This is a genomic window from Arcticibacter sp. (assembly GCF_045629565.1).
Classification (GTDB): Bacteria; Bacteroidota; Bacteroidia; order Sphingobacteriales; family Sphingobacteriaceae; genus Arcticibacter.
The window spans coordinates 1-57671 of record NZ_JAZQRL010000129.1; the positions used below are offsets into that span (position 1 = coordinate 1).

Annotated in this window: 56 protein-coding genes, 1 tRNA gene and 1 pseudogene (1 of these 58 running past the window's edge); 22 read left to right on the forward strand and 36 right to left on the reverse strand. The window is 45.4% G+C overall.

Features of this window, described 5'->3' with window-relative positions; genetic code table 11:
- The 3 genes and pseudogenes from ACKI5J_RS18775 to ACKI5J_RS18785 all read right to left on the reverse strand — a co-directional run.
- Positions 1-512 (reverse strand): annotated as a pseudogene (locus tag ACKI5J_RS18775) (histidine kinase); the annotation flags it as partial.
- A gap of 203 nt (positions 513-715) precedes the next feature.
- Entirely contained in the window at positions 716-1066 is a 351-nt protein-coding gene (locus ACKI5J_RS18780) for a hypothetical protein (protein ID WP_407431290.1), read from the reverse strand.
- Positions 1067-1216: 150 nt separating this feature from the next.
- Positions 1217-1301: transfer RNA gene (locus tag ACKI5J_RS18785), tRNA-Ser, on the reverse strand.
- Positions 1302-1499: 198 nt separating this feature from the next.
- Between ACKI5J_RS18785 and ACKI5J_RS18790 the strand changes: the two genes are divergently transcribed.
- On the forward strand, positions 1500-2777 hold the full coding sequence (locus ACKI5J_RS18790; protein WP_407431291.1) for a mechanosensitive ion channel family protein: 1278 nt from the start codon (positions 1500-1502) through the stop codon (positions 2775-2777).
- Positions 2778-2841: 64 nt separating this feature from the next.
- Positions 2842-3708 carry a PfkB family carbohydrate kinase gene (locus tag ACKI5J_RS18795; RefSeq protein ID WP_407431292.1) on the forward strand — a complete coding sequence of 289 codons (867 nt, stop codon included), beginning with the start codon at positions 2842-2844 and terminating at the stop codon, positions 3706-3708.
- A 6-nt stretch (positions 3709-3714) separates the two neighbouring features.
- On the opposite strand, the gene ACKI5J_RS18800 is transcribed toward ACKI5J_RS18795, so the two are convergent.
- Positions 3715-3912 (reverse strand): KTSC domain-containing protein, encoded by a 198-nt coding sequence (locus ACKI5J_RS18800; RefSeq protein ID WP_407431414.1) that lies wholly within the window; start codon positions 3910-3912, stop codon positions 3715-3717.
- Between the two features lie 65 nt (positions 3913-3977).
- On the opposite strand from ACKI5J_RS18800, the gene ACKI5J_RS18805 reads away from it, so the two are divergent.
- A complete protein-coding gene (locus ACKI5J_RS18805) occupies positions 3978-5954 on the forward strand; it encodes a PAS domain S-box protein (RefSeq protein ID WP_407431293.1) in 1977 nt (658 codons plus the stop codon).
- Between the two features lie 16 nt (positions 5955-5970).
- Here the strand turns inward: ACKI5J_RS18805 and ACKI5J_RS18810 are convergent, their stop codons facing one another.
- Both ACKI5J_RS18810 and ACKI5J_RS18815 read right to left on the reverse strand, forming a co-directional pair.
- Positions 5971-6354: a DUF3037 domain-containing protein gene (locus ACKI5J_RS18810; protein ID WP_407431295.1), complete on the reverse strand. Its 384-nt coding sequence runs from the start codon at positions 6352-6354 to the stop codon at positions 5971-5973.
- A complete protein-coding gene (locus ACKI5J_RS18815) occupies positions 6332-7126 on the reverse strand; it encodes a HipA family kinase (protein WP_407431297.1) in 795 nt (264 codons plus the stop codon). Before ACKI5J_RS18815 ends, ACKI5J_RS18810 begins: the two co-directional genes overlap by 23 nt.
- A gap of 116 nt (positions 7127-7242) precedes the next feature.
- Between ACKI5J_RS18815 and ACKI5J_RS18820 the strand changes: the two genes are divergently transcribed.
- Positions 7243-7974 (forward strand): SRPBCC family protein, encoded by a 732-nt coding sequence (locus tag ACKI5J_RS18820; protein WP_407431299.1) that lies wholly within the window; start codon positions 7243-7245, stop codon positions 7972-7974.
- Positions 7975-8032: 58 nt separating this feature from the next.
- On the opposite strand, the gene ACKI5J_RS18825 is transcribed toward ACKI5J_RS18820, so the two are convergent.
- The 3 genes from ACKI5J_RS18825 to ACKI5J_RS18835 all read right to left on the reverse strand — a co-directional run bounded on the left by ACKI5J_RS18825 (position 8033) and on the right by ACKI5J_RS18835 (position 9141).
- Positions 8033-8437 (reverse strand): cupin domain-containing protein, encoded by a 405-nt coding sequence (locus tag ACKI5J_RS18825; protein ID WP_407431301.1) that lies wholly within the window; start codon positions 8435-8437, stop codon positions 8033-8035.
- 8 nt (positions 8438-8445) lie between these two features.
- Complete coding sequence (locus ACKI5J_RS18830; RefSeq protein WP_407431303.1) at positions 8446-8616, reverse strand: hypothetical protein; 171 nt, start codon at positions 8614-8616, stop codon at positions 8446-8448.
- A 63-nt stretch (positions 8617-8679) separates the two neighbouring features.
- Positions 8680-9141 (reverse strand): MaoC family dehydratase, encoded by a 462-nt coding sequence (locus ACKI5J_RS18835; protein WP_407431305.1) that lies wholly within the window; start codon positions 9139-9141, stop codon positions 8680-8682.
- Positions 9142-9253: 112 nt separating this feature from the next.
- Between ACKI5J_RS18835 and ACKI5J_RS18840 the strand changes: the two genes are divergently transcribed.
- Positions 9254-9457 carry a YtxH domain-containing protein gene (locus tag ACKI5J_RS18840; RefSeq protein WP_407431307.1) on the forward strand — a complete coding sequence of 68 codons (204 nt, stop codon included), beginning with the start codon at positions 9254-9256 and terminating at the stop codon, positions 9455-9457.
- A 41-nt stretch (positions 9458-9498) separates the two neighbouring features.
- Here ACKI5J_RS18840 and ACKI5J_RS18845 read toward each other — a convergent pair whose 3' ends face one another.
- Both ACKI5J_RS18845 and ACKI5J_RS18850 read right to left on the reverse strand, forming a co-directional pair.
- Positions 9499-9939 carry a hypothetical protein gene (locus ACKI5J_RS18845; protein ID WP_407431309.1) on the reverse strand — a complete coding sequence of 147 codons (441 nt, stop codon included), beginning with the start codon at positions 9937-9939 and terminating at the stop codon, positions 9499-9501.
- A gap of 53 nt (positions 9940-9992) precedes the next feature.
- On the reverse strand, positions 9993-10265 hold the full coding sequence (locus ACKI5J_RS18850) for a hypothetical protein (RefSeq protein WP_407431311.1): 273 nt from the start codon (positions 10263-10265) through the stop codon (positions 9993-9995).
- Positions 10266-10383: 118 nt separating this feature from the next.
- On the opposite strand from ACKI5J_RS18850, the gene ACKI5J_RS18855 reads away from it, so the two are divergent.
- Both ACKI5J_RS18855 and ACKI5J_RS18860 read left to right on the forward strand, forming a co-directional pair.
- On the forward strand, positions 10384-11367 hold the full coding sequence (locus tag ACKI5J_RS18855; protein ID WP_407431313.1) for an SDR family oxidoreductase: 984 nt from the start codon (positions 10384-10386) through the stop codon (positions 11365-11367).
- Positions 11368-11415: 48 nt separating this feature from the next.
- Positions 11416-11757: a hypothetical protein gene (locus tag ACKI5J_RS18860; protein WP_407431314.1), complete on the forward strand. Its 342-nt coding sequence runs from the start codon at positions 11416-11418 to the stop codon at positions 11755-11757.
- Here ACKI5J_RS18860 and ACKI5J_RS18865 read toward each other — a convergent pair.
- The 3 genes from ACKI5J_RS18865 to ACKI5J_RS18875 form a co-directional block, all read right to left on the reverse strand.
- On the reverse strand, positions 11734-13059 hold the full coding sequence (locus tag ACKI5J_RS18865) for an acetylxylan esterase (RefSeq protein ID WP_407431316.1): 1326 nt from the start codon (positions 13057-13059) through the stop codon (positions 11734-11736). The two genes, ACKI5J_RS18860 and ACKI5J_RS18865, sit on opposite strands and share 24 nt — an antisense overlap.
- A 259-nt stretch (positions 13060-13318) precedes the next feature.
- On the reverse strand, positions 13319-14149 hold the full coding sequence (locus ACKI5J_RS18870) for a DUF4249 domain-containing protein (protein ID WP_407431318.1): 831 nt from the start codon (positions 14147-14149) through the stop codon (positions 13319-13321).
- Positions 14150-14151: 2 nt separating this feature from the next.
- Positions 14152-16428: a TonB-dependent receptor plug domain-containing protein gene (locus tag ACKI5J_RS18875; RefSeq protein WP_407431320.1), complete on the reverse strand. Its 2277-nt coding sequence runs from the start codon at positions 16426-16428 to the stop codon at positions 14152-14154.
- A gap of 174 nt (positions 16429-16602) precedes the next feature.
- On the opposite strand from ACKI5J_RS18875, the gene ACKI5J_RS18880 reads away from it, so the two are divergent.
- Positions 16603-17055 carry a 3-oxoacyl-ACP synthase gene (locus tag ACKI5J_RS18880; protein ID WP_407431322.1) on the forward strand — a complete coding sequence of 151 codons (453 nt, stop codon included), beginning with the start codon at positions 16603-16605 and terminating at the stop codon, positions 17053-17055.
- A gap of 7 nt (positions 17056-17062) precedes the next feature.
- Here ACKI5J_RS18880 and ACKI5J_RS18885 read toward each other — a convergent pair whose 3' ends face one another.
- The 4 genes from ACKI5J_RS18885 to ACKI5J_RS18900 form a co-directional block, all read right to left on the reverse strand.
- The gene (locus ACKI5J_RS18885; protein WP_407431324.1) at positions 17063-17758 is read right to left on the reverse strand and encodes a DUF421 domain-containing protein; all 696 of its coding nucleotides are present in this window, start codon (positions 17756-17758) and stop codon (positions 17063-17065) included.
- Between the two features lie 143 nt (positions 17759-17901).
- A complete protein-coding gene (locus ACKI5J_RS18890) occupies positions 17902-18483 on the reverse strand; it encodes a DUF4202 domain-containing protein (protein WP_407431326.1) in 582 nt (193 codons plus the stop codon).
- Positions 18484-18555: 72 nt separating this feature from the next.
- A complete protein-coding gene (locus ACKI5J_RS18895) occupies positions 18556-19755 on the reverse strand; it encodes a hypothetical protein (RefSeq protein ID WP_407431328.1) in 1200 nt (399 codons plus the stop codon).
- Positions 19756-19860: 105 nt separating this feature from the next.
- Positions 19861-21492, reverse strand: coding sequence for a polysaccharide lyase (locus ACKI5J_RS18900; protein WP_407431330.1), 1632 nt, complete (start codon positions 21490-21492; stop codon positions 19861-19863).
- Positions 21493-21680: 188 nt separating this feature from the next.
- On the opposite strand from ACKI5J_RS18900, the gene ACKI5J_RS18905 reads away from it, so the two are divergent.
- The 3 genes from ACKI5J_RS18905 to ACKI5J_RS18915 all read left to right on the forward strand — a co-directional run bounded on the left by ACKI5J_RS18905 (position 21681) and on the right by ACKI5J_RS18915 (position 24849).
- Positions 21681-22403, forward strand: coding sequence for a DUF72 domain-containing protein (locus tag ACKI5J_RS18905; protein ID WP_407431332.1), 723 nt, complete (start codon positions 21681-21683; stop codon positions 22401-22403).
- Positions 22404-22786: 383 nt separating this feature from the next.
- Positions 22787-23209, forward strand: a complete 423-nt coding sequence (locus ACKI5J_RS18910; protein WP_407431334.1) for a GreA/GreB family elongation factor — start codon at positions 22787-22789, stop codon at positions 23207-23209.
- 209 nt (positions 23210-23418) lie between these two features.
- Entirely contained in the window at positions 23419-24849 is a 1431-nt protein-coding gene (locus tag ACKI5J_RS18915; protein WP_407431336.1) for an L-serine ammonia-lyase, read from the forward strand.
- An 11-nt stretch (positions 24850-24860) separates the two neighbouring features.
- Here the strand turns inward: ACKI5J_RS18915 and ACKI5J_RS18920 are convergent, their stop codons facing one another.
- On the reverse strand, positions 24861-25754 hold the full coding sequence (locus ACKI5J_RS18920) for an SDR family oxidoreductase (protein ID WP_407431338.1): 894 nt from the start codon (positions 25752-25754) through the stop codon (positions 24861-24863).
- Positions 25755-25873: 119 nt separating this feature from the next.
- On the opposite strand from ACKI5J_RS18920, the gene ACKI5J_RS18925 reads away from it, so the two are divergent.
- From ACKI5J_RS18925 to ACKI5J_RS18955, 7 genes are all read left to right on the forward strand, one after another.
- Entirely contained in the window at positions 25874-26497 is a 624-nt protein-coding gene (locus ACKI5J_RS18925; protein WP_407431340.1) for a DUF4142 domain-containing protein, read from the forward strand.
- A 115-nt stretch (positions 26498-26612) separates the two neighbouring features.
- Positions 26613-27542, forward strand: a complete 930-nt coding sequence (locus tag ACKI5J_RS18930) for a PRC-barrel domain-containing protein (protein WP_407431342.1) — start codon at positions 26613-26615, stop codon at positions 27540-27542.
- A gap of 32 nt (positions 27543-27574) precedes the next feature.
- Entirely contained in the window at positions 27575-28777 is a 1203-nt protein-coding gene (locus ACKI5J_RS18935; protein ID WP_407431344.1) for a DUF763 domain-containing protein, read from the forward strand.
- Positions 28778-28840: 63 nt separating this feature from the next.
- Positions 28841-29038, forward strand: a complete 198-nt coding sequence (locus ACKI5J_RS18940) for a hypothetical protein (RefSeq protein WP_407431346.1) — start codon at positions 28841-28843, stop codon at positions 29036-29038.
- A gap of 123 nt (positions 29039-29161) precedes the next feature.
- Positions 29162-29992, forward strand: coding sequence for a hypothetical protein (locus tag ACKI5J_RS18945; RefSeq protein WP_407431348.1), 831 nt, complete (start codon positions 29162-29164; stop codon positions 29990-29992).
- A 217-nt stretch (positions 29993-30209) separates the two neighbouring features.
- Positions 30210-31394 carry a family 1 glycosylhydrolase gene (locus ACKI5J_RS18950; protein ID WP_407431350.1) on the forward strand — a complete coding sequence of 395 codons (1185 nt, stop codon included), beginning with the start codon at positions 30210-30212 and terminating at the stop codon, positions 31392-31394.
- Positions 31369-32646, forward strand: a complete 1278-nt coding sequence (locus ACKI5J_RS18955; protein ID WP_407431352.1) for a glycosyltransferase family 4 protein — start codon at positions 31369-31371, stop codon at positions 32644-32646. The genes ACKI5J_RS18950 and ACKI5J_RS18955 overlap by 26 nt, the downstream gene beginning before the upstream one ends.
- Before the next feature lie 7 nt (positions 32647-32653).
- On the opposite strand, the gene ACKI5J_RS18960 is transcribed toward ACKI5J_RS18955, so the two are convergent.
- From ACKI5J_RS18960 to ACKI5J_RS19015, 12 genes are all read right to left on the reverse strand, one after another.
- Positions 32654-33034: a PleD family two-component system response regulator gene (locus tag ACKI5J_RS18960; RefSeq protein WP_407431354.1), complete on the reverse strand. Its 381-nt coding sequence runs from the start codon at positions 33032-33034 to the stop codon at positions 32654-32656.
- A 131-nt stretch (positions 33035-33165) separates the two neighbouring features.
- Positions 33166-33816, reverse strand: coding sequence for a response regulator (locus ACKI5J_RS18965; RefSeq protein WP_407431356.1), 651 nt, complete (start codon positions 33814-33816; stop codon positions 33166-33168).
- A 17-nt stretch (positions 33817-33833) separates the two neighbouring features.
- A complete protein-coding gene (locus ACKI5J_RS18970) occupies positions 33834-34853 on the reverse strand; it encodes a chemotaxis protein CheB (RefSeq protein WP_407431358.1) in 1020 nt (339 codons plus the stop codon).
- A gap of 8 nt (positions 34854-34861) precedes the next feature.
- A complete protein-coding gene (locus ACKI5J_RS18975) occupies positions 34862-36463 on the reverse strand; it encodes a PAS domain S-box protein (protein ID WP_407431360.1) in 1602 nt (533 codons plus the stop codon).
- A gap of 1 nt (position 36464) precedes the next feature.
- Entirely contained in the window at positions 36465-39413 is a 2949-nt protein-coding gene (locus tag ACKI5J_RS18980) for a CheR family methyltransferase (RefSeq protein WP_407431362.1), read from the reverse strand.
- Between the two features lie 80 nt (positions 39414-39493).
- On the reverse strand, positions 39494-40639 hold the full coding sequence (locus ACKI5J_RS18985) for a glycosyltransferase family 1 protein (protein WP_407431364.1): 1146 nt from the start codon (positions 40637-40639) through the stop codon (positions 39494-39496).
- Positions 40640-40778: 139 nt separating this feature from the next.
- Positions 40779-40982: a hypothetical protein gene (locus ACKI5J_RS18990; protein WP_407431366.1), complete on the reverse strand. Its 204-nt coding sequence runs from the start codon at positions 40980-40982 to the stop codon at positions 40779-40781.
- 282 nt (positions 40983-41264) lie between these two features.
- Positions 41265-44462, reverse strand: coding sequence for a DUF2723 domain-containing protein (locus ACKI5J_RS18995; protein WP_407431368.1), 3198 nt, complete (start codon positions 44460-44462; stop codon positions 41265-41267).
- Positions 44459-44815 (reverse strand): PadR family transcriptional regulator, encoded by a 357-nt coding sequence (locus ACKI5J_RS19000; RefSeq protein ID WP_407431370.1) that lies wholly within the window; start codon positions 44813-44815, stop codon positions 44459-44461. The genes ACKI5J_RS18995 and ACKI5J_RS19000 overlap by 4 nt, the downstream gene beginning before the upstream one ends.
- Before the next feature lie 118 nt (positions 44816-44933).
- Complete coding sequence (locus ACKI5J_RS19005) at positions 44934-47312, reverse strand: TonB-dependent siderophore receptor (protein WP_407431372.1); 2379 nt, start codon at positions 47310-47312, stop codon at positions 44934-44936.
- A gap of 172 nt (positions 47313-47484) precedes the next feature.
- Positions 47485-47712 carry a hypothetical protein gene (locus tag ACKI5J_RS19010; RefSeq protein ID WP_407431374.1) on the reverse strand — a complete coding sequence of 76 codons (228 nt, stop codon included), beginning with the start codon at positions 47710-47712 and terminating at the stop codon, positions 47485-47487.
- Between the two features lie 209 nt (positions 47713-47921).
- Positions 47922-49151: an MFS transporter gene (locus ACKI5J_RS19015; RefSeq protein ID WP_407431376.1), complete on the reverse strand. Its 1230-nt coding sequence runs from the start codon at positions 49149-49151 to the stop codon at positions 47922-47924.
- 67 nt (positions 49152-49218) lie between these two features.
- Between ACKI5J_RS19015 and ACKI5J_RS19020 the strand changes: the two genes are divergently transcribed.
- Together ACKI5J_RS19020 and rluF are read left to right on the forward strand one after the other, a co-directional pair.
- The gene (locus ACKI5J_RS19020; protein ID WP_407431378.1) at positions 49219-49641 is read left to right on the forward strand and encodes a secondary thiamine-phosphate synthase enzyme YjbQ; all 423 of its coding nucleotides are present in this window, start codon (positions 49219-49221) and stop codon (positions 49639-49641) included.
- A 40-nt stretch (positions 49642-49681) separates the two neighbouring features.
- A complete protein-coding gene (rluF, locus tag ACKI5J_RS19025) occupies positions 49682-50608 on the forward strand; it encodes a 23S rRNA pseudouridine(2604) synthase RluF (RefSeq protein WP_407431380.1) in 927 nt (308 codons plus the stop codon).
- 17 nt (positions 50609-50625) lie between these two features.
- On the opposite strand, the gene ACKI5J_RS19030 is transcribed toward rluF, so the two are convergent.
- The 3 genes from ACKI5J_RS19030 to ACKI5J_RS19040 all read right to left on the reverse strand — a co-directional run bounded on the left by ACKI5J_RS19030 (position 50626) and on the right by ACKI5J_RS19040 (position 52523).
- A complete protein-coding gene (locus ACKI5J_RS19030; protein ID WP_407431382.1) occupies positions 50626-51387 on the reverse strand; it encodes an NYN domain-containing protein in 762 nt (253 codons plus the stop codon).
- Positions 51388-51485: 98 nt separating this feature from the next.
- Positions 51486-52217 (reverse strand): SIMPL domain-containing protein, encoded by a 732-nt coding sequence (locus ACKI5J_RS19035; protein WP_407431384.1) that lies wholly within the window; start codon positions 52215-52217, stop codon positions 51486-51488.
- 81 nt (positions 52218-52298) lie between these two features.
- Positions 52299-52523 (reverse strand): hypothetical protein, encoded by a 225-nt coding sequence (locus ACKI5J_RS19040; RefSeq protein WP_407431386.1) that lies wholly within the window; start codon positions 52521-52523, stop codon positions 52299-52301.
- 150 nt (positions 52524-52673) lie between these two features.
- On the opposite strand from ACKI5J_RS19040, the gene ACKI5J_RS19045 reads away from it, so the two are divergent.
- Together ACKI5J_RS19045 and ACKI5J_RS19050 are read left to right on the forward strand one after the other, a co-directional pair.
- Positions 52674-54101 carry an MATE family efflux transporter gene (locus ACKI5J_RS19045; protein ID WP_407431388.1) on the forward strand — a complete coding sequence of 476 codons (1428 nt, stop codon included), beginning with the start codon at positions 52674-52676 and terminating at the stop codon, positions 54099-54101.
- Positions 54102-54310: 209 nt separating this feature from the next.
- Positions 54311-55507: a multidrug effflux MFS transporter gene (locus tag ACKI5J_RS19050; RefSeq protein ID WP_407431390.1), complete on the forward strand. Its 1197-nt coding sequence runs from the start codon at positions 54311-54313 to the stop codon at positions 55505-55507.
- A 10-nt stretch (positions 55508-55517) separates the two neighbouring features.
- Here the strand turns inward: ACKI5J_RS19050 and ACKI5J_RS19055 are convergent, their stop codons facing one another.
- Both ACKI5J_RS19055 and ACKI5J_RS19060 read right to left on the reverse strand, forming a co-directional pair.
- Positions 55518-57665 carry a right-handed parallel beta-helix repeat-containing protein gene (locus tag ACKI5J_RS19055; RefSeq protein WP_407431392.1) on the reverse strand — a complete coding sequence of 716 codons (2148 nt, stop codon included), beginning with the start codon at positions 57663-57665 and terminating at the stop codon, positions 55518-55520.
- Positions 57608-57671: the end of a hypothetical protein gene (locus ACKI5J_RS19060; protein ID WP_407431394.1), read on the reverse strand. 1190 nt of this gene lie beyond the right edge of the window; only the last 64 of its 1254 coding nucleotides appear in the window; its start codon lies off the right edge, out of view — the gene reads right to left on this strand; its stop codon occupies positions 57608-57610. The genes ACKI5J_RS19055 and ACKI5J_RS19060 overlap by 58 nt, the downstream gene beginning before the upstream one ends.

Genomic DNA, 57671 nt, shown 5'->3' on the forward strand with positions numbered 1-57671 from the left:
AATTTATAGATCATCACCCGATCATAGTTAATGATGTTTTTGATCTGGAGGACGGTGTTATTGAGCAGGTTCTGGAGATTTTTATCCGCCAGCATCTCAGAGATGGATCTGCCGACCATTTTTTGGATGTCGAGGCTCAAATCAGATTGTGACGGTTCAAACTCTAAAAGAAAATTATCTCCCGACTGCGAAATGATCAGGTGAAACGCACGCCCCTGTATATCCGTTTGGAATGGGTTAGTTTGATCAAAGCCATTGGTTTTGCCGAAAACGATAAGCTGATTGATAAAGTTGGGCGGTTCGTTTTTGCCGATAATAGGCTCAATGGAACTTATAGGTTGCCCCAGCAAGGTTATGCCGGGAAGCTTTAAGAAGCTAAATACATTTTCGCTGTAGAAACGAATGATCTGATTTTGATCAATTACGATTAAGAACCCGTGCGACTGTATCAGGCCGGGTATGTGGATTGGTTCAATGCTGCAATTGTTCAGGTCAACTAGGGTGGTACTCATTCAAATAGGCGTGACGTAATTAACAATAATAACTATTATCGTCGAAAATCTGTATTTAGAGATTAAAAAAAGATCTTCTTTCGCACACAGACCAGGGGGCTGATTTCGCCGATATGCACGGTTGAGGACGTTCCGGCTCATTTTTACCTGCTTTTCCAATTCCCTCAACAGCCGGTTACCCTCATATCCCCTCGCCTGCATCTTCATGTACCGGTCAGGGCAGACTTCTTTGCTGAGACGGATAAGCTGCTATAATGGGGCGGGAACTGAAAATCTATGTTGCTCGGCGGGACATATTCTCCGGTATGCCCTGCCTGGTCATACATCAGCAGCGGCATGCTCAGCATCACGATGCAACTGGAGTCCGCCTGGGCGCTTAGCGGGTTGGTTTGCCCCTCCATGACCCTTGTGCGGCGGATATCCAGATTCTGTATGACCAGATACTCTAGGTACCTCCGGGCTGGCTTGCCCATACCTGCGTCTATATCAGCCGCTATTGCAGCAGTGATCGGCGCGTGTTGAGTCCGACTTACGGCACTAAAAGTCGGACTCATGTGGGCTTCAAGACGCCTTCTATACGGCGGTATATAAAAGGAAATATTACGATGGATCCTACGTTTTCAGGATGATTGTCGACTAGAGAAATTGATACCATAAAAAAAGCCTGTTATCATCTCTACAATGATACAGGCTTTTTTATAGTGCGGAGAGTTAGGGATTCGAACCCCAGGACCTGTTACAGTCAACAGTTTTCAAGACTGCCGCAATCGACCACTCTGCCAACTCTCCGCGACAAAAGTACAAATAGTCACTTCATTTGCAAATTGCTTTTATTGATTTTTTAAAAATAGCATTTAAGCGATTCAGTATAAGTAAATTAATTTTGATTGGAGCAGGTGTTGATAGTAAGCGGTGGCGCTTTAGCGGAAGGCTTCCGCTTAAAATTGGTAACTTGCGCGCTTATTTTCGAATACATCACCCTTAAAAATGAAAGAACTACAACGTTATTTCGAAACATTCCTTTCTCAGTCAGGAGTCGCTGATCAGCTTATTCCCTATATCACGGTATTTTGCAACCTCATTATTATCATCCTCCTGGCCTATCTGTTTATGTACATCGCAAAGTGGATAACAAAGAATTTTATCCATTCGTTCTTTAAGCGTACTTCAACAAAATGGGATGATATAATAATTGAATTTCGACTACTCAACAATCTGGTGCAGTTAATTCCGGTGCTTATCGTTAAGAGCCTTGCCCCCGCTGTGTTTGTCAGTTTCCCTGAAGCGCTACCTGCGATTATCATTTTGCTGGATCTCGTTATCATTTTGGTCATAACGAAAATCATTCTGTCGGTTTTAAAAGCGCTCGAGTTTATCCTTTCGAGTTCACCGCTCTTTAAAAGTAAGCCTATCGCGAGTTATTTCCAGCTTGCACGTATCGTTATATACATTGCCGTTGGTATATTAATGCTCTCCACTCTGATGGGTAAATCTCCGGTATATTTTCTCAGTGCTTTTGGTGCCATGACGGCCATTGTACTTCTGATATTCAAAGACACCATACTGGGCCTGGTGGCAAGTGTGCAGATTTCTGCGAACGATATGGTGCGAGTTGGCGACTGGGTGGAAATGCCGAAGTTCAATGCGGACGGAAGTGTGGTGGCGATGAACCTGAATACTGTTAAAATAAGTAACTGGGATAAAACAGTCACTTCAGTCCCTACTTACTACTTCATAACCGATAGCTTCAAGAACTGGCGCGGCATGCAGGAGAGCGGAGGCCGGCGTATAAAGCGTGCGCTGCACATCAATATTCGGTCTATCAAGTTCGTCGATCCGGAAATGCGGGAACGTTTTAAGAAATACTATTTAATCCGGGACTTTGTCGAACGTCGTCAGGAGGAAATTGCCGCATACAATACGGAGCATGCTGTAGATACTACGGAACTGATAAACGGCAGGAGAATGACCAATATTGGTGTGTTCAGGTATTATACCGAAGCCTTTCTTAACCATCATCAGCATATCCGGAAAGACATGACCCTGATGGTGCGTCAGCTTCCGCCTGACGACAGGGGCGTGCCTATTGAAGTGTACTGTTTTACGGCTACTGTAGTCTGGACCGAATACGAAGGCATACAAGCGGATATATTCGACCACCTGTTTGCAGCTGCCAAACACTTTGAACTGGAGATATTCCAGGCGCCGAGTGGCAGCGACATTGTGTTGGCTGGTGAAAACATAGGGAGGAACATCGGCCGATAGTTCATTAATGATTTAGATACAAGTTTATACTTACATTTGCAGCTTTTTGACATAAACAGATTACATGGTTGATATTTGCTGTATTGGGCACATTACGCTGGACAAAGTCGTCAATCCTTCCGGCGTGGTCCACATGCCCGGGGGGACATCGTTTTACTTCTCACATGCTATGGCTAATCTTGACATACGCTACAGTCTGGTTACCGCCATCGCGGGATCGGAAAAACATATCGTCTCGGATCTTCGTGCTGCGGGGATTAGCGTGAATGCAATGCCGAGCACGAATACTGTCTGTTTTGAAAATATCTATGGCGCTAACCAGGATAGCCGGACGCAAAGGGTTTTGCAGAAAGCGGATCCGTTTGATGTGAGTTCCTTTCTGGATGTGGATGCCGGAATTTATCACCTTGGCCCTTTGCTCGGCGATGATATACCGCTTTCACTGATTAAATACTTGTCTGCAAAAGGTATTGTTTCTCTTGACGTTCAGGGTTATCTAAGATTGGTGAAAGACGAGAACGTGCTGGCAACAGACTGGTCTGACAAGACCGAAGCGCTTCCCTACGTCGATATTCTCAAAGCGAACGATGAGGAGCTGGCGGTACTGACTGGTTGCGGTGATATACGCGAGGGGGCGATGATCCTTGCTGACCTGGGTGTGAATGAAGTGATTGTAACGCTGGGAAGCAAGGGTTCGTTGATTTACAAAGACGGCGTTTTCTACGAAATTCCGGCATACACGCCAGATGAGGTAGTTGATGCGACCGGTTGTGGGGATACCTATATGGCCGGCTATCTATATAAGAGAGCCAAAAATTTCGATTGTGTAGAGGCCGGTACGTTTGGAGCAGCTATGGCTACTTTGAAGATCGAGTCTTCTGGTCCGTTCAAGGGCACCTTGGCGGATGTGGACCGGAAGCTTGCCGGATAAGTGTATTCAGGAAAGTTTCCGATAGGGGTAAAATCCCTTGATGCGCTTGTTGAGAAAGGTGCCTTTGGATCGGACTGCCTTCATTTCCTCATATACAAATTCCGGAACGCCCTGATATTCGTACACCAGACCTGAGAGAAACACCACTTTAAGAGTAAGGGTTAAGGGGTCGAAATGATATGACGAGATAACGGACGACGGCATAGGAAACAGACAGCGAATATTTAGTTTGATATCATACAAATGTTTTATTGAATATATTTGTTTTAATGGAAGACAGTAATAAACCACTCATTAGCCTGAATGACTTCGATTTGTCTTCAATCTTCGATAGCGCACACGACGCTATTATTACGCTGGACACGAACGGATATATTATGCATTGGAACTCTGCGGCGACCCGGATTCTGGGGCATAATGCAAAAGATGTAATCGGGAAGCATATGGATTTCATCATTCCGGAACGCCTGGTCTTTGACGAAAAGTTGAATCTCCGGAAATTGGTCGCTGGAAGATCGATGGAACACTACCAGACCATCCGGCTAAACAAGGAAGAAAGAGAAGTATATATATCGCTCACTGCATCTGTTATCAGGGACGCAGGGGGAAGAGAACTGGGTGTATCCCACATCTTTCACGATCTTACCATGCAGCAGGTAGCAGAAGAGAAGCAGGCTATGCTGGCTGCTATCATTGAATCATCCGATGACGCTATTCTTAGCAAGACGCTTGATGGTTTTATTACCAGTTGGAATAAGGGAGCTGAGCAGATTTTCGGTTATACAGAAGAGGAAATTATAGGTGAGCATATTTCTTTCCTTATCCCGAAGGAACGCCTGTCCGAGGAAGACAAAATCATCAGTAATATCAAAAGAGGTATTAAGGTTGAACATATGGAGACGGTGCGGATTGGGAAAGGTGGTCGTGAGATAGCCGTATCGTTAACTATTTCCCCTGTTAAGGATAAGGACGGAAATATTATTGGCGCATCTAAGATCGCGCGTGATATTACCAGGAATAAGGAGGCGGAAAGAGCCATTAAGCGCCACGCGAGTGACCTGGAAATTCTGAACGCTATCGGCAAAGTGATTTCAGAGGGCCTGGAAGCGGAGATGATATTGCAGAAGGTTACGGATGCTACAACGCAGCTTACTGGAGCCGAATTCGGTGCTTTTTTCTACAATACCGTAGACGGCATGGGTAACCCGGTACGACTTTATACCGTGTCGGGAACACCTGAGGAACCTCTTGGCGACCTGGAATCACCAGAATTTGGAAACAACTTTCTGGGGGGGATTGTCAGGATTGATAACCTCAGGGAAGATAAGCACGATAGGAATGATGCGCTGCTTTCTGGCCTGCTGAAGGACGGCATGCTGGTTTCGAGTTTAATGGTTGTTCCTGTTGCAACAAAAGGTAATATCATAGTGGGTGGACTTGTATTCGGACACTCTGAACCGGCTATGTTCACCCGGAACCAGCAAAATTTAGTTGCCGGTGTGGCGGCTCAGGCGGCTACAGCACTTGACAACGCCAAATTGTATGAGGAGGTTAGAGCGCTCAACGCGAAGAAAGATGAGTTCATCGGATTAGCCAGTCATGAGCTGAAGACCCCTTTGACCAGCATGAAGGGCTTTTTGCAGATACTCGAGCGAAAGCCATCGGGCGAGCGCAATAAAGTGTTCATCAAAAAGGCACTCAAGCAGCTGAACAAAATATCAAATTTAGTTTCAGACTTGCTCGACGTGTCTAAGATACAGTCGGGAAAGCTCTATCTTGATTTTGAGACCTTCGATTTTCAGACTTTGTTATACGAAGTTATAGAGCTGATTCAATTTACCTCGGACACTCATGAGATTGAAGTGGACAGCGATAGTATGGTTCTTCCGGTTCAGGCAGACAAGCAGCGTGTGGAACAAGTGATCATCAATCTAATTTCCAATGCAATAAAATATTCTCCTGACGCATCGAAAGTGATTGTCAGAGTAAGAAAAACCGATCTGGAAGTACGAGTAGGGATCAAGGACTTCGGTTTCGGTATAGAAAGCGAGCAGATGGCTAATATATTTTCACGCTTCTATCGTGTAGAGAGCATAGCTTCACATATCTCCGGGCTGGGAATCGGCTTGTTTATAACAAAAGAGATTGTGGAAAGGCATAAAGGCCGCATCTGGGTGGAGAGTGAGCACGGCAAAGGGTCAGAGTTTTTCTTCACCTTACCTCTGATAAAAGAACTTGCAGAGTAAGAACTTGCTGGTTCTCCTAGAGAACCAGCTCGCTATGCAGTCTTTCCAGCGTGGATTGTGGATCGGTGCAAAAACCGGGATGTACACGCGAGGTTTGTATAATGGTGCTTCGCATCGCGGTGATCCACCGGAATCGGTCTGCCATTGTTTGCTGGCCTATCGGGCCTCCATCCTTTCCTCCTGCGCAAATCTTCGCGAACGCATTTAAATTTTGCTCAACCATTTGTAAGTCCGTGTCAGGAGCAAATGCCAGAAGACGCTGGCGGTCGATGGTCATGGTCATTTGGAGGAACCGCGATGATTTGCAGTACAGAATCACACCGACATTGAGGAATTCTTCGCGTTCTACCCTCGGGACCAGGCGGATTACAGCGTACTCAAATAAGTGTTTGTCTTGCATTTTGGGCTTCTTTAACGAATATGTCAGAACTGGCGATTCTGGTTAGTAAAAAATCATAGTATACCTGGCGGTTCAGTTCAGCCTGCTCCTTTGACTCGGTAGATAACCATTCGTCCGGTATCAGACCAACGATAGATTGGATTCGCTGTGGAGTCAGTACCGCAGTAAAATCTTTGTCTACAGCTTCGAGCTGGGTGGCCTCATTCAATAGTACATGGTCTTTAACCTGCACAAAAGGTTTTCGGGCCTGCTCTTCCCAATTGCTCCAGGAATGATGAAAATACAAGGATGCGCCATGGTCAATGAGCCATAGCTCGTTGTGCCACATGAGCATATTGGTATTTCTTGCTGTACGGTCGACGTTAGTAAGCAAACAATCGAGCCATACGATCTTAGAAGCGAGGAGCGGATCTACCGTATTCACAACAGGGTCGAATGTGATAGCACCCGACAAATAATGGAGGGCGAGATTCAAACCTCTGCTGAACTTCAGCAAATCCTGGATTTCTTCGTCACCCTCTGTTCTTCCAAACGCTTCATCCAGCTCGGCGAACACAACTTCGGGAACTTTAAGACCCAGTGTTCTGGCTATTTCGCAACCGATAAGCTCTGCGGTAAGCGCCTTAACGCCCTGTCCGGCACCCCTAAACTTCAATACATACAAAAAATCGTCGTCTGCTTCGGCGATTGCCGGAAGAGACCCTCCTTCTCTCAGAGGAATGACATACCGGGTGACATTTACCGTTCTTAGCTGTCTGGTTCTTTCATCCATATCTTCCGCCAAATTTAGAATTATTTATTTAAGCCCGAACAGGGTTTCGGCTGTGTTTAATTATTATCAACAAACAACTTGTTCTTGTATATGTTCCAGTATAAAACAGATACAAAATGGAAAATATCACCGATAAATTGACGAATACGCTGAACAATTCGTTCCTGAAAAATAGCGGAACACCCAATGTGGATACTACAGAACGAGTTATTTCTATAGCTGCTGGTGCCTTTATTTTTTATAAGGGGTTGAAAAACCTCTGGCACCATCCCATCATCGCATTGCAGGAAGCGGCAGTTGGCGGGGTGTTGCTTTACCGTGGAGCAACTGGTGTGTGTCCGGTTTACACCAGGCTTGGTAAAGATACTTCCGATCCGGAAGCGATCAATATCACGGAACGATTCATTGTGAATGTACCCAGGGAAACGCTTTATCGTTTTTGGAGTGACGTATCCAACCTGCCAAAATTTATGAAACACCTGAAGTCTGTTGAGCAGACGGGTGACAATGTATCTCACTGGGTCGCCAATACGCCCGGAAATATTGTGGGATTGAGCTGGAACGCGGAGGTAACCCGTCAGGAAGAAAATGCTTATATCGGTTGGCGCTCAATTGAAGGATCCATGATCGACAATGCGGGAAAAGTAGAGTTTAGTGATGCGCTTAATGGCACAGGGACTGAGCTGCTGGTTGAAATCAGCTACTTCCCTCCTGCAGGCAGCGTTGGTAGGGGAATTACCTCATTGTTTAACGGAGTATTTGAGGATATGATCAAAGAGGATATCAATAACTTCAAACGTTATGTGGAAGCCGAAGAATTTAAAGCATTTGCCGGCTTACAAAAATAACAAAAACAAAAGAAGGAAGCCCTGGCTTCCTTCTTTTGTTTTTGTCTTAAACTAATAACTAATCTATACCTCCGGGAGTAGCCATTGTCAGCAGGAAGGACGAGTCTTCGTAAGCTTTCACATGGTGGGGGACGCGCTTATGAAGCGTAATCATCTGTCCGGGTTTCAGATCTTCATGATGATCATCAGTTGCGAAGTTGATTTTACCTTTTAAGACCTGTACACTAATGACACCGGGTGCTGTATGAGGCTTCATCTCTGCTCCCGCGTGCAATGCGATCATGACGATACGAAGGTCGTCGGTTTTAAATACCGTTATAGCTGTCCGGTCGCCCTCCAGCCAGGCTTTCTCCCGCTGTATCTGTTCATTCAAGTCTGAGAGGTCTATCCTGACAAGTTTTGCATCCAGCAGGCGCTCGCCTTCAGGGCGAAGGGAAGTTGACTCGTTGCGTTTCTCTTCCATTTTATTGATTATAAGTGATCCGCTATTTTTTCCAGGTCCTGTGCCTTGAGCACACTGGCCGTCTCTTCTCCGTCAATCATTACTTTGACTTCATCTGAATTCGTTTCCTGGTCTTCCTGAACGGTTCCTTCGCGGCCGTCCGCGGTTTTTATTCTGTTTCCAAATTTTAAAATTTCCATAGATGTCTAACATTTAAGCACTATGATAGTTTTAAAACATGTTATTTACGAACGCGCAAACCGTTAGGAATGAAAATGGTACAGGAATACTGCTTCTCCGTTGAAGGCCGGTTTTTTCTCGTCTTTTATTTCGAGGGTCACCTCAACTGTTGCTTTCACGGTACCGCGCAGGTTTACAATGTCAGCCAGCCTTGCCTTTAGCCGTACTTCTCCATCAACGCGTACTGCCTGACCAAAACGAAGGCTTTCCACTCCGTAGTTAATTTCCATTTTCAGATTCTGGATTGAAACAATTTGCTGCCATAAATAAGGGATCAGCGACAGGGTAAGATAGCCATGAGCAATTGTAGCCTTGAACGGGCTCTCCAGTGCCGCACGTTCCGGATCGGTATGAATCCATTGATAATCCAGAGTCGCTTCGGCGAACTTATTTATTTGATCCTGAGTGATCTTATGATAGGCCGATATGCCCAGATCCTGTCCTTTATACTGTTCAAATTCCTGAAAGTTATTGATGGTGATCATAGCTGTCTATAATTTATTCCTTTAGAAGCCGCTAATGTAACAGTTTACATCCAATGTGCCGGCATCGTGATTAGTGGAATGAATATTGTATTATTTGCAGTATAAACAAGTTATGGGATTATTGAGATATATAGTTCTTGGTGCTGCAGTAGCTGCAGGCGTCAAGTATGCGACGAAGAAACGTCCGGATGGAAAGTCATTCATCGATGATATAAGTGAAAAGGCACCCGAGTGGATGAACCAGGCAAAGAAATACACTGATCAGATCAAAGACCAGTATGGGGCGCAGAAGCCCACACACCGTGATTACCAGTAAATGTATGGCGGCAGAGATTCTGCCGCCTTTTGTCTGTATTCTTATTTTTTGGTTAACAATGCATAGGTAGCTGCAGTTACCAACCCGCCAAATGTATAATACAATACTGTAAGCACTTCTGCCTTTCTGTTCTTTGTTACCGGCCTGTCGTCGAGCCCCATTGGTTTTGGCAATTTAAGTGCCCCTATACCCGCAGATGCTCCCAGCATTGCACCTCTGAGCCATTTTTTGTTCGCGTCACCTGAAGCGATGAGGCTATAGTATAGGGTGTTACTGACTATGTCGCCTGCCAGGGTTGCCTGGTGAAGTTGCTTGCCTTTAGGGGGCTCCACTCCTATACCCGTTAATGATTTCGAGAGTGCTTCTTTACCGATAAGATCGATTCTGGGAGCTTTGCTATCGTATCTCCTTATCGTTTCATGGAGAATATTTACAGCGAGGGCGCCAGCTAGCCCGGAAATGATACCTTTCAATTTTCTCATAATCTATAAAGCTCGGTTGAGAATATTTTGTTTTTCAAATTGAAAAACTCTGGTCAATAAGATTGCAGCGGCGATTTGGCTATCAGGTGCCCGGCAATAAACCATTCTATACCGGCAATGATATACGAAACCTTTTGATGTCTGTAATGGATGGTTTGGAAGTAGACCGTGTCTCTTTCGGTGGTTACATAGAACTGCAGTTCGTTGTCCAGCGTTCTGAAGTTTTCAGAACCAATATAAACGGCTATTGTTATACCTGTAACTTTTCCGGTAATGAGCCAGGTATAGGGTTCTTTGGTTGACTCTTCTGCACTGAATTCTCGCATATGTGTTAAGGAACAGGTGTGCCGGCTTATGGTTTCGTTCAGGGATGATTTAAGTTGCGTATAGGTGGCCTGTTCGTATATGTTTGTTATCGGATGCACTAATATAAACTTTAAAGCTATGATGAAAGAAATTAAATCGTTAAATAACAGTACCGTTGTTATCACCGGCGCATCATCAGGCGCTGGTCGTGCTATGGCGCTGGAGTTCGCCCGTCATAAGGCACGTTTGGTATTGGCAGCCCGAAATGAAACAGCACTTCTGGAACTTGCGGATGAGTGCCGCGCACTCGGATGTATGGTGCTGGTTGTTGCAGCTGATGTCTCGGATCCAAAGGCGGTGATCAGCCTGGCGAACGATGCTGATATCTTCGGAGGAAAAATTGATGTATGGATCAACAACGCAGGAGTGTTAACCGTCGGTGAGTTTGACCAGGTGCCTATGGAGGTACATGAACAGGTTGTTCAGACAAACCTCATGGGTTTTCTATTTGGAGCCCATGCTGTGATGCCCTATTTTAAGAGACAGGGTAAGGGAGTCCTGATCAATAATATATCAGTTGGCGGTTTCTTGCCGGTCCCTCTGGGTGCATCGTATACGGCAAGTAAGTTCGGGCTGCGCGGGTTTTCGGAGGCGTTAAAGGCGGAGCTTCAGGATTGGCGCCATATTCACGTATGTGATATGTTTCCGGCTTTTTTGGACACACCAGGAATACAGCACGCTGCTAACTACACGGGTAAAGTCGTGCGGCCCGCGCCTCCGGTTTACGACCCGATGCGTCTTGCTCAGGCAGCCGTTTCGCTGGCACTGAAACCCCGATCGTCTGTTACCGTAGGCAGCGTATCCATGCTGTTACGGCTTGCTCATTCGCTAATGCCGGAGCTGACAGCAGGTATCGCAGCAAAGTTTATCCGGACGTACCTGAAGTCGGCCGACTCCATCGCAGTGACCAGTGGGAACGTATTCAACCCGCTGCCGTTCGGCACCAGTACACATGGCGGATGGGGCGTGGCCTGGAAACCGAGGGCACATCGGAAGTATATATTGGCGGCGGCAGCGGTCATTGGTGTGTTGTCTGCGGGTATCCTGACTGCCAGACGCTGACCTTAAACAATTTGACGTACCTGCGGTTTTGTAAACAAAAGATAAGATATGATACAGTCCGATGAAAGCTTTCGTGATGAATTTAAACCTCTTTCTATACCGGCGTCTTACGAATCCGCTGATACTCAGGAAAGCAAAATTATCTTTGCCCTGGCACAACTGGGTGAAGGCAGCGCCGATGATGTTCTTGCCAGGCTGGAGGAGCTTCAACCGGGAAGCGCAGACCCTCAGCTGGCAGCAATGACGGAGGTGGTGCTCTCCGGTTTGTTCAACAAGGGTTTGATCAAGGGCACCGATCATAGCGGAAAGATGAGTTACAATCTCAGTAAGATCACCAAATCGAATGAAGGGGAAGTGAATCCTGATCTACTTGCTCCTGGGCTCGACTAGGTTGAGTTGTTTTTTAATCCAGGCGATCGATTCCCTGTTCGTTTCCTCGAATCTCCAGTGACCGGAGATAGGGGTAATTCGGAGGGTCTTTGGTGCCGTCACGGAGTTAACCGCAGCGTATATGGATGTGGGCGGACAGGTGTTGTCATTATATCCCCAGGAATAAAAACCGGGTATGGTGATTTGTCTTGCGAAATTGACAACGTCGTAGTAGGAAATGGTGTTTAGGTTCTCCGGGCGGTTGTTGAATTTCGCATGAGAAGGGTTCAGCATGTGCGGCCATCCTCCTGCCCTGTTATGCAAATACCCGCTAATGTCTGAAAGCGCAGGATAAAAAGATACCAGGCATTTGACTTTCGGATGCAAGGCAGCGGTAACGATGGCGAGTGCTCCTCCCTGGCTACCGCCCGAGACGACAATATTTTCGCCATCAAATTCAGGCAGGGTGCATAGATAGTCTATCGCCTTGACACAGCCGAGGTAAACTTTTTTGTAGTAGTAGGTATCACGGTTATGGAGGTTATTCAGCCAATAATCGCCAAAAGCGGAGCTGATATTTTTGTAAACTGAGGCATCAATCATGGGTGAGAGGCCATGAATCTCTGTTGTGAAGCTGATAAAGCCCTGGTCTGCGAAAGATGTGCTGGGAGCGAAAGGCTTCACTCCTGCTCCCGGTGGCGAAAATAATACCGGATATTTTCCGGGCTTCTTTGGCTTGCAGAGGTAACCATAGAGACGTTGGCCTTTTTCGTTGACCTGGATGCTTACCAGATAAACGTTAACGGTACTTGTTGAATGCCCGGGAAGATGTTCGAGGACGGGACTTAGCTCTATATCCCGGATGGCTTCGATGTTTTGTTTCCAAAACTGGCTGAAGTCTGCGGGCAGGACTGTTGCGGCTTTTATCTTTTCGGGCGAGAAGGCAAGTTTTATCTGATTTTCGTAGCTGTTTCCCTGGTGTTTCGTTTTAACCTTTAATTGTCTGAAACCAGGTTGTTTACTTGTGCCCAGGTGAATGGTTGCATATCCTTCTTTTAACTTTAAAGAGCGTCTTACTTCGGGCTCCATCATTTCCTGTCCGAAAGAATATTCAATCTCCGCATTTTTGATGGGTACGCCGTACTTGAGTACTGTAACCTTAACTTGTGCTTCCTCTCCTGCTTTATAGTTCCAGTCGGCATGATCCGGGGTTAACAGGATATCTACAAGTTTAAGCGGAGCGGGTGAGTTCTGTGCAAATACGGTGTGTGATATTAGTACTAACACCGTATTGATAAGGAATTTTACGGTTCTTCGGTTCATAACGTAAAGGTTACAAAAAATTACTGTTTGGACGGCAGTTTTCCGTAATTTTGTTGTTTGACCAATTAGAATGTCATATCGAGATTATAGATGCTCCAAGTGTAACACCCCTTTTCATTACCAAAGTCCAAGACCCTGGGTTCTAAAAAACCTTTTGCCTTTTCTGCCGATCCGGAGCTATTTTTGTCCAAAGTGCGTCAAGAACAGGCTGGTATGGATCGGAGATAACAAGAAGGCCGATGGGAACGCGACAAAATAGTCAGGGAACGTATCGCTCCACCGACCTTACTGTAGAAGCTCCAAAGAAGCCGGTTACATTTTCACTTGAGGGATTTACCTTTCGGATATTAGAGCGTGCGTTCGGAAGCGGACTTGCAAAAAGGCCGCTGTTGTTAAGCTGTTCGCGGATATCTGCTAAAATATTGTAGTTCGCTTCGGTCAGTGACCAGGCTTCTACCTGAATATGATCACCGGAGAGAAACGGGCTGTCGATTTCGAGTTGGTAGTTGCCAATTCGGTTGCCATCGACGTATTTGTCGCGGAACAGGTTTATTTCAGTTGCTTTGTTAAGAAATTTCCCGTTCCGGAAAATTTTATACTGTGTAAAATCACCAATGCCCTCAAGCTCTTGTCCGCTTATGAAGGGATAGTACCCTTCATCCGGGAATAGCAGCTGCTTTGTTTTGTACTTGAACTCGAGCGTGTCGGGCTCCATACTCAGTCTGGGCATTACCGAACTTGCTTCGTAGGCATTCCCCTCAAATGCCACTGAAAGGGTGTAGGTGCGCCCCTCCCTCCCGCGTATTCTGCTTATCTCATAGACCCCTTTTTCCATTTCTTTTAGCGTCTCGCTGTTACCTGCATTATCCTTAAGTGTTATGAGTGCATTGCTGACGACCGAGGGGGCTGCGCCAGCGATAACGGGACTGGTATAGTAGACCTTTACCGTATGAGACTCTCTCTTGCTGGTCAGCCAGCCCTCGATAACCAAAACAGGTTGTTGCTCCCTGATGTCGATTTCGAGGACCTTTTCACAAGAGGCGATTGTGCCCGTTAGTAGAAGAAGTAAGAGTATGCGTGTTATTCTCATTGTCAGAATTTAAAGTTCCATGTTACAGAGGGCACAATCATTCCCAGCATAGAGTATTGTACTGCCTCAAGGTTTAAAGGATTGTTCTCCTTCTGGCGCAGATACATTGAAAATGCATTCCTGCGGTTAAGAGCGTTGAAGGCCGATAGAACCCATTCACTGCTCATTTTTTTTCCTGGTTTTATCTTGTTCCTGAACGTTGCTGACAAATCAAGACGATGATATGAGGGAATACGGTAATTATTTCGGGCATTCCCCGGATTATAAAGTACGGTGTAGCCACTAAACTCATAACGGGAGGAGGGCAAGGTTGCCGGCGTTCCGCTGGCAGCACTGTAGGTTGCAGACAAGAGGATTCGAGAACTTAAACGATACATAGCGACGGCTGCCAAGGCATGCGTTTTATCGTATTTTGCAGGATAGTACCGGTTGCTGTTGATTCCATCTATTTTGCGCTCCGTTCTGCTTAGCGTATAGCTGATCCAGCCGGTTAAGTCCCCCGAGGTTTTCTCCATTTGAAGCTCCGTCCCATAGGCCCTGCCTTTACCAACGAGTATGTCTCCGGGGAGATGCTCATTAAGCAAGGTTTCGGCACCGTCGACGAAATCGAGCTGGTTACTGAGTTTTCGATAATATGCTTCTGCTGTGAATTTATAGGGTGCGCTAAAAGGACTATTGGAAAACCCTATGGAAAACTGTGTTGCACGTTCGGGTTTAATGTTATATGAACTCGGTGTCCACATATCTAGCGGACTAGTGGAGAGGCTGTTGGATATGAGGTGCAGATTCTGCACAGTCCGGGTATAAGAGGCCTTCCATGTTGAAGATTCACCTGTTCTGAGTCGGATAGATAGTCGTGGCTGCAGGCTGTGATACCATTTTATAGTCGTGCCATCATCATATTGCCGTTGATTAACCGGATATCTTCGGGAGCCCTTCTCCCCTTCATAATCGTAAATAACGGTGGAATCGGTAGCGATACTTTGAAAGCCTGTATAGCGTGCGCCGTATTCGATGCTGAGGCGGTCTGCAGGTTTAAGCTCATGGTTCCAGAAGAGGCTGTAATCCGCGGAGCGTTGCCCATGCAATCGTACAGGTTGAAAGATAGAGGCGGGACCTTCGGGCATTGCTGACCCCGGACTGAATATATGCAAGGCAGTTTCCGCACCGAAGTTCACTGTGTTTCCCGGGGCGGCATACCAATAGTAAACGTTCTTAGCAGTATAGTCCCGTATCGATGCCTTCCAGAGGAAGCTGGACGTGGGTTCACTCATCGATCCAAGGCTATACCGATAGTCGGAAAATATCAGGCTTAGGTTGGAAAACAACTTGTTATTGAATACATGGTTCCAGCGCAGGGTTCCGGTTCCTGTACCCCATTGGAGCAAAAAATCTTCGGCAGACTGAATTTTATCTTTCCCGAGATATCCTGATATAAAGATCCGGTTTTTTTCGCCTATGGGAAAGTTGATCTTGGTGTTGAGGTCGTAAAAGTAAATAGAATTGTCTTTTATGTCGGCATTAGAGGACTGGCGGGTAATGACGTCCGTGTATGACCTTCTGGCACTGATCAGGACAGCACTTTTATTCTTTTTTAGCGGACCTTCGAGGGTGAGGCGGCTGGCGATCAGGCCAATGCCCCCTGTTGCCTGCCATTGTTGGTTATTGCCGTCCCTTAAGCGGGTATCAAGTACCGAAGAGAGGCGTCCTCCGTATCTTGCAGGCATTTCTGATTTGTACAAAACGGCATCCATTACTGCGTCGGGATTTGCAACGGAGAACAAGTTAAACAAATGAGAGGTAAAGTACAATGGAGCTTCATCCAGGAGTACCAGATTTTGGTCTACTCCCCCTCCTCTGACGTTAAAGCCAGAGGCTCCGTCGCCAATGGTAGTAACACCTGGCAAAAGCTGAAATGACTTGATCAGGTCTGCTTCTCCCAGGAAAGACGGCAGCAGTTTCACAGCGCCCATACTGAGTGACTTCGCCGTCTTGTCTGAAGCGGTATGGCCAGAGACGTTAATAACCACCTCGGAAATCATGTTGGATTGCATGGATAAGCTGACGTTGATTACGGTATCTTGAGCTGACTGAAGGCTAAGCTCAAGCGGGACGTACCCCAGGCAGGAATACTTCAGGCTTTTCGTATGAGGGGGAACTGATATGGAATAGTAACCGTAAGTGTTGGCGGCAATCGTTGTTGAGGCACTGCTGACGAGAGCTCCGCCCAGCGTTTCGCCATTAGAAGCATCGATTAAGAAGCCACTGACTGTTATCATCTTTTGAGCGCGTGCCGGGTGAAGAAGAAATGACGTTACAATCAGTAAGAAAATAAACCGACAAAAGGTCATAATAACTGGGTACGAGTTTTGATAAAGATAGCATTTCTTGTATTCGAAAGATGTTATCTATTTATTTAACTTTAGCGGTTTCGAATTTATGTAAGTGCTACCATGCAAGAGATCAAAAAGGTTCTGTACCAGAAGTGTATAGGGTATGCCGATGAGCGGATATCCTCCATTGAAAAGGCGTTACAGGCGTCACATGAGGCCTCGGTCAACGACACGAAGAGCAGTGCCGGCGATAAGTATGAAACAACGCGCGAGATGATGCAGCAAGAGATATCCCGAAATGCTCAGCAGCTAATGGAAGCGAAGAAGCTGCGTATGGCGCTTGATAAATTCAGTCCTGAAGCGACTTCAGATATGATCAAGCAAGGCAGTCTTGTGGTTACTTCCGGTGGTGATTTCTATATCAGTATCAGTGCAGGGCAAGTGATGGCGGTGGGAAGGTCTGTATATGCCATATCTGCACATTCGCCGATCGGGCGCCTGATGATGGGGCGTAAGGCCGGGGACTCTATAGAAATGAACAAGAAGATCTTTAGTATACTACAAGTTTACTAACCTGGCGCTATCGCACTCGTTTAGCGTCTATTGCCTCCACCCAGCGCTTCCGGTTGCACCTTTTACAACGACATTCGTCTGCGGCGGGATGCTTTTCGACGTTTCCGCAGAAGGAGCAGGCGTAAATCCCGGCTTTGGAGATCCTGAATACCGCCTTTTCGAATAGCTCCGGAAGGATTGGTAACCCATAGCGTACCTTTTCATCAGGATAAAAATAGACACTGATATTTCCTGAGGTTTCAATGATTGCTGTCTCCACTTGTCCGAGATGAGAAATGCTGTATTGCCTGAGTTCAGAGAAGAATTCATCATAAGCGAGACCTTCTTTGCTGAAATTGTCTATAGAAAACTCACCATCGCGAATGAGGTAGGTCGCTTTTCCTTCGACGAGCGTATCGAAGTCACTGCTTTTGGCAGTGAGGTATGTTGTAAGTCTGTAAGAGGCAACGATGATCGTGAAGATCACCACCGGTATAAGCATTCCTACCTCCCTATAGAACATCGGGTCGCCGGCGGCGGATCCAAGGCTTATGATGACAACCAGTTCAAAGACTGAAAGCTGGCCGACTCCCCGTTTTCCGAGCAGGCGTAGGCCTACCAATATGATGACGTACATGGCGAGGGTACGAGCCGCAATTTCAACCAGAAATACCCAGTCTTCTTCACCCATTAACAGCTTCGTCCAGTCTATTTTCAGCAGCATTTCTTTTCAGATAATATTTATACCTTTAGAAACAAAAGCACAGGTATTTGTTTGAAATGCTGCTGAAAATACTACTTACCATAGCGGGCGTACTTCTTCTGATCTGGATCAGGAAGAGGTTCAGGTTTTGAAGACGAAAGCGCTTACTCCTGAAGCGCTTTTGAAATAAGAGAGGATCCTTCAGGACTGTACGGTAATTGCAGCGCGGCGGCATGTCCGTCTTTACTCATCTTTTTCCATGTTTTCCGTAATACGTTGATCATCTTTTCTTCACTTAACTTTCGGATGAGATCGTCATATTGGAATTCAAGGAAAACCAGGCAAAGGGCATCTTCGATAACCTGAACGTCAGCATCCAGTTTCAGTCGCTGCTTTTGAATGATCTGTTGAACCCGCTCTACTTCTTCGGGCGTATAGCCAACCTGAGTTAAGATCGCTCCTGCTTTAGCTGCGTGGAATTTGCCAAGATCACTTCTCCATTTAAGGTATCCGGTCCTTCCTTCTGGATAGTCGCTGCGGGGACTCTCCCACCTACCAATATGCTGGCTTCTTGATGCGAGGAGCAGGTATTCATTTGCATCAGGCTGAATCTTCTTCACCCAGTTATAGAGTTCGATCGCGTAAAAATATTCTGCCGGAAAGGTTTGCCCTTTCCATACGACCTGATCAGGACTTTGCTTATTGTATTGGTCAAAAAGCTCGAAAGCTTGTTGCAATTTGCTCATAAGGTTTTTTTGAAATTACTTATTCTTTCTTCGCGAAGATACCCAAGTCATGAATAAAACAAAATAAGGATTCTAGAAATCGCCGGGCTCGTATTGGTAGACTACCTGATAAGGCAGATTTTTCAGCTTTTGAGCAAGTTGACCGATCTGGAGATTTTCTTTCTGGGGAGTTGGCTCGCATATGCTGTATGCCTTGCCTTGGTAGATGATAGGTTTCCCGATTACTTTGTCAAAACGGACTGCCATGGTTATGTGTGTAGGATAAAGTACAGCGATCATGGGGAGATTGTAAATCTCTTTCACCAGGTAAAAAAACAGTGCAGCGCGGTCGTCGCAATCGCTGTATTTAGCGAACAGCGTTTCTTCGGCCGAAAGCCTCTTCTCCTTACCGAAATTTTCTTCATCATCTTCATAAAGGAAAGCGTAACGGGTAAAGCGCATCAAATAGTCAACACCTTTTTTTTGGCTCATGCCGTCGATATTCTGTTTCAGCAAGGGAATAAGAGAACCATACGTTTCTTTACTTAAAGGGATGTTGAAGTAAGATTCGAAGTCTACTCCCGGATAGTTTGCGAATATGGTTTCTATTTCGGGATTCAACTTCACCGCAAAATGATAGGTTTTCTGCTTGTATTTAAATTCCAGTTTTTTAACCTTATACTGCTCGGGCCTGAAGTCGGGGAGCCTTGTAATCTTGTAAGAGAATGAGCGCGTTGCTTCAGGAATGGAAATCCGCACCGGTAAAGGAGGATTCGTATGAAGATCAGCTTTTGGATAATCGTGTATGTTCAGGCACATGTACTTCCTGTCATCTACCATAAAGAAAGGTATGTCAGCGATATCTTCGTCATTGTAGACGTAGAAGATGATCTTATCGCCTGCTATCGCCAGTCGGGCGTCATATCCTGACTTGCTTAATAAAAACCATTTGTATAGCGTGTAACGAGTATAGTTCTCGGCTTTGGGACTGATTTGTTGAGCGACTCTTCTGATGAGTTGGTAATAGAGCCAGTCGTTCAATTGGTAACGTAGGCGGTATGCGAGCATCGAGTCCACCATGGGCTCATATTTACTTGCGTTAAGTGAAGTAAAAAACGCCCTGATGGAAGACGGCTCAAGCGCAGGTGGAGACGGGATATGAACGGACTGGTCTACTTCCAGATTATAAGTGCTCTCGTAAAATTCAAAACAGTATTGCCCACTCCCGCTTTGTGCGAGAGTGTGGCTGATGCAGCCAATAAACATAGAAATATACAATACTACTCTGAACATGATCGTAACCCTCTTATAAAGTTACGTGTAGCCGAGTAAGAAAGTTTGCATATTAACACATTGTTACCTGATCGTTATCATCTAATTAAAGTTTGGCTTCCTGTCTTACGGTTTCACGTTCTTCAACGGAACCAGGCTGTTCAGGTAATCTTCGATATTTGAGTAGCCGCTTTTGTTAATCAGAGCGGCATCAGAAGCATCATTAGGATTAAGCCCTTTGCTTTTCTCATAAGCGTCGGGCATTCCATCATTGTCTGAGTCCACATAGGGCTTTCCTTTGTAAACCGGATAGCCGCCGACCTGGCTTACATCCGTAATGATCCCCTTTTTATATGAATCTTCTGGAAGCCGTCTTTTAATGTATTCCTTTCCAACTCCTGTTTTTCCGTTCTCTGTATACTCTATCTTTCCGGTCTTCACTTGTCTGATGATACGCTCATCAACGGCGTCACGCTTCGGGAGTGCAGCACCTACGTTTGTCAGCACATAATGGTAAGCCTCCTGAGCAGAAAGGGTTGACACCGGGCTCATGGGGAGGGGTTTATCCACTTTGATGCGGGCAAGCTGGTCGCCCGCATCTGGAAGGTTTCCGATCTGCACACCGCCGTCCCAGTTATTTTTTGTTACTTTATCGTTGCCCTCTACAATATTTCCATGAACGTATGCCTTTCCGAACTGGTTCCTGTTCGCCTGGTCTCTACCGGATTCAGGCTTCAGAATCCGGTGAGCGATAGGTTCATTAAGGGGGGTAATGGGTCCCGGCTTGTAGTAGTTATTTATAAAATTGTAAAGGGATTTATTATCGCCTCCGTCGGCACTCCTGTTCCACCAGTTGAAAATAACATTGTTAACGAACCCGAAGTCACCATACATGCCGATGGAAGGGTTGCGGCTGATATTATTTGCCCATAGATTGCGCATAAATGTACTGTTAAGTCCACCTATCGTGCTTCCGAAGGCATGGTTATAGGTATCGAGCGCTTCGGAGAAAATTGAATTTTGAATGGTGACGTTTACGGTGGGCAGTTTTTCCGGCTTTGAGCCATCGCCTTTATCATAAACGTGTCTGTACATCGACATGTTCTCATCAAGCCCCCAGCTGGCGGACACATGGTCAATTATGATATTGCCGACGCCATTACCTCCAAGGGCATCATCACGACGGGTTACGTCTGTTCCGCCTCTGCGGAAACGCATATATCTGATCACGACATCGTGTGTGTTGATCCAGAGCGATTCGCCTGCAATGCAGACCCCGTCGCCGGGAGCGGACTGACCTGCAATGGTTATGTAAGGAGCACGAATAATTACCGGACTTTCAAGGTTGATGATTCCCGCCACATTGAATACGATGATACGGGCGCCCCCCTGCTCGCAAGCTTCACGTAAAGTGCCCGGCCCCCTATCTGCAAGCGAAGTCACCACATAAACTTTTCCTCCCCTGCCTCCGAAGCTGTAAGCTCCGCCACCTTCCGCACCTGGAAACGCTGGAATAGATGCCTGCGGCAAATCAGCGGGTTTAGACGCCCATGGGATGAATGGTTTTCCTTGTTTATTGTCCCGTTCTACGACCGGAAGAGCCTTTTTCCATGCTTCGTCGGATAGCCTTTCATACTCTTTCATTACTGAGTCGGCATGTGCTTCCATATGTTTCGGTATGACAGGGTACTGCGCTGACACTTGTGCCGCATACCCGGTTGCTGCTGTGAGGAGCAAAATGTTCCAGACTTTCTTCATTAATCTAAGCGTTGGTTATCTCTCAAAGATATGTGCCGGGAAAGTTAATCGATAATACGATTTTGGCGGAGTTTTGTAGCATGTTATCATTTATTATGCTGATGGCGGCTGCGGCAGTTATTCTGGTTTTTACTTACTCCAAACAAAAGGCAGGGATCTGGTATTTTATTCTCTAAAACATACGCTTTATGGTCAGGTGGCATATCGGTTGTTCCGGCTTTCACTACAAGCACTGGAAAAACCTGTTTTATCCGGAGGGACTTGCGCAGAACAAATGGTTTTCCTTCTATGCCGGGCACTTCAGTGCTTTGGAACTAAACGCAACCTTTTACAGAACTCCCACGCTGAAATCATTGGCGAACTGGTATACTATCAGTCCGGATGGTTTCAACTTTGCCGTTAAAGCGCCCCGGACGATTACCCATTACAGGAAGTTTAACGACGTTCAGGATATTATCACCCGTTTCTACGATCTTATACAAACAGGACTTCAGGAGAAACTGGCAGTGGTGCTGTTCCAGCTACACCCCCATTATGCTTATACGGAGGCTCATCTGGATGCCATGATGAACAGTTTGAGCCCTTCTTTTACAAATGTTGTCGAATTTCGCCATCCCAGTTGGTGGAACGCAGACGTTTACCGCACGTTCGGTGAAAGAAATATAGTTTTTAGCGGCATAAGCCATCCTACTCTGCCGGACGATGTTATAAGCAATTCGCGGTCGCTCTATTACCGCTTCCATGGCGCGGCAAACCTTTACAGCTCTGAATATTCTACAGAGGAGCTTGCTGCTTTTGTGAGGTTAGTTGAAGAGAGGGATGTGTCGGACGCCTATATCTTCTTTAATAACGATATTGGCGGAGCAGCGGTGAGGAATGCGGCTGAACTTAGAAAGCTCATTTCCCTGTAACATTGTGAATGAACAGATTTAAGTACTTGATTAAGTGGAAAATTTAACTGACATTTGAAATAATGGCAACGTTAATACGTACATACGGCAATTTAGAGAACTCTGTGGCACGACCGCAGGGTGTCAACGTTGTATGTGGGTATGCGGTATTCCAAAATTCCAAGGACTTTATTACTATAGCCCCGGCCATACTTGGTCTTGGGGCCAGCCAATAAGCAATCGTTTTTATTTCTTAGCTTTTACTGAATGGTTATTATCTTAATGACCATCAAATGCTTTTTAATTTTTTAAGAGCGCAGAACCATTCAGTAAGTCACCTAAGACATACGTACGATGCTGGAGGCTTCCCATCACAGACACATCAATAATCTAAATTATTTATTATGAAGACAGAACAATTAATTATCGTTAAAAAAGAATTAGAATTACTTAAAAAACATTTAGCACATAGCGACCTTTCTGAATTCAACCGGAACAAACTATTGGCTGAGCTGAAGTCGGCCAAAATAATGAAAGAGCAAGAGCTGCCCGATGACGTGGTATGTCTAGACTCCAAGATAGATATTCAGGAGATGACCAGCAAGCAGACATTTACTTTTCATCTGGTGCTTCCGTCTGAAGCGAATATGAAACAGAAAAAAATCTCCGTGTTTGCTCCTATTGGAATTGCTTTATTAGGTTATCGCAAAGGCTCAATTGTTCAATGGGAAATGCCTAATGGGTTGAAGACTTTCGAAATTTTAAGGGTTGTTCAGCATGTTAGTCAGGAGACGTCTGATCTGGCGACAGATGGGATTTCGCAGTAATAATTATGTTATAATCTTAAATAGTTAGGCGGAATTTTGTGATTTACAATTGTTCTCGTGATTTATTGCCATTTATTTAGTATCTATATATACATTTAGCAGAAAAAGTCCCGAAAATTGAGCTTTTTACTAGGGTATTCTGTAAAATCGGGCGTTTAAGTCAAGCTTTGGTAAAAGCGCCCGATTAAATGTTAACAGACTAAAACAAAATGCAAGAAGAACAGATCTCGGTATTCGATATTTTTAAAATAGGCATTGGTCCTTCCAGTTCACATACATTAGGCCCCTGGAGGGCAGCACAAAAGTTCGTTCAAGCACTGGATAAACAGGGCTCGGTTGGAAGCATCAGTTCTCTCAAAGTAGTGTTGTATGGATCGCTTGCAAAAACGGGTAAAGGCCACGGCACTGACTTGGCTGTCCTTTTAGGCCTTAGCGGCTTTGACCCGGTAACTATTCCTACGCATAACATTACGGAAACTTTCGACATCATCAGGCATTCATCTGTCATTCAATTAGATGGTAGATATTCTGTGCCGTTTAATTTTTCAGAGGATTTAGAATTCCGGATGTTTGAATCGCTTCCGGATCATCCTAATGCGCTTACATTCACGGCGTTTACTACAGGAGGATTGGAAATTTCTGAAACGTATTTCTCCATTGGCGGAGGATTTATATACGGAAAAAGTGACGACCCGGCACAGACAAAAAGCAGAAGGGTGTTACTCGCCTATCCGATCGGATTTGCGAATGACCTCCTCGGATATGTTGAAGGAAGCGGAAAAGCCATTTCGCAAATAGTACATGAAAATGAGCTTAGCTGGAGGAGTACTGCGGAGATCGGGCGGGAGCTTCAGGCTATCTGGCAGGTAATGAAGGACAGCGTTTTCAAGGGTTGTCATACAAGAGGTGTGCTTCCGGGCGGGCTTGAAGTAAAGAGACGGGCTGCCGAAATTAACCAGACTCTCTTGGGTAATGAACATTATGACGGTTACTCTCAATGGACGGAGCGCATAAAGACGAAAGACACTGGCTTTCAGTACACGCTTGATTGGGTGAGTTGCTTTGCGCTCGCTGTAAATGAGGAGAACGCCGCTTATGGCCGTGTGGTCACCTCCCCTACAAACGGCGCCGCAGGGGTCATTCCCGCCGTATTGTTGTATTATTTGATTTTTTGCGACGGAAAGGAAACTGATGTGATGCGTTTCTTGCTTACTGCCTCCGAAACGGGTTGTATTTTTAAAAAGAGTGCGACGATTTCGGCCGCAATGGGCGGATGCCAGGCAGAGATCGGTGTATCGTCGGCTATGGCTGCCTCGGGTCTTACGGAGGTATTAGGCGGCACTCCACAGCAATGCCTCATGGCGGCGGAGATTGCTATGGAGCACCACCTGGGTATGACATGCGACCCCGTAGGGGGATTAGTACAAATTCCTTGTATTGAAAGGAACACCATGGGAGCGATTAAGGCAATTACAGCGGCGCAGCTTGCCCTGCACAGTGACCCTAAGGTAGCCAAGGTATCCCTTGACAATGTTGTAAAGACCATGTGGGAGACCGCGCAGGACATGCATTCCCGTTATAAAGAGACTTCGGAGGGAGGATTGGCCATCAATATCCCGATTAGTCTCAGTGATTGTTAAACCCCCATCCCTTAAATAGTGATACGACCACCAGTTACAGGAATTGTAGCTCCAGCGATGTAACTGGCTTCATGTGAGGCAAGAAACACATAGGCGGGAGCGATTTCAACAGGCTGTCCCGGACGTCCCATCGGCGTGTCGGATCCAAAATTTTCAGGGTCTGGCATTGTAGAGGGAATCAGCGGTGTCCATACCGGTCCCGGAGCGACTGCATTTACCCGTATACCTTTATTGTTTTCAAGCAAAATCTGGCTCAGATTTGCTGTGAAATTTTGAATCGCACCTTTGGTCGCAGCATAAGGAAGCAGCTTCAGGCTTGGTGAGTATGCATTAACTGAGGTGGTATTGATGATACTGCTACCGGGCTGCATATGTGGTTCCGCAGCCTTACATAAGTAGAACATCGCCGTGATATTGGTATCAAACGTTCGTGCCCACTCATCGGAAGGAACCTCGTGCAAGTCCTCATGGGCCATCTGATAAGCAGCGTTATTAACCAGAATATCTATTCTTCCGAATTCTTTAACGGTCTTATCGATGATTTCTTTACAATGCGACTCCTGGCGTATATCTCCTTTCACGAGCAGTGCCTTTCTTCCGGCGTTTCTCACGTATTCGGCCGTTTCTTCAGCGTCTTTGTCTTCTACATCAGCAAGATAGCTGATGCAAACATCAGCACCTTCTCTGGCGAAGGCAATGGCAACGGCACGGCCTATACCTGAATCTCCCCCGGTTATGATGGCTTTCATACCTTCCAGCTTACCTGTGCCTACATACGACTCTTCCCCGTGGTCTGCCTTCGGCTGCATCTGGTCTTCTGTGCCAGGTACTTCTTGTTCTTGCTTAGGGAATGGTGGTTTCGGATACCGATCGTGCGGATTTGGATTTAACTGTTCATTTTTCATAGACATGATGTATTTAGTTAGATAGGTTTAAAAAGACGAACAATGCGGATAGCTGATGGTTTTCTGAATTTTGCAAACATTTTGAATTGGCACAGGTTAACATGACAAACGATTAACCTATGAAGAACACAACATTATTAATGATGTCGCTTGGCGCTCTACTTGCGTTTCAGGCTTGTACAGACAGTAAAAACAACAACGGACGAAATACGGAAACAGACAGTACCGCCTATCTGGAAGATATTTCAGCAGATGAGGATACTACGCAGGCAGGTGCCTCCACCTTTTTTATGAAGGCGGCCGATGCGGGCATGGCAGAGGTTGAGTTCGGGAAATTGGCTCAGAAAGCAGCTAAAAATCAGGACGTCAAAGATTTTGCTGCCCAGATGGTGAAAGACCATACGAAAGCGAATGATGAGTTAAAGGCTCTGGCAACATCCAAAAACGTTCAATTGTCACCGGTTATAAGCAATGTATTTCAAGGGCAGCTGACTGACTTGAGCTCTAAGACAGGCGAGGAATTTGACAAACTATATATGGACCTTATGATGGTGCATCACATGGATGCTATCAAGTTGTTCGAAGAAACCAGTAAGAACGAGACAGACCCTGAAGTCAAAGCTTTTGCCGCCAAAACTCTGCCGGTATTGAAGGCCCATCACCAAAAGGCAGAGCCGTTGATGAAGAAATACAAGCAGGAACAGACGATGGGAAATCCTTCAAGAGTAAATACAACTAACTAGAAACGCTATGGCTCAACTCGATGTTCAACCGAAGAAAAAAAATCCATGGTGGATTTGGCTCGCAATTATTTTGCTAATAGTGGCCTTATTACTTTACCTTTTTTAAAGAATCGCAATGGAAGCACATGATGAGAATGTAAAAAGCAACCACCTCCAGGAATTGGGTGGAAGTGATTTTGAAATAGCTGATGGTCAGCCTAATATTAAAGGTTGGGAAGTTCTTGGTCCCGGCGGTCAAGACCTGGGCGAGGTAGCTGAGCTGTTATTTGATGAAGGTTCACGTAAAGTTCGCTATCTGGTTCTGGATCTGGCAGAGAACGAATGGAATCTCGAAGAACGCGAAGTTCTTGTTCCAATAGGTCTCGCTGAGATCGACGTTGAGCGAGATGAAGTGATATTACCTTTAGTGACGCCCGAACAGCTCGCAGCTTTGCCTGATTATAGCAAGAATGATCTATCGTTAGAAACGGAAATAATTATCAGAAGTGTTTTTATGAACGCTGATCCGGTCAGTTCAGCCTCTTTTCAGGACAACTTTTACGTTCATGAACACTTTGATGAAGAAAGGCTTTACAGCCGCCGTAAAGCGGCACCAGTCAAAACCCCTCATACCGTTATTGGTGTGTTTGAAAATGGGTTCACTGCGCAGACAGCAATCCAGAAACTAAAAAATAGTGGTTTTCTTGATGAGAATATAGACGTATCTGTCCGAGGGACCCACCATAGCGAGTCTGAGTACTTAAACAGGCTGAGTGGCTTTTTCGGAACATTATTCGATGATCATGATGAGGCTGCCCACTTTTCCAAACTTGCGGCTGAGGGTTCCGTGGTGACTGTACATACTCAGTCTATTGCAGAATCAGAGGTCGCCATGCGTGTGCTGGAAGATTACGGAGCAGAGGTTAAAGATGATCCTGAAATTACTGCGGGAACTACTATAAATCCGGAACCGGAAGAAGGAAGTGAAACGTTCAGAAAGCAAATCCGTACGCGAATTATTGAACGTCAGGTCGAGAACAGTAAGAGGCTTCGGACAGGGATCTGATAGCTAAGTTAAAATTACTAACTTTGTTAGTAATGAAACGCTCAGGAACTGCAGACCTACCCTTACACTACGGAAAAGTACCGATATGGCTCGCGGAGCGCATGTCTACCCTCGGCCTTGCCATTATCGAAGCTATTGTGCTGGATTATGGCAAGGCCGAAGTTTTGCGGCGTCTGAGTGACCCCTTCTGGTTTCAAAGCATGGGCGCGGTGATGGGTATGGACTGGCATTCCTCGGGGATAACCACCTCCGTTATGGGGGCGTTAAAGCGTTCAGTAAATTCACGATCAAGAGATCTTGGCTTGTATATATGTGGCGGGAAAGGTAAAGCTTCGCTGATGGCACCTTCAGAATTGCTTGGCGTGGCAGAACGAACCGGACTTAACGGGGATCAGCTGGTAAGGAGTAGCAAGTTAAGTGCAAAGGTCGATAACACGGCCGTTCATGATGGTTTTCAGTTATATATGCATTCTTTCATCGTAAGCAGTGATGGTGACTGGACGGTGGTCCAACAGGGAATGAGACAGGGAAGCTCGACTGCCCGGCGTTATCACTGGCATTCCTCCGGTTTACAATCTTTTGTTGAAGATCCGCACACATCTGTTTATGGTGAAGCTGTCGGTTCAATAATTAATCTCGCTGACAAACGAGCTTCAGGGGCAAGATCGAGCATCATGGACATGAGCACGGAGCCGCCTGAGCGAATGATCAGGGAAATCAAAAAACTCGTGATGCCTTCGCACCATGATGTCCGATCAAAAGATATCGACATCAAAAGATTAGGTGCTATGCTCTGGGTTGCTCATCAACAAGGGCCGAAGGATTTTGAAGATTTGCTGTTGCTGACTGGTATGGGACCACGGACTTTGCAGTCGCTTGCACTGGTAAGTGAAGTTATCTACGGCACTCCAACACGTTTTAGTGATCCAGCACGGTTCTCAATGGCTCATGGAGGAAAAGACGGGCATCCTTTTCCGGTTCCAGTGAAGGTCTATGACGATACCATCCAGGTGCTAAGAAAAGCTGTAGATGGTGCTAAGTTAGGACAATCGGAGAAGATGGACGCTGTGAGGCGACTTTCCAGGATGTCAGAAGCAGCAGAGAAAGGATTTACTCCCCGGAGCAACCTGGAGGCTTTACTGGAAAAAGAACGAAAAGATTCCTGGAAGTATGGGGGGCGGACCGTTTTCGGGAAGGCCGGTCGCTCGGCCGGCGATCAGCTTAAACTTTTTTGATATCGTCTCTATCTTCCTTATACTTCTATCACACAATAATAAGTTTTCAGTTGTTTAAGATTTATGAAACCAACTACAGATGAGATTCGGAAAGCCGCTGAACAGGCAATACCTGACCTGGAGATAAAAAATATGCCTGTCGAAGACGAGCTGCATGTGCCGATAACGATGAACGGTTACTTTTATCTCGTGGTCTTTTGCAAGGATAGGGCAGCCGAAAGAACCACTAACTGGATATTTGACAGCATTATAGAGAGGTAAGAAACGCCATGCTTCCAGCAGGAGTCCTTAAAGCGTATAATTTCATTTACAAATAGGTATTTTTCTTGCCAACATTCTGGTTTCTGAAATTGTTATATGATTAACATTACAACCAACCAGAAGATGAAAAAGATACTTGCCATCAATCCGATAGACACCCCGGATGAAGATATTTCCCAAAGTGCCATATGTATAGCCAAAAGCTTAAAAGCCGAAACGTTCCTCTGGATGAAAGTGGATGCGGGTTTCGTACAGAATAAAAAGAAAGAGGTTGTCCATGCAGGAGATGTAGACACTGTTATTGACGAAGTGCCTCTGGACGAATTTGATGGCGTTCGCGAAAGGGGCCAGGCTGACAAACCCAAAGTTGAGGGTAGCGTTTCACACCTTCTGGAAATTAAATATTCAAATGATCTGCTTTCTGATATCGTAAGAAAAGAGCAGATAGAGCTTGTTGTAATATCTTCGGGTGCGAAGAACTCCGTTCCTGACGTTCCCGAGAGCGAAGTATATGACATTCTTGAAAAGGCTAAATGTCCCGTTCTGATTATTCCCAAGAACCATGTAATCAAGAATATTGACAATATTGCCTATGTAACTGACCTCAGATATTGTGATATGTCTGTTATCCGTCCCCTGGTTAAATTGGCCGGAGCGTTCAGATCAGGTATCCAACTTGTTCATCTGACAGCAGACGGCTTACCTGAAATGGCCGAATGCTACATGCGCGATTATTTTAAGCATGAGTTATCCAGGCTGATGAATTATCCAAAGGTGCGGTATGTAAATCTTAAGCATAAAAATAAGGCAGAGGAACTGAACCAGAAGATGTCTGAAATCAAAGCTGACATCATGGTACTCCAATGGAAGCGCCATGGAATGTTTAACAAGCTGTTTAAAGCCAGTTCTTCGGTTTATGATTTCTCCCGGATACCACTTATCTTATTTCCTTAATTAGCGTTTTGCCGCAAGATTATGTGTATGTGGAACATACGCGTTTTCGCGGCAAAAATACCTGATCTTATCACTCATCAGGTGGTTGAACTGGCCTGTGGTTCCTTACAACCTCGTTTTCCACATCGCAGTATGGTCAACGAAAATGTTGTTCTAAACAAAAGAAGCGTTCGTTTGTCAATACTTTATCTACCTATTGAAAAACATTTATTTATTAATGGAAATAAACTCTATTGATGATAATCCATTCAGATCATATCTGATGGCTGGTTTTGAGTGCGCTGATCTTTTGAATCTAAGTGGTAAGCGAATTGACTTTATGAAAATTACAGGCCATCTCGATCAGCTAGACCATGATTACGCGATGCTTAAAGATTTCGGGATCAGCACCGTCAGGGAGGGCATTCGCTGGAGCCAGGTTGAAGCCAGGCCTTACGAGTACGACTTCTCGGTTGCCGAACTGATGATAAGGACGGCTTCGGAGAAAGGAATTCAACAAGTCTGGGACATATGTCATTTTGGTTTTCCTGATGATCTGAGCCCTTTTCATCCGCAATTTGAAAAAAGGTTTGTATCGGTAAGTGTCGCATTCGCTCGGCACTGCTTAGAGAGAACCGATTCGCGTCAGCCCCTTATTATAACGCCGATCAACGAGGTTAGTTTTTTATCCTGGCTATGTGCCGAAGCTGGCGAAACCTTTCCTTACTGTAAGCAACAGGGATGGGAAGCCAAATATGCGCTCATGAAAGCATATATCGCCGCTGCAAAGGCCTTGAAAGAGCTCGACAAGCGTATACTTATCCTTGCCACGGAACCTCTTGTCAATATTGTTGCTCCTTCGGATGCTACAGATGAGCAGATATCAGAGGCGGCGTTGCAACATGAGTTTCAATATCAGGCCATGGATATACTTTGCGGAAGGATTTGTCCGGAGTTGCGAGGATCTCCCGACCTCCTGGATATATTGGGTCTTAACTTTTACTATAACAACCAGTGGATAACTGGATTTGAAGCATTTTTACCCTGGGCCAATCTGGAGCCTGACCAAAGGTGGCGGCCGCTTTCCGAACTTCTGGTAGAAGCATACTCCCGCTTCGGGAAGCCCATGATTCTGAGCGAAACCAGCCATTCGGGAGTGGACAGGCCACACTGGTTCAACTTTGTATGGAGGGAGATTAACTTGGTTGCTCCTGAAATCCCTTTTTGGGGAGTGTGCCTCTACCCTATTGTTGACCGGCCGGACTGGAATGACTTGAACTATTGGCATGGTTCAGGACTTTGGGATAATACAAATATCTCTGGCAAGCCTAACAGAACGCTATATCAACCTCTAGCAACAACAATCAGAAAAAACATACTACAAAAAGACGTTTCCTATGAAATCGAAAATCGCGTTTATTAGTGAACACGCATCTCCGCTTGCTACAATCGGCGGAGTGGATAGCGGTGGCCAGAATGTCTACGTAGCAGAGCTGGCAAAGCAACTGGCGACGTTGGGTTATGATATCGATATCTTCACGAGAAATGATGATCCCGGTCTTGAAAAGATCGTTTTTTTGGTACCTGGTATACGCGTTATTCATGTAAATGCAGGTCCTGCTTGCATTTTGCCAAAGGAGGATTTATGGGACTATATGCCTGAATTCAGAGATAGTATGCTTCGGTTTATGCAACGGGAAAGCGTGAATTATGAGATGATCCATGCTAACTTCTGGATGTCTGGCTGGGTAGCATCGGAGATCAAAGAAATTCTCGGTATCCCGTTTGTCATTACATTTCATGCACTGGGGTATATCCGGAAGCTCTATCAACACGATGATGATAAATTTCCGTCAATACGTATCTCGATAGAAAAAGAGATTGTAAAGTACGCTGATGCAATTATTGCAGAGTGTCCGCAGGACAAACAGGACCTTATAAGCTACTATATGGCGTCTGAAGAGCGGATTGCTATCGTACCCTGCGGTTTCAGTAAGAAGGAGTTCCAGCCAATCAGTCAGTCATATTCAAGAAAGAAACTCGGCCTTGATCCGGATGAAAAAATAATCCTGCAGTTGGGGCGTATGGTAGCAAGAAAAGGGATAGATAATGTTATCAGAGCGACATCATTATTATGCAAGGCCAATATGCCAGTCAGGCTTCTGGTAGTAGGAGGCGACTTCGAAAACCCGGATAGCGCTGATAATGCGGAACTAAACCGGCTAAAGTCAATCGTAACGGAAGAAGGTATCAGCTATGCTGTGACATTTGCGGGGAGAAAGGGCAGAAATATACTGAAATACTATTATTCTGCAGCGGACGTATTTGTTACGACTCCCTGGTATGAGCCTTTCGGGATCACTCCGCTTGAATCGATGGCCTGTGGAACGCCGGTAATCGGATCAAACGTAGGAGGGATTAAGTACAGCGTCGAACATGGCAAGACCGGCTTTTTAGTGCCTCCGGAAAACCCCGCATTATTAGCGGATTCCATAGGCACGATATTGTCTGATGCGCATATGCGTCAATTGATGCGTATCGAATCCATCAAAAGGGTAAACACTATGTTCACGTGGCAGAAAGTCGCCACGCTGATCAGAGACCAATACAAGAGCGTAATGTCGCCATCACAGCATAAGCTGCTTCCGGCAAAAGCGAAAACAAAGGCTGCCTGATAAGATTCTAGCCTGCATGCCCAAGTGGCATGTGGCTTTTTACCTTGTCTATAAGTGCATATAAATCGAAGGGTTTGGCAATAAACTCGTCGCAGCCGTATGTGCCGAGCGACTCGAATACCCTCGGATAAGCAGACATCATAATTACCGGCACTTCACGCGTCTGATTCTCACTCTTGATCTGGTGGCAGACCTCTCCCCCATTGATTCCCTGGAGCAGGTAATCAATCAAGACCAGGTTTGGCTGATACTCTGTCATTAAGCTAAAGAAGGACTTGATATCCATCGCTGTTTTCACCTCGAACTCTTCATAGGTCAGCGCTTCGTCGAGTACATCCAGGATATACCGGTCATCGTCTAAAACTAAAATCTTCCTTTTCACTTTCATCGCATCGTTTTTTATAGTGAACACTGCGGTTGTTGGATTACCTGCCGTTCACCATAAAGGTAGCAATGCCAAATAACCGATAAAAACGAATTTATAACATAAAATCATGTGGTAACTACCCTCAAAACGAGCTAGTTAATAATGCTATTGCGAATAGCGTATCTGATAAGCGTAGCGGTGTTCTTGGTGCCGGTTTTTTCCAGTAAGTTCTGCCGGTGGCCTTCAACTGTCCTGCGACTGGTGAATAATTTGTCGGCAATCTCCTGATTGGTAAATCCATCAGCTATAAGATGAAGTACCTCCTCTTCCCGTTGCGACAGATCTACCGATTGGCCGGTGACTGCCTCAGTAGGCGAGTTCAGCTGCTTTTTAAGCATTTCAAACACCACTTCTGAACATATATATCTTCCGCCCGCAGCTATATGCCTGATCGCGAAAAGCATCTGTTCAATGTCGATATTTTTCAGTAGATAGCCACTCGCTCCGGCGGTTATGGTTTGTTTAATATAATTTTCGTGATCCAGCATCGTCAGCATGATGATTCGTATGTCCGGAAATTCTGGTTTAATAATATTAATCAGATCCAGACCGCTCAAATCAGGCATGTTGATATCAGACAATATGACATCGACCTGTATTCCTGTTCTAAGTTTCTCGAGCGTTTCGTTGACGGTTTCTGCCTCCTCGGCGATCTCAATGTCTGGCTGTCTTTCCAATAGCGTTCGAATCCCATTGCGCACAATGTTATGATCTTCAACTAAAAAAACTTTAATGGACTTCATATGATAGTGTATAATTGTTATGCGAGGTCATCCTGCATGATATCTCCGTCGTTATGTAAAGAGTTCAAAAAATTCTTCAGACGCTCGATGTGAACATCTATAGAGTCTGCACTTTCATTATAACTTGATGACGCCTGCAGGTTTCCGGCGTGTTTTTCATGTTTACTGATTGTCTTTAAAAGACTTTTACGCTCTTCCATCATCCGTATAGAAACCCAAACAGATGCTTCTGTATTTTCTGCCTGCGTTTCAAGCAATACTTTCTCGTTATAGGTATGGCCTGTATGACACCTGTAACGGTGCGCAGGATCGTTGTTCAGCTTCCACAGTCCGCCACCGCATTCAGGGCAGGTGAAGACGGAGTTCTTTGCAATTTGTTCCATCTCATCGATGCTGCTGGTCATTCTTTCCGTTATATCGGCTTCAATTTGCAAGTCACGCGGGATAACATGTTGCTTTCTGGATGGTTTGGAAAATATATCCTGCAAGACGTAGCCTATATCGCTGATGTGAACGCGGTAATCTACATCCACGTTTAGTAACACATTGCTGGGCATGTCGGGAAACTCTGCCTCACCTGGCTCCTGTACGATACATATACCGCCACTTCGCTTAATGGCCGACATTCCGGAGGTTCCGTCATCAAGCATCCCGGTGAGCACAATACCTATTGTCGATGAACTGTAGGCAACTGCTGTAGACCTGAAAAGTACATCAATAGACGGACGCCATCGATTCTCATGAGGGCCTCTGGTAATCCGGATTACGCCAGCCTTTACTATCATGTGTCTGTCCGTTGGTGCCAGGTACAGATTACCTTCACGAATCGCGTCACCATCAGCGGCAATACTGCATCGGAATGATGTGTGTTTCTGCATATGATGTTGCATCACTTCCACCATAGATACTTTAGACAAGTGCAACACCACCATAATGGCAGCAGGCAAGTCTGCCGGAATCTTTGATACCAGTTCAGTAATCGCCTTAAAACCACCGGCTGATGCACCTATCACTATTATATGCTTGATATCGTTCATGTCGGCGGCTAATCAGTTAGTTTATTTAATACAATTTTTACGCAAGTACCCTTCCCTGGCTGCGATTTCACATCTACTGTTCCGTCATATAGTTTCGCCTTGCTGCTCACGTTCCTCAAACCAGTGCCTTGCGTATTTCCGGTTAAAGACTCCGGATCAAATCCCTTCCCATTATCAGTTACCGTAATTTCAAGCGCATGACCTCTATTAACTTTTACAACAACCTCACCTGCTCCAGAATGTTTAATTGCGTTGTTTATCAGATCCTGAATCATTCGAAAAACACAGGTTTCTAATGATGAGCTCAGGCGTTTATTAAGGCCTTTTGTTTCGGAACGAATGGTAAGTCGCGGCGTCGATAAGCGTTTACAGATCTCTTCAATGGTAATAGGAAGTCCGAAATCATTCAAAATAGAAGGTGCCAGTTCAAAAGCGATGTTCCTTGTTTCTTTGATCGCCAGGTCTACCAGTTTGCTCATGTTGGCTAAGGGATCGTCAGGCGATTTAAGAGCACCCATCTGCTGAATATTAAGCTTGATGCCATAAAGGAGCTGGCATACACCTGCGTGCAATGATTCGCTGATCCGTTTCCGCTCTGTTGCCTCGGTAGTAATTATGGCCTTGGTAATATTACGCTGCTGTTCGACTTTGAGTTGTTGCGCCTCACTCTCCAGGCGTTTCTTTTCGGAGATGTCCATTATGGTTCCCACAAAGCGTTTGACATTTTCCGGGCGCCGGATCAGATGGCCTCTCATAGACACATGGCACTTTTCTTTGTTCCTGACTATCGTGAATTCTATATCCACCTCCTTTTCATGGTTTATACACGTTCGGAGATGTTGGTCAACCATATAGCGATCATTTGAATGCACGATATCCAGAAAACTGTGGTATTCGCCGGTATAGGTTATGTTGTCGATTCCACAGAGCCCAAAGCTGGAATCGTTCAGGAATATCTTTCCGGTTGCATAGTCATATTCCCAGGTGCCGGCGTCCGAGGCCTCGAGTGCAAGCTCCAGTCTTTCCTTTGTTTCCTCCAGCTTGGCTACCGCCTCTATTCGTTCTGAAATGTCAATTACTGCAAGATAACAAGTTGCTGAGCGGGGTAGAAAGCCGTCAATTGCAGTTCCTTCCAATTGTCCAAAAAAAGTCTGTCCGCTATAACTGGTGAATTGAATCTGACAGTTACGTTTTTCATGACGATCAATGATATCATGAAAAAAACGATGAAAGTGATCACGGTCTGTAATTTCGATAAAACTTATGAAGCGCCGGCCTAATAGATCCGCTTTATCGATATCCAGGAGCTGAGATCCTGCAGAGTTAACGTCGCGGATATTCCCGTGATTATCAAGTATAAAATATCCGATTGGTGCAAGTTCGTAGATTCCCAGGAACCGGATGCGTTGCATCTCAAGCTCCTCATTTGTACGACGTAATTCGTCGTTCTGCATCTCCAATTCAAACTGGTGCACCTGCAGCTCCTGCAATAGCCGGTCTTTTTCCAGATCATTATTATCAGATCGACTGACATAAGGCGCAAGTCGATCCTGAGGAACATCTTTCAACTCCTTTCCGCTCTCTCCAGTAGATGTCCTTTTATTTTTCAAGCTAACTAATATCTATCGAGTCCACAATGATTAACACCATCAACGTTTCAGTTGTTTCACTACTGGTGAATGGTTGTATATTGATTTCAAAAGGTTTTATCCCTGCCCCCTTCTTATTAACTGGTTCTACCCTCAACCGTTCATTTGTCTGGCTCCTGCATAGGGCCGCCAGACGCTCTTTACTGATAGCCCAGTAATCAGCAGCAAATTCAAGAAAATTCACCTCCAGGATATCCTGTTCACGTATACTGAAGTGATTGAGGAAGAACGTATTGGCAGTGACCACGTTTAGATCTTTGTCGAGCTGGATGGCTGGTTCTTTCAATGCCTGAACCACTCCGGCGGAGTACTGCTGTAAGGTAGATAGCTTGAAAGCCATCTGCTTATAAGTTGTGATCGCGGTAAACGTTATAACAGCTCCGCTAATGAAGTTTTCGAGCGTTCTGTAAGGCATAATGCGAACACTGTACCACTCATTGGTCTTTGTTTTCACCTCCGTCTCTTCGCTTATCAGTCTGTCTATTACCTTTTTGATAATATTCTCTAAAGGCCTGTCAAAATTGGAAACGATATGTGTTATAGAGCGGCCGATATCCGAAGGTATGAGATTGAACAGCTTTTTTACTTGGGGAGTGAAACGCAGGATATTGAGGTTATTGTCAAGGAAGATGGTGCCTATCTCTGTCGCGTCGAGCAGGTTCTTCATGTCATTATTGAGCTGCGTGAGCTCCAGCGTTTTCGCCTGATACTGCGTATTAATGGTCATCAGCTCCTCATTGAGCGATTGCATCTCTTCTTTTGTAGTCAGCGACTCCTCGTTGGTGCTTTGCAGTTCTTCGTTCGTGGACTTCAGTTCTTCAAGAGATGTTTCCATCTGTTCGATCGTACTATGAAGCTGTAATTTCGTGTACACCAGTTCCTTTTCGAGATCTTCGACGTTGCTCATTTTTAATCCCTTAACACGGCGGGAGTTCTTTTTCCTAATGCCTTTGTCCTCAAAGATGACAAGGATGAGCCCTTGAAGCGGACGATCATTCAAGACCGTCGCCTTCATGGAGACCAATCTGACCATATCTCCTTCTTTAAGCACGATATCATCAACACTAACGGTCTCTTTTTCTGACTGTGCCTGATGGATAAGGTTGCCAAGAATATATTTCAGTTCTTCCCGGATCATCCGGTGAACATTCATGACAGCCTCCCCCTGCGGAAGGTTCATGTAGTTGTTGGTCTTTCCGTTGATATAGAGAATGTCGCCTTTTTCGTTGATCAGAATCGAGGCAGGAGTGAAATACGCTAATAAAATTTTATTGAAAGATTCCGCTATGGAGGTTTTTCTTCGACCCGTACCAGGAGCTTCGGGTGACGATAGCGTCATAGCCTGTTTATTTACATGGAAAGGGAAATCGAGGATCTTACCTACGAGATTGGTTCCCTCCTTTCTTGCAAATAGCTTCCACTTTGGATCTACTGCAGAGAACATTTCTGTAAAGCCACCTACACTTTCAGCCGGACCCAAAAACAGGAGTCCCGATGGTTTCAGTGAGTAGTGAAAAACAGGTATTATCTTCTTCTGCAACTCGGCGGTCAGGTAGATCATCACGTTACGGCAGGTAACTAGATCCAGCTTGGTAAAAGGGGCGTCCTTTATCATGTTGTGCTGGGCGAAAACAATCATTTCCCTCAGCTCCTTCTTAACGAAATAAAATTGATCTTTGCGTATAAAAAAGCGGTTGATACGTTCTTCCGACACGTCAGCCGCTATATTTTCACGGTAGCAGCCAATTCTGGCCCGTTCAATGGCCTCCATGTCCAAATCGGTAGCAAAGATTTGTATTCTGGGCAAGATAGACCTCTTCAGTTCGCTTAAGCATTCAGAAACAATCATCGCGATGGAATACGCCTCTTCGCCGGTTGAGCAGCCAACAGTCCAGATTCTGACAGGTTCATCAGTGTCTTTATTACCAAGTAAGATGCTCAACCGGGTTTTCAGTGATTCGAATGCCTCTATATCTCTGAAGAATTTGGTCACTCCAATCAGCAGCTCATTGAACAGGGCGTCAATCTCATGCGGATGTTCGCGAAGATAGTCGACATAATATCCGAGGTCTGGCAGCTGATGATAGGCGATCCGTCTTTCAATCCTCCGTACCACCGTGCTTGTTTTGTACATCGAGAAGTCGTGACCGGTATGAGAGCGAAGAAGCATCAACACTTTCTGAAGCGCATGGGAATTCATTAACTCCATGTGATCCTGTGAATCAACATTCTCGCTCAGAATGGGGTGGTTGACATATTGAATCAACTTCAGGGGCATTTCCTCTGGCGGTAGCACATAATCAACCATGTTCGTTTTTATGGCTGCAAGTGGCATACTATCATAGGCGGCAGTCGCCGGATCCTGAACCATGACCATACCGAGTCGCTCTTTTATAAGTCTCACACCGGTTTCCCCATCTGATCCCATGCCCGAGAAAACAACAGCCACGGCTTTACTCCATTGATCGTCAGCCAAACTTTGAAGAAAGTAATCGATAGGTAGGCTAAACCCTTTAGGCTTCGATTGATTAAGCAGCAAGAGCTTACGGTCATGTATTCCCATATCCATACTGGGCGGAATGACATATACATGATTTATTTCAACATATATGCCATCAGCAGCCTCCACTACGGGCATCCCAGTAAACGATTGAATCAATTCAGGAACACTACCCTGATGATTGGCATCGAGGTGCATGATAACCACAAACGACATCCCCGTGTCTGCAGGGATGTGCTTAAAGAAAACTTCATAGGAGCTGAATGCGCCTGCTGATCCTCCCAGGCATATAATCGGGTGAAAGCCTTCACTTGGTTTGTTGTCTTTTGTTTGCTTTGTAAGGGAGCTGCTCGCTTTTGTTTTGGCCATAATTTCGAATACCCACAAATATAGGAGTATTAGTTTACCCATAGTGTTTGCTCACTACCCATCTGTAACACGAAAAGATGCGGCAAGTACTATAATATGCTACGTATAAACCGAACTTCTTGTTAGCTGGCGACTGAGATTCTGCTTTTGTTCAAGATAGCCTCCTGGCAGATTTTATGCATAGAGATATAGGTTGCGTTCCATGAGTTCCCTTCCAGGAACGCGTCAACCTTGGTCAGCCAGGACGCCTTGTCCGTCCTGGCGAGTTCAATATCAATGGCTTTGACAAAGTCTCCCGAATGAAAGCCTATGTGTACTATCCGGCCCAGCCCATATGGATTAACCACATCCCGTATGGCGGTAGACACCACAGGTATACCTGCTGCCAGATATTCAGGAGTTTTAGTCGGACTTATGAAACGTGTAGAGTCGTTTATTAAAAACGGTATAAGCGCCACATCCCATCCCGAGAGATAGACTGGAAGCTCCTCATATCTTTTTGGCCCCAAGTAGTGGATGTTCGGCTTCTGAGGTAGCGTTGCAGGATCGATTTTGACCACTGGCCCGATAAGGATGATTTGCCAATCCGGTCGGGAATCTGCTATCGATGCAACCAACCCGATGTCAAATCGTTCATCGATAACGCCATAGAACCCGATCTTTGGACCCTTAAGCCCTTTCTGGTCAGCTGGTTGGAACTGATTCTTCCTGGCCTTTATAAAATGTTGTTTATCGATACTGCTTGGAAAAGGATGTATGTTGGCATGCTGGTCCTTTTTCGCTTCATAAAGAGATTGACCACCCGTGAAAACGACATCCGCTTTCGCCATCAACCTTCTCTCCAGCGCTTTGATAGACGGAGGTGCATATTTAAATGCCGAAAGTTCATCCATACAGTCATATACCATTAATCCAGGCTGATACTTGTCGCTAAACTCCAGCGCCATAGGTGTATAATACCAAAAAGCAACTCTTTGCATGCGCTCTTCAACAAGTAATGATCCTAATAACGATGTAAGGATGTTATTCTCCTCAGCCATCGACAGGTTTGCAGGAAGATGTGGGATGGTGACCCAGATATCGGATTCGCGCCTTGAAAAGGTCAGGTAAGGTTCACCTTCGGCATCGTAAACTGGTTCTTCAAAAAAATGAATGGTACTTTCATTGGAGAATCTCGAAAGCAGATGCTGTGGGCGTTGGTAAACGAAATCCCATCTGAGGTGGGAGAAACAAATAATATGTTCCGGAAAACGAGCCATGTTTTTCATAGAAGAAGGTTAGAATTAATATTTCAGTCATATTAACTACTCAAATTACCCTTCTTCGTTTGTGAACATGTATTAAATCAAGTACTTATTCTGAGAAATCAGTACTTATCTGGCCAGCTCTTCTGCCGATTCCCCCGTTTTATTCAACAACAGGAGGCTTTACATGGTCTGGAGGAGTTGATACGATCTCACCGAATTCATTCACGTAAGCTAACATACTTTCAAGACTACCACCTGTAGAATTTTGCTGACGCTCTTGTTTGCGTAGCTCTTTTTCTTCCTTCTTCTTTTGTCTTGTTTTTTCCAATTGCTTTTTCATGAAGGTTGCCTGTGACTTAGCCATAATAATTAAATTAAATTTATAAGCATAAAAAATGTAACCTCGTCATAAGAATTGAAACTGTTCGCTTAAGAACTTCCCCTGTTGTAACGGTTTGACAAACAAAGTGACTGGAAGTTGGAGATAACCGGTGGTTATCTAAACAGGTTACATAGAAAACACTAGAAATATACCGTTTGATGCAAAGGTACAGATTTATGGTCAGAATTCAAAGTCCGGGGAAGATCAGCTTCCCAGGACTTTGAATATGCACGATGCGCAAGAGTGGAGAATTTTAGCAAATTTTCAGACATCAGCTAGCGCGAACTTCTGACTCAGCCATTCCATGTTTCTTTTAATAGATGACGAAAACTCCGTCTGCTTATTGTCTGCGGCCAGTATCTGAAGCGACTGCAATACGTACATGCCTATGCGGATATCCTGGAGCACGCCACTTTGCTGGCTGTCCGGAAGGGACGAGATAAAAGTCAGCTCTGCATCAAGAAATTCGACGGTATTTTCTGCCATGTCCCTGGCCTGATCCTTTCGGTTACAGGCATAAAGATTTTTCACGGTCATCATCCGGTTCACCGTATCTGTGACAGTACTTATATCGACAGGTAAATCCCTAAGGCTCTTTTGCATCACAGCATCCGCCTGCATGCCTTTTCCCTCTGCGATCAGATTGTCGGCAAGTACATTGGCTAACTTCCATGTTTCTCCGATCGCCCTTCGTGTGTCGGGGTCATTGTAGGAGGCCTCCGAATATGAAGAAAGCTCAAACCTGGTCATGAAGTTAGAATACATGATATCTGAACGCGTCCGTTCTGATTTATCTGCTTTAATACCGGGTTCAGGCCTGAGTGGTAAAAGCCTGTAGGCGTAACCCTCCAGATGAAGATAATCCTCCAGTCCAACATAGGTATCTTCAGATACTGATGTCGCAAAGTAGATCGGACGTTTCCATTCATTACCGACCAAGATGTCGAAGAACACCAGGTCTGCCTTGGTGGCGAAATCCTTATTAAAGGTCCACTCGATATTACTTATCCTGTTTAGTTCATCATGCTTAAGGGTCCCGGTAGCAAGCAAGGTTTTCGCCTGAACTTCCAGTTTGAACTTTTTTGTAGGGAGAAAGTTAATGAATGAACCGTCAGACATCTGAACCTTATCCTCCTTTGCGTCCGACTTCATTACATCTACAAGATCACCCAGGTTCACGCTATCCGTAATTCCATAATCAACAAACGGAAAATAGTCTCTGACGCCGTCCATGTATATCGAGCGATCCATGCTTATAGGAAGCGGAGCCGACAGACCTGACGTTTTTTTCATTTGGCTGATGTAGGCATCGTCGGCCAGAAACTGCCTGCACACTACACGCACGTCAGTACGAATTCCTTCGACTTCCTGAGCGTACCATAGAGGAAAGGTATCGTTATCTGCATTAGTAAATAAAATAGCATTCGGAGCACAGGAGTTAAGATAATTTTTAGCCCAATGCAAAGCGGTGAACTTATCTGACCGATCGTGATCATCCCAGCCTTCTTTAAGCATCAATCCGGGAGCACTTATCATGCATATTGAAGCAGCCGCGACAAAAGACGCCTTAGCCGGGCTAACTCGCCTTAAAGCATCTTTAACTGCCATAAAGCCAAAGCCGATAAATATCGCAAACGCATAGAAAGACCCTACGTAAGCGTAATCCCGTTCTCTTACCTGAAGGGGGTCCTGGTTGAGATACAATACAATTGCGATTCCTGTCAGGAAAAACAAACTCAGAAGCGTAAAGAAATCACGTTTGCTTTTTCGATAGATCCATAATATTCCGGCAAGACCTATTATCAAGGGCAAACCATAAAAGATATTATGTGCCGGGTTATCTTTTACGCTTGGCGGCAAGCCACTCTGATTGCCAAGCCGTAATGCATCTACCGGTCGAATTCCCGAAATCCAGTTCCCTTCAAGTGTATTACCCTGCCCTTGATTGTCATTTTGCCGACCGGCAAAGTTCCAGAAGAAATACCTCCAATACATAAAACCTAGTTGCCAGGAACTAAAGAAGCTTAGATTTTCTATCATGCCTGGGCTTTGTCCTTCTTCTAAAGCAAGCCAGTACCTATAAAAATCTGCGTGACCTGGTTTTTGACTATGTGTTCTTGGAAAGACGTGATTCTTGTCATAATCGGTTTTATACTTAAAACCCGAGACCTCATACTTTCCGTCGTTTTTTCGATAAAAAGGAGCTCCTTGGTCGTGGCGGATTGGCTTGGCATCAAATGTCTGGCCGTATAACAGCGGTGTTGTTCCATATCCGGAACGGCCAAGATACTCATACAAAGAAAAGGGATTATCCGGATTACTGAGGTTTATATTGGGTTTGGCATTCGCCCGTATATAGATCATAAAATACGAGCTGTAACCGAGTAGCACGAATGTCAGGCATATCAGACCTAAATTCACAAGATACCACTTTCGCCTGATGGAGATGACCACCCCTGCAGCTATGACGGCTCCTACGAAGATAAGGAACAGCGCTGCCCCAGTGCCGAAACTTGCATGGAAGCTATTTACAAAGAACAAGTCTGAATTTGCTGCTGCCAGCACGAGATACTGAATGATTCCGTACTGGACCGCCGCTATCAAAAAACAACCCGTCAGGAAAGCAAAGCAGATTCCCTTCAACCGGGGACGCGGCTGCTTCTTGAAGTAATAGATTAGAGAAACCGCCGGAATCACCAATAGGCTCAGCAGATGTATACCTATCGAGAGCCCAACCACAAACGCTATAAAGACAAGCCAGCGGTCTTCACCCGATATCTCCCATTTCAATGCTGCCCAAAACACTATTGCTGTAAATAAGGTCGACATAGCATAAACCTCTGCCTCTACGGCAGAGAACCAGAAGGTGTCTGAGAAGGCAAAAGCGAGTGAGCCAACCATTCCGGCAACCAAAATGCTGGCCGAGGGCTGCTTTACACGTTGATAAATTCTTGTCCCTATCGAAGTTATCGTCCAAAATAAGAACATGACAGTAGCACCACTGGCCACAACGGAACTCATGTTGACCCAATAAGCGACTTTTGATGATTCACCAAACGAAAGCATTGAAAATAGTTTGCCAAGCATGAGAAACAGAGGTGCTCCCGGTTGGTGTCCCACCTGCAACTTATAGGCGGCGGCAATGAACTCCCCACAATCCCAAAAGCTGACCGTAGGTTCCATTGTCAACCAATACGTAAAACTCGTTATCACAAATAAGAGGACACCTATCAGCGAGTTCAATCGCTTGTAAGCATTGACGTCCGCCTCTGTTTGAACCACCGGCTGAAATTCAGAAAGCACCAGATGCTCCACAACTTTCATGTCAAAGGAAGTATTAGGGGGCTCCGACTCCAGTGCACTTACAACGTGGTCATACATTTCATCAAAAAGCTCCGGAGCGGTATTAACCTTATGGAGAAAAGTGCGGATGTCAGCAAGCTGTCGTTTGCTCAGGTTCATGACAGGTCAGGTTTAAGTTGTAGAAGTAATTGCAAATGACCAATGAAGCTCTCGGCCTCCTTCATTTTGTCAGCCAGTTCGGTCTCCCCTGCAGCAGTCAGCGCATAATACTTACGCACCCTGTTTTCATGCATCTCCGTATGGGTTATGAGCAGGCCTTCTGCCACAAGCTTATGCAGAGAGGGATAGATTGCACCTTCAGTTAGCTTTATCTCGCCGTTTGTGATAACCTTTACTTTCTGAGTGATCTCATAGCCATACATTTTCCCGTTTTCATGTAGGAGTTTTAAGAGGATAGTTTGCAAGCTTCCCTTGAGCATACTACTGGATATTGCCATGTACGAATATAACATATTCTATATACATAAGGAAATTATGTATATAGATTTCCAGTAAGTTATCTACAGCCGGACGAAAAAAAAAGCACCCCCCTTTCGGCAGGTGCTTTACGTAAATCACGGTAGAGACTGATTACCATCTATAAGTCAGTACCCCTGCGAAACTGCGCGGGTCGGTCTGATTGATCCAGGACGTGCGGTATGCGTTGTATCCGATTTTATCAAAAATATTGTTAAACAACACCCTTGCGCCGAGTTTGCTGGTGAAGTTATATGACACTTGCGCATTAACTGTAGTAAGCGACTTAATATCAAAAGGCTTCTGTCCGGGAACGATACCTTCATGGGTTACCGTTCTCGCCCAGTCGTTCATCGGACGCTTACCTACATAATAAACGCCCCCACCAATCGCGAGACCCTTCAGATCTCCATTTTTTACCTGATAATTAGCATATAAGTTATAAGTATGTTTCGGTGTGTTCAGTGGAGCTGAATTATAATAGTAAGACGTGTGATCTTTGTATTTTGCATCGATATAAGAATATCCCGCGATAACTTCCAGGTTAGACAGTATGCGGCCTGTCAGCTCCACCTCGATGCCTTTTCGCTCATCGTTGCCGCCTTTTTCATAAAATGGAGTAGGATTCCAGTTCTCATCATAAACAACCATTGCAAGGTTCTTGTTGTTGATCTTGTATAAGGTAAGGTTGAAGCGCAGCCTGTTGTTCAGCCAGTCAGATTTTACACCTGCTTCAAACTGGTCGCTGCGCGAGTTGCCTATAGGATTGCCGTTCACATCTATGTTCGCAGCGCTACGAAGGCTTGTTGAACTGGTGTATGAACCGAAAACGTTGATATTTTCCCTGGGGCTTAGCATAAGTCCTATCTGAGGATTCCAGGCTCCTCCAGTCGTTACTCCTATCTTTTCTGAACCTTTGGTCTGCGCGTAGCTATACCGTACTCCTAACACCAACTTAAGCCAGTTGCTATAGGATATCACATCCTGTGCAAGAGCACCATAATAAGTTTCATGTGCCGTAACCAGTACATCGTTTTCGAAAGGCTTGGTTGTAACAAGCTTATTGTTTACAGGAGCTGTTACATCTATGGTGTCTATAGCAATATCCTTGGTGTTACTTGTGGTTAAGCTGTTGGTACGAAAGTCAACTCCCACCTGGAATGTATGCTTAAACGGACCTGTATGTACATCTTGTCCGATCAAATCGAGTTGCAAAATAGAATTTTGATCATCGCGCGTAGAACCACTTACGGAACGGGTGCGTTTTGTATAATCACCTCTCACAGTGCCTAAACTTGCGCCGCTGTTGTCGACAAACAGATCAGACCGGATATAGGTTGTTCTAAGAGTAAGCTTATTGTTCAACTCACGCTTTAAACGCGCTGTGTAGGTCGTGTTTTTTGTCGTAGTAATATCGTTCGTGAAACCGAGATAACGGTCATACGGAAGATGATAAATGGCGTTGATGTCATTAGACGCCAGATTCACCGTTCCCAGGTCGGGCGTCCTGTCATCATTTAAATGATCCATCTCCAGGGTTAAGGATGTCTTGCTATCGGGTCTCCATTCCAGGGAAGGATTAACATAGATTTTATTTAAAGATCTTACTGGTCTGTAACTGTCTGACCGTTCGTAAACGCCATTCAACCGGAACGCCACAGTTTGCGCTTCGTTAACGACACCCTGTACGTCAAATGCCGGACGAACCTGTCCCCAGCTTCCCACTCTCAGCGAAGCACTGCCTGAATTTTCAAACTTTGGCGTCTTCGTTACCAGGTTTATGATACCACCCGGACTGCCTATATCGGTAGCAACACCCTGCGTGATCGCCGCAGCACCCTTTAAAACCTGAATGCTTTCAATTCCCTGCATGTCCGTTAAAACACCAGTACCGCGGAAATCTGAATTGGTACGGATTCCGTTCTTCAAAACCGGAATTCCTCTGTATCCCCGGGACGACATACTTTCTCTTACCCCACCATAAGTAGCAAATGTATATACCCCCGGAACATTGCGGGCAGCGTCCGAAATAGTCAAAGCGCCTTGCTGTTCAATTAAGCGACTTGATACCACGGAGATGCTCTGAATCTGATCGCTTGGTTTTAGAGGTAACCGTGTTATAACGTCAAGCTTCTCAGGCTGCTTGTTTCTTTCGCCGAATATTTCTACTTCGTCCAGATTACTCGTCTTCTCCCGAAGTTCGAAACTAAATTTCAGATCATCTCCCGGATGGATCTTAACACTTCTGATCTGTGGCTCGAAACCCACAAGGGATACCCGTAACTCGTAAACTCCTTCTTTCACATTCCTAAATTCGAAGAAACCGTTCTCGTTTGTCTTAGTACTTTTCTGAGAACCGTTTAGCGATACCGTTGCAAATACCAGACTTGCTCCCTGCGAAGTCACCCTACCGGTGATGCGTGCGGGTTCTTGCGCCATCAGGGTAGTTTGCGTGAACAGAAAAAGAAGAACAAACGTAAAATTTTTAATCATGATCATTATTTAGATTAATTCTAATTGGCGCCAAAAGTAAAAACACTTTAGCCAATTCCAAAAAATTATTAAGAATAATTCTAATTAACCTGCTTGCAGGAAACAGGAGTCTTGGATAATCTTTATTAAATGATACTATAGAATCCCTTTTTTGGCACCTTTGCTCGTGCAGCTAAAGGACGCCAATAGGTCTGCCAGATATAAAGTTTAGGGGAACCAGAGCGAAGCCTACAGAAAGACATCTGCTTACAAAGCCTGGAGTGGCATGAGCATTACTACTTACAGGGGTTTCATTAAAGACATCGTTTATATGGGTCCCATAATACCCGCTGATAGTCCCGAGATTAGTCCGACCTGATGAGTGAAAAGTCGGACTTTTCTCAGCCTTTCCTCTGGTCATCCACGCCTTTATATTGACGATGTATAACCTAAGTATAAAGGCTTCCTGAGCGGAATCCCTTACCTTGCTTCATACAATTTCTGCTAAACGCCGGACGATTTTGAAAAAACGGCGAAAAATCGACATTAACAGATTGGGAAACGGATTTCGTATTCTTACAAAGCGATAGCCGATTCTCTTTCGCTCAATCGAATTGGCTTATCCCGGTTTCATTCTTCAAGATAGTCAAGGTCCTTATTGAAACTTTCTTTGAGCTGTGTTAGTGCCAGCATGGCTATGCCGGTCAACAGAAATATCATAATATAACCAGCCGTAATAATAGAAAACTTGTGAACAAAATATTCGAACAGAAGGGTGCTGGGTATCAGGGCTCCGCGCACGAAGTTCGGCGCCGTGGTAGTGACCGTGGCACGAAGGTTTGTGCCGAATTGCTCCGATGCAATCGTAACGAACGTCGCCCAATACCCCACAGCAAGTCCCATAAAGAAAGCCAACCAGTGAAATTGATACGCGGTGATACCCGTACTGCTTAGATACCAAACTGAGCTGGCAACGATCATGATCTGAAAAACAAACACGGCCAGTTTTCTCGACCTGGTTATCTGAGCCAAAAAACCGGCGATAATGTCGCCTAAAGAAATACCGATATAAGTGAACATAATTCCTTTTCCTGCACTCAGCACGGTTTGAGCACCCAATGCCCGTCCAAACTCCGGTGCCTGAGTAACCAATATTCCCACAACAAACCAGATAGGTAATCCGATGAGTAAGCAGTATATATACCGCGATAGTCGCTCTTTGGAGGTAAAAAGCATCCATATATCACCTTTCCTGATCTTTTTGGAGGCGGTCTGGCTGAACATACCTGACTCGAACGTACCGACTCTTAATACGAGCAGTAATAACCCGATCCCACCGCCCACAAAGTACGCCTGGCGCCAGCTGTAATGCTCCGACACGTAGTAAGCCGCAATGGCACCGAGTACGCCGATACCGGCAACAATCATCGTCCCATAACCCCGTTTTTCTTTGCTCATGCTTTCGCTAACGAGCGTGATCCCGGCACCTAATTCCCCGGCAAGACCTATGCCCGCAACGAAGCGAATGAGAGCATAGCTATCAATATCATTTACGAACCCATTTGCAATGTTAGCTATCGAGTATAATAGGATTGACCCGAAAAGCACCCTGATCCGGCCGAACTTGTCGCCAATGATTCCCCAAAGGATTCCTCCGATAAGCAATCCACCCATCTGCATATTCAGGACATACTCGCCATCCAGGCGCATGTCAGCCTCCGGGATCCCTATATCGCGGAAACTTTGTACCCTTACAATGGAAAATATGACAAGATCATAAATGTCGACGAAATATCCCAGCGCGGCAACAATTACGAGAATGACAATGTTATTGGACTTAATTTCAGGCTTAGCGATCATTGGCAGGTTTTTATTCTTTAAATCTATACTTTTGACTTACAATTACGGACATTTAACCGACTAAAAAATGAAAGTATTTCAGCACGGTTTGAAGCTTAGAGAACGCTCCAGGGGTTTTCACCTGATCACCCAGGACATTGTCCGTGCGACTCCGGAGATCGCCGACATACACGCGGGCATGTGTTTTGTATTTATACAGCACACTTCCGCCTCTCTTAGTATCAACGAGAATGCAGATCCCACGGTTCGTCGCGATTTTGAAATGTTCTTTAACAAAAGTGTCCCTGAAAATGATCCTGATTACCTGCATACGGACGAAGGATCTGATGATATGCCGGCACACCTGAAGGCTTCGTTGCTTGGATCTTCTCTAAGTATTCCTATCCGTAACGGCAGACTTGCTTTAGGCACCTGGCAAGGTATTTACCTCTGCGAACACCGCAATTACGGCGGCGAAAGAGCGATCCTGATCACCGGTTGGGGAGAATAAACCGGGGAAAAGACTACCTTCGCAACTTAACTTACATCACATGCCTGATACCAGCACACGTTTAAATAAATATATCAGCGAAAGCGGGCTCTGCTCCAGAAGGGCGGCAGACAAATTCATTGAGAACGGCCATGTGTTTATCAACGGGAAACGTGCCAAGATCGGCGATCAGGTTCACGATGGCGATCAGGTGAGTGTAAACGGTCAGCATATCGAACCGAGGGAAAGTTCAGACTTGCTCCTTCTTGCCTTCAACAAACCGGTTGGGGTAACCTGCACAACCGAAAGCTCTGATAAAAGTAACATTGTCGAATATATCAATCATAGTGACAGGATTTTTCCCATAGGCCGGCTTGATAAGGATTCACAGGGGCTTATCTTCCTGACCAACAACGGTGACATTGTCAACAAGATCCTTCGCGCAGGGAACAACCACGAAAAGGAATATCTGGTAACAGTGGATAAGCCAATAACTGATCAGTTCTTAACGGGTATGGCAGGTGGCGTTCCCATTATGGATGTAATGACTAAAAAGTGTAAGATCGCTAAAGAAAGTCCTTTTGTTTTCAGAATCACCCTCGTTCAGGGACTTAACAGACAAATCAGAAGAATGTGCGAATACTTTGGATACGAAGTATTGAAGCTGGAGCGTGTGCGCATTATGAATATAAAGCTGAAGGGTTTGCCGCTGGGTGATTGGAGAGAGCTCACTGAGGAGGAGATGGTGGAAATTAAGCGGCTCCTGAATAAGTCCAGTTCAGAAAAGGGTGCATTATCCAAACCTAAGCCTTCCGGTAGAAATCAGTCTCCCGCCAACAAAAAACCTTCGTCAGACAAGTCCGTAAAAACCGGACCATCGCGTAGCAGCTCTGGTAAGACTGCCCCAAAAGGAAGAACGAAGGCTTCAGCAAAATCCGGTGGCAAGCCTTCATCTAAGCCGTCGAAAGGCTCCCGGTCCAGGCGTTAAAGCCAAGACTGTAGCAGCTACTTCTTCCTGATATAGATGTGCTTGATATTCCGATTCCCAGTATCTCTTTCATCTATCTCGAAGCGATTGATGCTTTTAATCAACGGCAGCATTTTTGGATATCCATAATTCCGGGGATCGAAGTCAGGCTTCTTTTTCAGCATGAGGTTTCCGAGCTCACCCAGAAAAGCCCATCCATTTTCGTCCGCCAGATCGGATATGCTGTCAGAAAATAAACGGATAATCTTCGGATCGATTTTACTCAAAGGCTGATTTGGCGTTTTGGGTTTCCTGGGAGACGCCTTTTTTGCATCCACCTCTTCAGGTGCTGTTTCCTCAGATTTAAGAATCTCTATATATATGAATTTATCGCAGGCCGTTATAAACGGAATCAGTGTCTTCTTCTCTCCTATTCCGATAACTTTCATGCCCGCCTCGCGCAAGCGTGTAGCCAGGCGCGTAAAATCACTATCGCTGGAGACGATACAGAATCCATCCACTTTACCGGTGTAAAGGATATCCATTGCGTCAATAATCAATGCGCTGTCTGTAGCGTTCTTCCCCGTTGAATAACTGTACTGTTGAATCGGTGTAATAGCGTTTTCTAATAAAACTTTCTTCCAGCCGGAAACAGTCGGCTTGGTCCAGTCAGCATAGATACGTTTGAATGTAGGCGTGCCGTACTTGGCAATTTCTTCAAACATTTCTTTCACATTAGCATAAGGCACATTGTCCGCGTCAATCAGTACAGCCAGCTTTAGATCTTTCTTAGTTTCCATTTAAAATGCGCAATGGCCAAATATGATTAATTTATACGGTATTATGGATACGCGGCACTACTCATTGTGGGCACAAACAGTCGATCGCCTGTCTGACGCTAATCAATAGCATACTCCGTTCTTAATGTGATCGAGGCAGTCTTGTTTTTTGAAGCGGTGTTAAAGGTGCCTCCATAACTGTAGTTTTCGTTACTGTTCTGGCCTGTTATCTGAAATACGCCCATATTCGCATACTTCAGCTCCCCCAAATTACTTCCCGCATTTTCGGCGATGCTTCCCGCCCTGTCTTTCGCGTCCTTACTCGCCTTGCTTAAAAGGTCAATCTTTAGTTCCGACAGTCGCGAGTAATAATACTCCGGAGCGTTTGAGTTGAGCTCAATGCCCATTTCGATTAGTCCGGTTATTTCCCGGCTTACCTTTTCTACTATGTTAATATTTTTAGATTCGATCTTGACAGTCTGAATCAGATTGTACCCGGCGAAAGTAGTCGAACTGATCTGACCCATATTGGTGTAAGAATACTCAAACTCTTTGTTTATTGTAACAGAGGAAAAAATCATCTCATTTTCCTTTAGTCCTTTATCGGTAAGATATCGTTTGATCGCATTTTCGTCCTTCTTAAGGGCTGCATAAGCTTCCCGGAGATCCATGCTTTTCTTGCTGTAATTGCAGTTCCAGACAATCAGGTCACTAACGAAGTTTTTCTCTGCTAATCCGGTCACTATAATGCGTTTTTTATCCTTGTATTTGTACTTGTATGCGCCGGCCAGCACGAAAGATCCTATTAATAAGGCAACAGCAATAACAGATGCAGTAATATATGTTCTCATTTTATGTATACGTGGTAAAGGAACCGATTGTAACAGCGGCGACCCGCAGCTGAATTCAGCTAATATAGGAAATGATGCGGACTAGTGTCCCGCATCACCTTCTTTCTTAAGTTGATCAAGGGACAGGTTGGTGGTGCCTCCCAGATTCTCTTCGATTTCCTCTTGCGTTCCCTGGGTTGTTAAAGGCTTTTGATTTGCCTGCCCATTTCCGCTGTCTGTTGGTTCTGCAGCTTCAGATGCCGTCTTGTTCTGAGCCGGTTCATCCTGCTCTTTGTTCCGGTCTTCCGGTTCGATATGATGTATCATAGGTATTTGTTTTATAGCAGTAATGCTTTTTACATGCCTTTTGTTTGTTTTGGCGCAAAAAGGTATCTTCGATCAGATCGGCAAGTATAAAATCTCGAGTTTCATAAAAAGGCTTAAACGCTTATCTTTACATAAAGATCCGCCATTACAATGCCTAGCCAAACCTCGCCTGCCACCCCAACCTTTTCGGGAATATGGTCAATTATAAAAAGGTCAATTCGTGGGGAAGACATAGATCTAACTCATGGGAGCCTTCGCACGGCCATCATTCTGTTGGCAATCCCCATGATGCTGGAGATGGCCATGGAATCGGTGTTTGCGCTGGTCGACCTCTACTTTGTAGGTCACCTGGAACACAGCAGCTATGCCATTCAGACGGTTGGATTGACAGAATCTGTTTTAGCCGTGCTCTATTCGCTGGCGATAGGGCTGAGTATGGCTACAACAGCGGTCGTAGCACGTAGAATTGGTGAAAAGAAGCCTATTGACGCTTCAAGGGCCGGCGGTCAGGCAATATTTGTCGCCCTGATTTTAAACTCCATTGTCAGTATATTCGGTATTATCTACGCAAAAGAGATTCTGCTGCTCATGGGAGCATCAGAAGAATCTGCCCGGCATGGCGAAAGGTTTACGCAGATAATGATGGGAAGCAGCGTCTTCATCATGCTTTTGTTCTTGATTAACGGAATCTTCCGCGGAGCCGGAAACGCAGCTATTGCGATGAAAAGCCTTGTCGTTGCCAACGCGATCAATATAATTCTTTGCCCCCTGTTGATTAATGGCATAGGTCCGGTAGAAGGGTTGGGACTCACTGGAGCGGCTATCGCCACCAGTATAGGCCGCGGCACAGGGGTTATCTATCAGCTCTATCACCTGAGCAATGGCAAGCACATCATCAGAATTTATTTAAAATATCTGAAGCCCCGATGGTATGAAATCATTGCGCTCTGCAAAATTGCCGGACCTGCGGTGCTCCAGTTTGTGATTGCCTCCTGCAGCTGGATTTTCCTCGCCCAGCTCGTTGCCGTTACTGGCGCCGATGAAGGTTCTGCCGGATACCAGACTGCGCTGAGGCTTATGATGTTTTTTATGCTGCCTGCCTGGGGGCTAAGCAACGCAGCAGCAACACTTGTTGGTCAGAATCTCGGGGCTGGACTCTTAGAACGTGCTGAAAAGGCAGTTTTTAAAACGGCGAGGTACAATGCGCTTTATATGTTGATCGTAACGGCTATTTCATTTGCCTGCGCAGATCTTCTGGTATCGTTTTTTTCAAACGATCAGGAAGTCAGGAAGGTCGCTAAGGAAGCAATATACATCATGAGCACCGCTTATGTACTTTATGGAATTGGTATGGTGCTGATCAACGCATTCAACGGTGCGGGCGACACACAGACCCCTACCTGGATAAACCTGGTTGGGTTCTGGCTCCTGCAGATCCCCCTAGCACACATACTGGCGAGGCATTTTGAAATGGGGCCTACGGGCGTATTCATGGCGATCCCCATAGCAGAAAGTTGCATCACCGTGGCAGGAATAATTTTATTCAGAAAGGGCAACTGGAAGTCCGTTAAAGTTTAACAACTAAATTCCGCAAAGAACCAGCACCATAAATTGTCAGGTTCCTGCATTTATGGTGCTTAGGAAAGGCCAGTTTATATGGACTATGATCAGCTTGAGGGAGTCACTTCCGTTTAAACTCCAGGCAAACGCACCATTAAATGCAGTTTACTTCTTTTTTTTGGAAAAAATCTGCAATCTTTGCGCCTCCTTAAAAAACATCAGGCCAAATGGCAATTTCCAAAAATTTCTACCTTATCTTCATATTGGGGTCTCTGGCAGCCCTGGGTCCGTTTTCTATAGACATGTACCTACCCGGGTTCGATGCAATAGCTCAGGATCTCGGCACAACCGTACCGAAAGTTTCCCTGTCTCTATCGGGCTTTTTTATTGGTATTTCTTTCGGACAGCTTCTTTATGGGCCGCTTCTTGATAAATTCGGAAGAAAAAAGCCGCTATACATTGGATTGGTGCTCTATGTTATCTCCTCCCTCGCCTGTCTGGCAGTGAAAGACATCAATCAGCTGATTATCCTTCGCTTTGTCCAGGCAATCGGCAGTTGTGCTACAGCGGTCGCTTCTGTAGCCATGGTCAGAGACTTATTCAGTGTAAAAGAAAGCCCGAAAGTATTCGCTTCATTAATGCTTGTCATAGCTATTTCACCGATGCTGGCACCAACAGCCGGAGGCTATCTGATCGCCGCCTACGGATGGCAATCAGTGTTCGTCTTTCTCGCCGTTATGGCAGCGCTCATGTTGGTTTCAGTGGTTTTTTTCCTGCCTGAAAGCTTCACCCCCGACCCGGCGTATTCATTAAAACCTTCTCCTATTATTAAAAGCTTCCTCGGTGTAATCGTCGAACCTCAGTTTTACACTTACGCATTGGTTAGTGCCCTATGCTTCGCCGGACTATTTACGTACGTAGCTGCTTCCCCGGTTGTGTTTATGAATTTGTATGGTGTCAGCAAAACGGGCTACGGATGGATTTTCGCGCTATTGTCCGTTGCTTTCATTGGCTCCAGCCAGGTCAATAGTTTGCTGCTCCGCTGGTTCAGCAGCAAGTCTATTGTTAAATGGGCCTTGCTTTGCCAAACGCTCTTTAGTATCTTATTTCTGACGGCCGCGCTCAATGATATGCTTAACCTTTACAGCACTATCACCTTTATCGCGATGTTCCTGGCTTGCCTGGGGCTCATCAATCCAAACGCGTCCGCCTTATCCCTGGCACCTTTCTTTAAGAATGCGGGTAGCGCATCAGCATTAATGGGTGCCATACAGATGGGTTTGGGCGCATTAGCATCGGTATTAGTAAGCCTTTTTCCGGAAGATTCAGTCCTTCCAATGCCCTTGATTATGACAGTTGTCGTTACCGCTGCGGTGCTCATACATACGGCTGGCATAAAGAAGCTTAGAGCCACAGACCGTTAACAGATCCAGGTTAATCAGGAAGCCCTGATCCCGCGATGATTTTTCGGAATGTCACCCGTTTTCCCATGTGTTCCCAGATAACGCTACCGTCTCTGGCAGTGTCACCCTGTGCATTGAAAATCTTGCCGCCCGTCCTTCCGGCTTTGATACACCTCCAGGTTTGGTCACCAACATAAATGGTTCTCCCTAAGCCAACCGGACGTTCCTTCTCCCAAACGTTCTGCGCAGCGAACCCTGAGTTAACCGCTATCCAGCGTTCCAAAGGATTTAGTACATTGTAAATCACCGAGCCCTGAGAGTAATTTCCGTATTCAGGTACCGAAGAAGCAAAACTTTCACTGATAATCCAAGGCTTCCTTTTTTGGTGAAATCCTGGTATAATAACGGCAGGTTGATCGTCTGTACTTCCTGAGAGATTATTCTTAAAGCCCGTAGCCGGAAAGGGTTTTCCTGGTGTAACCTCGTAAGACGACACTATCTCGGCAAATCCAATCTCATCTGTGCGGTGACCGCTGATCTGATTATCGGCCACAATGAGATTATTCAGCTTGGTATAGCCTTTGCCCGAAAAGTAGATTCCGTGCGTAGTAAAAACAGAATCCTTTAAGGTATTGTATGTGAGTCGTTTATTATTCCTCAGCTGATTCGCTGATATATTAAGATGGCTCAGCCAGCCGTTTATAGCCTCGACGAAAATATCCGCACAAACGTCTTTGCTGAACCAGTTGCGGCCATCGGTGACTATATTGTTCCGGATCATTCCGAAAAGGTTTGTAGCCACCGCACTCATATAAATGCCGTTCCCTCCGGCCGCACTGACGGTGTTGTTCACTACCTTGATATCCCTTCCTTGTCCATTGACAAATATCCCATTGTTTTTGGTGACCGACACCGAATTACCCTCCACGAGTATATCCTCACTTCTTCCCTTTTTACTATTCACAATCATAATTCCGTTACCATCTTCAATCCCCATCAGTTCCCGGGGATTTCCAGTGTCCCCTATGCTGCTGATGTTATTAGACCTGACCTTTACCCGAAAGGCGTCTATCACGTAAATCCCGCAACTTTGAGAATGCGACTCAGGATTTTTATGGTTAAAACTGAATGCTCCTCTGATGAAGTTGTCACTGATTACCGCATTAACGGCTGTTCCCTGCGCATAATCGTCGCCATAAAAGATCGCCGCTGCAGAACCCGCATCTCCAGCATTCTTGTTTCCTGCCGCGAAGAAAAAATTGCCGGAGATGATGGTCTGGCTGCACCGTTGAACGTCTATACCATTGTCGCCGGTATATTCAATCCGGTTTTCCCGGATGTTGAGGTTCTGACACTGATGATTGGCAAGACCTATTCCAGAGATATGCGATAAAATATTCCCCTGAAGATTTACCCGGTTAATACGATAGGTAGATATAGCGTGTGTACCGATATAGCTGAATGTATTGTTAAGGATATGTATATCGGCCGATTCATTTCTGCCGAAGTTGCTAATGGCACCGTCAACTGCCTTGAAATCTATGTTATACCTCCCGATTCTTCTGAAGTCACAACCCTTTATGGTAATATTCTTGCCCCGGAAAATGATGCCCCGTCCATGGGCATCGCTAAAGCCGCAGTTTTCAATCAGGACCCGTTCAGAGGCCTTTGTGTCGAAGCTGATATTAACAAGCGTATAGCGGCCTGCGGTGCGTTTTGATTTCTGATCGGCTGCTACCGGCCTCCCGCCGGAGAAACCCAGCGCTTTGATGCTGATATCTTCACCACCTATATGAACCAGCGAAGGCTGATCAGCAGTATACAGACTATCGGTAAAGATTACAGAGCTCGCTTTCCCGCTGCCTTCAATGGTGACTCCTGAAGGAATGTTCAATGAAGCGGTTGCAGGAATATAGTACTTTCCTACCGGCACTCTCAGCACCTTTCCGGTTTTTGCTGCCAGATTGATTGCGTTCTGAAACGCAACAGCATCGTTCCTCCTTCCGTCGCCTTTGGCGCCAAAATCCATCACATTCAGCTCTAAATCGCTGCGATTGGCAAATACACCGGTGACAACTGAAAATTGTATAAGTAATAAAATTAGAAAACGCATAGGATAAATTATTCTGGCTGTTTCTCCTCCCGATCCACCCAATAAGGTAGAGATAAGAATATCCATAAAGAA

Coding starts and splice junctions, on each gene's coding strand:
- ACKI5J_RS19040 (WP_407431386.1), bottom strand. CDS start 52,523: ATGATACATCATATCGAACCGGAAGACCGGAACAAAGAGCAGGATGAA.
- ACKI5J_RS18925 (WP_407431340.1), top strand. CDS start 25,874: ATGAAGAACACAACATTATTAATGATGTCGCTTGGCGCTCTACTTGCG.
- ACKI5J_RS18920 (WP_407431338.1), bottom strand. CDS start 25,754: ATGAAAAATGAACAGTTAAATCCAAATCCGCACGATCGGTATCCGAAA.
- ACKI5J_RS18805 (WP_407431293.1), top strand. CDS start 3,978: ATGGAAGACAGTAATAAACCACTCATTAGCCTGAATGACTTCGATTTG.
- ACKI5J_RS18955 (WP_407431352.1), top strand. CDS start 31,369: ATGAAATCGAAAATCGCGTTTATTAGTGAACACGCATCTCCGCTTGCT.
- ACKI5J_RS18815 (WP_407431297.1), bottom strand. CDS start 7,126: ATGGATGAAAGAACCAGACAGCTAAGAACGGTAAATGTCACCCGGTAT.
- ACKI5J_RS18905 (WP_407431332.1), top strand. CDS start 21,681: ATGGTCAGGTGGCATATCGGTTGTTCCGGCTTTCACTACAAGCACTGG.
- ACKI5J_RS18890 (WP_407431326.1), bottom strand. CDS start 18,483: ATGAGCAAATTGCAACAAGCTTTCGAGCTTTTTGACCAATACAATAAG.
- ACKI5J_RS18845 (WP_407431309.1), bottom strand. CDS start 9,939: ATGAGAAAATTGAAAGGTATCATTTCCGGGCTAGCTGGCGCCCTCGCT.
- ACKI5J_RS18960 (WP_407431354.1), bottom strand. CDS start 33,034: ATGAAAGTGAAAAGGAAGATTTTAGTTTTAGACGATGACCGGTATATC.
- ACKI5J_RS18840 (WP_407431307.1), top strand. CDS start 9,254: ATGGGATTATTGAGATATATAGTTCTTGGTGCTGCAGTAGCTGCAGGC.
- ACKI5J_RS18910 (WP_407431334.1), top strand. CDS start 22,787: ATGAAGACAGAACAATTAATTATCGTTAAAAAAGAATTAGAATTACTT.
- ACKI5J_RS19030 (WP_407431382.1), bottom strand. CDS start 51,387: ATGGAAACTAAGAAAGATCTAAAGCTGGCTGTACTGATTGACGCGGAC.
- ACKI5J_RS18965 (WP_407431356.1), bottom strand. CDS start 33,816: ATGAAGTCCATTAAAGTTTTTTTAGTTGAAGATCATAACATTGTGCGC.
- ACKI5J_RS18945 (WP_407431348.1), top strand. CDS start 29,162: ATGAAAAAGATACTTGCCATCAATCCGATAGACACCCCGGATGAAGAT.
- ACKI5J_RS18970 (WP_407431358.1), bottom strand. CDS start 34,853: ATGAACGATATCAAGCATATAATAGTGATAGGTGCATCAGCCGGTGGT.
- ACKI5J_RS19015 (WP_407431376.1), bottom strand. CDS start 49,151: ATGATCGCTAAGCCTGAAATTAAGTCCAATAACATTGTCATTCTCGTA.
- ACKI5J_RS18800 (WP_407431414.1), bottom strand. CDS start 3,912: ATGCCGTCGTCCGTTATCTCGTCATATCATTTCGACCCCTTAACCCTT.
- ACKI5J_RS19010 (WP_407431374.1), bottom strand. CDS start 47,712: ATGACCAGAGGAAAGGCTGAGAAAAGTCCGACTTTTCACTCATCAGGT.
- ACKI5J_RS18875 (WP_407431320.1), bottom strand. CDS start 16,428: ATGATAACAGTCAGTGGCTTCTTAATCGATGCTTCTAATGGCGAAACG.
- ACKI5J_RS19000 (WP_407431370.1), bottom strand. CDS start 44,815: ATGTTATATTCGTACATGGCAATATCCAGTAGTATGCTCAAGGGAAGC.
- ACKI5J_RS18980 (WP_407431362.1), bottom strand. CDS start 39,413: ATGGGTAAACTAATACTCCTATATTTGTGGGTATTCGAAATTATGGCC.
- ACKI5J_RS19055 (WP_407431392.1), bottom strand. CDS start 57,665: ATGGATATTCTTATCTCTACCTTATTGGGTGGATCGGGAGGAGAAACA.
- ACKI5J_RS18795 (WP_407431292.1), top strand. CDS start 2,842: ATGGTTGATATTTGCTGTATTGGGCACATTACGCTGGACAAAGTCGTC.
- ACKI5J_RS18865 (WP_407431316.1), bottom strand. CDS start 13,059: ATGAACCGAAGAACCGTAAAATTCCTTATCAATACGGTGTTAGTACTA.
- ACKI5J_RS18825 (WP_407431301.1), bottom strand. CDS start 8,437: ATGGAAGAGAAACGCAACGAGTCAACTTCCCTTCGCCCTGAAGGCGAG.
- ACKI5J_RS18900 (WP_407431330.1), bottom strand. CDS start 21,492: ATGAAGAAAGTCTGGAACATTTTGCTCCTCACAGCAGCAACCGGGTAT.
- ACKI5J_RS18860 (WP_407431314.1), top strand. CDS start 11,416: ATGATACAGTCCGATGAAAGCTTTCGTGATGAATTTAAACCTCTTTCT.
- ACKI5J_RS19045 (WP_407431388.1), top strand. CDS start 52,674: ATGCCTAGCCAAACCTCGCCTGCCACCCCAACCTTTTCGGGAATATGG.
- ACKI5J_RS18850 (WP_407431311.1), bottom strand. CDS start 10,265: ATGCGAGAATTCAGTGCAGAAGAGTCAACCAAAGAACCCTATACCTGG.
- ACKI5J_RS18880 (WP_407431322.1), top strand. CDS start 16,603: ATGCAAGAGATCAAAAAGGTTCTGTACCAGAAGTGTATAGGGTATGCC.
- ACKI5J_RS18915 (WP_407431336.1), top strand. CDS start 23,419: ATGCAAGAAGAACAGATCTCGGTATTCGATATTTTTAAAATAGGCATT.
- ACKI5J_RS18780 (WP_407431290.1), bottom strand. CDS start 1,066: ATGAGTCCGACTTTTAGTGCCGTAAGTCGGACTCAACACGCGCCGATC.
- ACKI5J_RS19005 (WP_407431372.1), bottom strand. CDS start 47,312: ATGATTAAAAATTTTACGTTTGTTCTTCTTTTTCTGTTCACGCAAACT.
- ACKI5J_RS18940 (WP_407431346.1), top strand. CDS start 28,841: ATGAAACCAACTACAGATGAGATTCGGAAAGCCGCTGAACAGGCAATA.
- ACKI5J_RS18985 (WP_407431364.1), bottom strand. CDS start 40,639: ATGAAAAACATGGCTCGTTTTCCGGAACATATTATTTGTTTCTCCCAC.
- ACKI5J_RS18835 (WP_407431305.1), bottom strand. CDS start 9,141: ATGATCACCATCAATAACTTTCAGGAATTTGAACAGTATAAAGGACAG.
- ACKI5J_RS18935 (WP_407431344.1), top strand. CDS start 27,575: ATGAAACGCTCAGGAACTGCAGACCTACCCTTACACTACGGAAAAGTA.
- ACKI5J_RS18790 (WP_407431291.1), top strand. CDS start 1,500: ATGAAAGAACTACAACGTTATTTCGAAACATTCCTTTCTCAGTCAGGA.
- ACKI5J_RS19050 (WP_407431390.1), top strand. CDS start 54,311: ATGGCAATTTCCAAAAATTTCTACCTTATCTTCATATTGGGGTCTCTG.
- ACKI5J_RS18930 (WP_407431342.1), top strand. CDS start 26,613: ATGGAAGCACATGATGAGAATGTAAAAAGCAACCACCTCCAGGAATTG.
- ACKI5J_RS18810 (WP_407431295.1), bottom strand. CDS start 6,354: ATGCAAGACAAACACTTATTTGAGTACGCTGTAATCCGCCTGGTCCCG.
- ACKI5J_RS18895 (WP_407431328.1), bottom strand. CDS start 19,755: ATGTTCAGAGTAGTATTGTATATTTCTATGTTTATTGGCTGCATCAGC.
- rluF (WP_407431380.1), top strand. CDS start 49,682: ATGCCTGATACCAGCACACGTTTAAATAAATATATCAGCGAAAGCGGG.
- ACKI5J_RS18855 (WP_407431313.1), top strand. CDS start 10,384: ATGATGAAAGAAATTAAATCGTTAAATAACAGTACCGTTGTTATCACC.
- ACKI5J_RS18870 (WP_407431318.1), bottom strand. CDS start 14,149: ATGAGAATAACACGCATACTCTTACTTCTTCTACTAACGGGCACAATC.
- ACKI5J_RS19020 (WP_407431378.1), top strand. CDS start 49,219: ATGAAAGTATTTCAGCACGGTTTGAAGCTTAGAGAACGCTCCAGGGGT.
- ACKI5J_RS18830 (WP_407431303.1), bottom strand. CDS start 8,616: ATGGAAATTTTAAAATTTGGAAACAGAATAAAAACCGCGGACGGCCGC.
- ACKI5J_RS18995 (WP_407431368.1), bottom strand. CDS start 44,462: ATGAACCTGAGCAAACGACAGCTTGCTGACATCCGCACTTTTCTCCAT.
- ACKI5J_RS18820 (WP_407431299.1), top strand. CDS start 7,243: ATGGAAAATATCACCGATAAATTGACGAATACGCTGAACAATTCGTTC.
- ACKI5J_RS18950 (WP_407431350.1), top strand. CDS start 30,210: ATGGAAATAAACTCTATTGATGATAATCCATTCAGATCATATCTGATG.
- ACKI5J_RS18990 (WP_407431366.1), bottom strand. CDS start 40,982: ATGGCTAAGTCACAGGCAACCTTCATGAAAAAGCAATTGGAAAAAACA.
- ACKI5J_RS19035 (WP_407431384.1), bottom strand. CDS start 52,217: ATGAGAACATATATTACTGCATCTGTTATTGCTGTTGCCTTATTAATA.
- ACKI5J_RS18885 (WP_407431324.1), bottom strand. CDS start 17,758: ATGCTGCTGAAAATAGACTGGACGAAGCTGTTAATGGGTGAAGAAGAC.